The 44,997-nt window shown below is 38.4% G+C and carries 35 protein-coding genes and 2 pseudogenes; 10 read left to right on the top strand and 27 right to left on the bottom strand.

Annotated features, from left to right (window positions below; all coding sequences use genetic code 11):
- Positions 1–120, bottom strand: a pseudogene (locus ACFILD_RS08315) (DUF3792 domain-containing protein); the annotation flags it as partial.
- Between the two features lie 479 nt (positions 121–599).
- Here ACFILD_RS08315 and pyrF point away from each other — a divergent pair.
- The 4 genes from pyrF to ACFILD_RS08295 all read left to right on the top strand — a co-directional run bounded on the left by pyrF (position 600) and on the right by ACFILD_RS08295 (position 4,406).
- Complete coding sequence (gene pyrF / locus ACFILD_RS08310; RefSeq protein ID WP_375665052.1) at positions 600–1,445, top strand: orotidine-5'-phosphate decarboxylase; 846 nt, start codon at positions 600–602, stop codon at positions 1,443–1,445.
- 49 nt (positions 1,446–1,494) lie between these two features.
- Positions 1,495–1,752 carry a hypothetical protein gene (locus ACFILD_RS08305; RefSeq protein ID WP_375657838.1) on the top strand — a complete coding sequence of 86 codons (258 nt, stop codon included), beginning with the start codon at positions 1,495–1,497 and terminating at the stop codon, positions 1,750–1,752.
- Between the two features lie 44 nt (positions 1,753–1,796).
- Complete coding sequence (gene hisS / locus ACFILD_RS08300) at positions 1,797–3,281, top strand: histidine--tRNA ligase (protein ID WP_375637755.1); 1,485 nt, start codon at positions 1,797–1,799, stop codon at positions 3,279–3,281.
- Positions 3,282–3,872: 591 nt separating this feature from the next.
- Entirely contained in the window at positions 3,873–4,406 is a 534-nt protein-coding gene (locus tag ACFILD_RS08295) for a replication protein (RefSeq protein WP_375613583.1), read from the top strand.
- A gap of 882 nt (positions 4,407–5,288) precedes the next feature.
- On the opposite strand, the gene ACFILD_RS08290 is transcribed toward ACFILD_RS08295, so the two are convergent.
- Complete coding sequence (locus ACFILD_RS08290) at positions 5,289–5,813, bottom strand: peroxiredoxin (protein ID WP_375631347.1); 525 nt, start codon at positions 5,811–5,813, stop codon at positions 5,289–5,291.
- A gap of 217 nt (positions 5,814–6,030) precedes the next feature.
- On the opposite strand from ACFILD_RS08290, the gene ACFILD_RS08285 reads away from it, so the two are divergent.
- The 3 genes and pseudogenes from ACFILD_RS08285 to ACFILD_RS08275 all read left to right on the top strand — a co-directional run.
- Complete coding sequence (locus ACFILD_RS08285) at positions 6,031–7,659, top strand: alpha-D-glucose phosphate-specific phosphoglucomutase (RefSeq protein WP_375654520.1); 1,629 nt, start codon at positions 6,031–6,033, stop codon at positions 7,657–7,659.
- Between the two features lie 1,070 nt (positions 7,660–8,729).
- Positions 8,730–9,065, top strand: coding sequence for a zinc ribbon domain-containing protein YjdM (locus tag ACFILD_RS08280; protein ID WP_375618296.1), 336 nt, complete (start codon positions 8,730–8,732; stop codon positions 9,063–9,065).
- 876 nt (positions 9,066–9,941) lie between these two features.
- A pseudogene (locus ACFILD_RS08275) lies at positions 9,942–10,022 on the top strand (DUF4102 domain-containing protein); the annotation flags it as partial.
- A gap of 447 nt (positions 10,023–10,469) precedes the next feature.
- Here ACFILD_RS08275 and ACFILD_RS08270 read toward each other — a convergent pair.
- The 4 genes from ACFILD_RS08270 to murJ form a co-directional block, all read right to left on the bottom strand.
- Positions 10,470–11,048, bottom strand: a complete 579-nt coding sequence (locus ACFILD_RS08270) for a NifU family protein (protein WP_273790941.1) — start codon at positions 11,046–11,048, stop codon at positions 10,470–10,472.
- A gap of 59 nt (positions 11,049–11,107) precedes the next feature.
- Positions 11,108–11,599, bottom strand: coding sequence for a universal stress protein (locus ACFILD_RS08265; protein WP_273790942.1), 492 nt, complete (start codon positions 11,597–11,599; stop codon positions 11,108–11,110).
- A 62-nt stretch (positions 11,600–11,661) separates the two neighbouring features.
- On the bottom strand, positions 11,662–12,732 hold the full coding sequence (trpS, locus tag ACFILD_RS08260) for a tryptophan--tRNA ligase (RefSeq protein ID WP_375662732.1): 1,071 nt from the start codon (positions 12,730–12,732) through the stop codon (positions 11,662–11,664).
- 59 nt (positions 12,733–12,791) lie between these two features.
- Entirely contained in the window at positions 12,792–14,363 is a 1,572-nt protein-coding gene (murJ, locus tag ACFILD_RS08255) for a murein biosynthesis integral membrane protein MurJ (RefSeq protein WP_273790944.1), read from the bottom strand.
- 401 nt (positions 14,364–14,764) lie between these two features.
- Here murJ and ACFILD_RS08250 point away from each other — a divergent pair, with 401 nt between their 5' ends.
- The gene (locus tag ACFILD_RS08250) at positions 14,765–14,923 is read left to right on the top strand and encodes a hypothetical protein (RefSeq protein ID WP_375631323.1); all 159 of its coding nucleotides are present in this window, start codon (positions 14,765–14,767) and stop codon (positions 14,921–14,923) included.
- Positions 14,924–15,210: 287 nt separating this feature from the next.
- Here ACFILD_RS08250 and ACFILD_RS08245 read toward each other — a convergent pair whose 3' ends face one another.
- The 20 genes from ACFILD_RS08245 to ACFILD_RS08150 form a co-directional block, all read right to left on the bottom strand.
- Positions 15,211–18,423 (bottom strand): BID domain-containing T4SS effector, encoded by a 3,213-nt coding sequence (locus ACFILD_RS08245; protein ID WP_375665050.1) that lies wholly within the window; start codon positions 18,421–18,423, stop codon positions 15,211–15,213.
- Between the two features lie 317 nt (positions 18,424–18,740).
- Positions 18,741–20,621, bottom strand: a complete 1,881-nt coding sequence (locus ACFILD_RS08240) for a BID domain-containing T4SS effector (protein WP_375665048.1) — start codon at positions 20,619–20,621, stop codon at positions 18,741–18,743.
- 211 nt (positions 20,622–20,832) lie between these two features.
- Positions 20,833–22,119, bottom strand: coding sequence for a BID domain-containing T4SS effector (locus tag ACFILD_RS08235; protein WP_375665046.1), 1,287 nt, complete (start codon positions 22,117–22,119; stop codon positions 20,833–20,835).
- Positions 22,120–22,472: 353 nt separating this feature from the next.
- A complete protein-coding gene (locus ACFILD_RS08230; protein WP_375665044.1) occupies positions 22,473–23,315 on the bottom strand; it encodes a BID domain-containing T4SS effector in 843 nt (280 codons plus the stop codon).
- 343 nt (positions 23,316–23,658) lie between these two features.
- Positions 23,659–25,488: a BID domain-containing T4SS effector gene (locus ACFILD_RS08225; protein ID WP_375665042.1), complete on the bottom strand. Its 1,830-nt coding sequence runs from the start codon at positions 25,486–25,488 to the stop codon at positions 23,659–23,661.
- A 310-nt stretch (positions 25,489–25,798) separates the two neighbouring features.
- Positions 25,799–27,397: a BID domain-containing T4SS effector gene (locus ACFILD_RS08220; RefSeq protein ID WP_375665039.1), complete on the bottom strand. Its 1,599-nt coding sequence runs from the start codon at positions 27,395–27,397 to the stop codon at positions 25,799–25,801.
- Complete coding sequence (locus tag ACFILD_RS08215) at positions 27,391–27,612, bottom strand: hypothetical protein (RefSeq protein ID WP_375643570.1); 222 nt, start codon at positions 27,610–27,612, stop codon at positions 27,391–27,393. Before ACFILD_RS08215 ends, ACFILD_RS08220 begins: the two co-directional genes overlap by 7 nt.
- A 1,065-nt stretch (positions 27,613–28,677) precedes the next feature.
- Positions 28,678–30,594: a Ti-type conjugative transfer system protein TraG gene (gene traG / locus ACFILD_RS08210; RefSeq protein WP_375665037.1), complete on the bottom strand. Its 1,917-nt coding sequence runs from the start codon at positions 30,592–30,594 to the stop codon at positions 28,678–28,680.
- A gap of 155 nt (positions 30,595–30,749) precedes the next feature.
- Positions 30,750–32,381: a BID domain-containing T4SS effector gene (locus ACFILD_RS08205; RefSeq protein ID WP_375665035.1), complete on the bottom strand. Its 1,632-nt coding sequence runs from the start codon at positions 32,379–32,381 to the stop codon at positions 30,750–30,752.
- 10 nt (positions 32,382–32,391) lie between these two features.
- Positions 32,392–32,565: an antitoxin VbhA family protein gene (locus ACFILD_RS08200; RefSeq protein ID WP_275065231.1), complete on the bottom strand. Its 174-nt coding sequence runs from the start codon at positions 32,563–32,565 to the stop codon at positions 32,392–32,394.
- Positions 32,566–32,672: 107 nt separating this feature from the next.
- A complete protein-coding gene (gene virB11, locus ACFILD_RS08195; RefSeq protein ID WP_375665033.1) occupies positions 32,673–33,743 on the bottom strand; it encodes a P-type DNA transfer ATPase VirB11 in 1,071 nt (356 codons plus the stop codon).
- Positions 33,740–34,900 carry a type IV secretion system protein VirB10 gene (virB10, locus tag ACFILD_RS08190; RefSeq protein WP_375631334.1) on the bottom strand — a complete coding sequence of 387 codons (1,161 nt, stop codon included), beginning with the start codon at positions 34,898–34,900 and terminating at the stop codon, positions 33,740–33,742. The genes virB11 and virB10 overlap by 4 nt, the downstream gene beginning before the upstream one ends.
- Positions 34,893–35,759, bottom strand: a complete 867-nt coding sequence (gene virB9, locus ACFILD_RS08185) for a P-type conjugative transfer protein VirB9 (RefSeq protein WP_273790957.1) — start codon at positions 35,757–35,759, stop codon at positions 34,893–34,895. The genes virB10 and virB9 overlap by 8 nt, the downstream gene beginning before the upstream one ends.
- Positions 35,756–36,460: a virB8 family protein gene (locus ACFILD_RS08180; protein WP_273790958.1), complete on the bottom strand. Its 705-nt coding sequence runs from the start codon at positions 36,458–36,460 to the stop codon at positions 35,756–35,758. Before ACFILD_RS08180 ends, virB9 begins: the two co-directional genes overlap by 4 nt.
- The gene (locus ACFILD_RS08175) at positions 36,414–36,728 is read right to left on the bottom strand and encodes a type IV secretion system protein VirB7 (RefSeq protein WP_273790959.1); all 315 of its coding nucleotides are present in this window, start codon (positions 36,726–36,728) and stop codon (positions 36,414–36,416) included. The genes ACFILD_RS08180 and ACFILD_RS08175 overlap by 47 nt, the downstream gene beginning before the upstream one ends.
- Positions 36,729–36,938: 210 nt before the next feature.
- Positions 36,939–37,916 (bottom strand): type IV secretion system protein, encoded by a 978-nt coding sequence (locus ACFILD_RS08170; protein ID WP_273790982.1) that lies wholly within the window; start codon positions 37,914–37,916, stop codon positions 36,939–36,941.
- Positions 37,903–38,388: a type IV secretion system protein VirB5 gene (locus ACFILD_RS08165; RefSeq protein ID WP_375643566.1), complete on the bottom strand. Its 486-nt coding sequence runs from the start codon at positions 38,386–38,388 to the stop codon at positions 37,903–37,905. Before ACFILD_RS08165 ends, ACFILD_RS08170 begins: the two co-directional genes overlap by 14 nt.
- Positions 38,385–40,739 (bottom strand): VirB4 family type IV secretion/conjugal transfer ATPase, encoded by a 2,355-nt coding sequence (locus ACFILD_RS08160; RefSeq protein ID WP_375637760.1) that lies wholly within the window; start codon positions 40,737–40,739, stop codon positions 38,385–38,387. Before ACFILD_RS08160 ends, ACFILD_RS08165 begins: the two co-directional genes overlap by 4 nt.
- Before the next feature lie 22 nt (positions 40,740–40,761).
- A complete protein-coding gene (locus ACFILD_RS08155; RefSeq protein WP_273723684.1) occupies positions 40,762–41,070 on the bottom strand; it encodes a type IV secretion system protein VirB3 in 309 nt (102 codons plus the stop codon).
- On the bottom strand, positions 41,071–41,391 hold the full coding sequence (locus ACFILD_RS08150) for a TrbC/VirB2 family protein (RefSeq protein WP_273790962.1): 321 nt from the start codon (positions 41,389–41,391) through the stop codon (positions 41,071–41,073).
- A 398-nt stretch (positions 41,392–41,789) separates the two neighbouring features.
- Here ACFILD_RS08150 and ACFILD_RS08145 point away from each other — a divergent pair, with 398 nt between their 5' ends.
- Both ACFILD_RS08145 and ACFILD_RS08140 read left to right on the top strand, forming a co-directional pair.
- Entirely contained in the window at positions 41,790–42,515 is a 726-nt protein-coding gene (locus tag ACFILD_RS08145; protein ID WP_273790963.1) for a hypothetical protein, read from the top strand.
- A gap of 1,080 nt (positions 42,516–43,595) precedes the next feature.
- Positions 43,596–43,697, top strand: a complete 102-nt coding sequence (locus tag ACFILD_RS08140) for a hypothetical protein (protein WP_375662725.1) — start codon at positions 43,596–43,598, stop codon at positions 43,695–43,697.
- 432 nt (positions 43,698–44,129) lie between these two features.
- Here the strand turns inward: ACFILD_RS08140 and ACFILD_RS08135 are convergent.
- Positions 44,130–44,997, bottom strand: an 868-nt coding sequence (locus ACFILD_RS08135) for a tyrosine-type recombinase/integrase (RefSeq protein WP_375665031.1), incomplete at its 5' end; no start/stop codon positions are given.

Here is a 44,997-nt window from a genome sequence, read left to right as displayed (position 1 = left end):
TCCCGCAAAGATTGCGGACCATGAAATGGGTGTGTGAAAGAGTGAATATTTTTCTTCTAGAGATGTTTCTCCTAAAAAATTCGTCTCAAATGGTGTGTTTTCAGGAATGCGAGTTTCCATGTTTTATCTCCTTGAATATGCTGGAGATACAATGCCTTTTTGCAAATTATGTTCCAAAAGGGATAAAGAGCCGCTAAAAAGGAATAGGAAAGATCTAAAGTTAAGATCGAGATCATCATGGTGGGGCATTTTCTTTTGAAACTTTTGTTTAAAACGCGTTCATAGAGAGTTTTTGTTGATCATAAAAAAGGGTGTGAAAACGACAAGGTACGCCTATAGGGCTTTATGAGGTCATAATAATATGGATGCTTTTTTGTTTATATTCTTTCATAAATTTGAATTTTTATCTCATGACAACGTCTTGGTCGATAAACATATGATAAGCGTTACGAATGGGAATATATTTATGTTTCATAAATAAAAGCACATTTTGTATAGAGAGCTCTTTCTTTGTGTTTTCGCTATTGTATTCTTTTGACAAATGGTTTTCTTTTTGATTGTATCAAAAAGTTTAAAGAGAGACCTTGTTAGGATATAAAATGTTTCGTTCAACTTTTTTTAAAAATCGTGAAATCTATGGACCTCTTTGTATTGGCTTTGATCCGAGCCATAAAGTTTTGCAATCGTGGAAACTAAGCTTTGATTATAAAGGTCTAAAAGATTTTTGTGATATCCTCTTAACAGCGGTTGTGGGTAAAGTGGGGATTATAAAGCCGCAAGTCGCATTTTTTGAATTATATGGTGTGGAAGGTCTTCAAGCTCTCAAAGAACTGATTGAAAATGCACACGAACAAGGCATATTGGTTCTGGCGGATGTAAAGAGGGGAGATATTGGCTCTACTGCTGAAGCCTATGGTAAAGCTTGGCTGGGTCCAAGCAGTGCGTTCAAAGCTGATGCCATCACAGTTAATCCTTTTTTGGGTTTTGATGCTCTTATTCCTCTGATAAAGGTTGCAGAAGAAACAGGAGCAGGAGTTTTTGTGGTTGTTCAATCCTCTAATCCAGAGGGAAAACAAATACGAAATGCGCTTATTGGTGATCAGACACTCTCTCTTCATCTAGCACAGTGTATTTGTGATTATAATTCTCAGTCTCCGGTTCTCCATCATAATATTGGTCCCATAGGTGCGGTTATAGGAGCGACATTAGGATCTGAATCAAAAGACACAATCGAGCAGTTAAACAATAGTCTGTTTCTCGTTCCGGGTATTGGCGCCCAAGGTGGAACAATGACACAATTAGCAAATCAATTTCCACAAAGACTTTGGCAGAATGTTATTCCCTCTGTATCACGCTCTATTACAGATGTTGGACGAAATATTGTTGATTTAAAAAATGTTATCAATCATTTTGCAGAACAAGCGCAAAGCACACTGATGTCTTGAGGATTTTTGCATCTGTAATAAATCTGAAGAATTTTGAGAGGGAGGGCTTTTGAGGGGGATGTTTCCGATTTATCCAGAATCAACAGTTGCTTTGTGGTTTCGTTCAAAAAGCGCGGATGTCTTTTCATTGAATGTTAAGCGGGCATTTCATGTTGAGCGGGAGGCTATGTTCCTATTGAAAGTACAAATATTTTCAGTAGATTGCCTTAAGGGTAAGGGTTTACATCCTTCAAAAGCAAAAGCTTATGCATATTGTTACCAGTTTCCAGTTGATAAAGTTATTGCAGCGTTTGTTTCTATAAGATAGACACACGTTATCGGTGAATATATATATTGTTGTTAGAGAAAAACATGTCATCAAAACAAGAAAAAACCAAAGCCCGTTTACCCCGTGGTTTTGTGGATCGTACAAGTGCACAGTTGTATGCAACTGAAACAATGATTGCGCAAATTCGTGAAGTTTATGAACTTTACGGTTTTGAAGCACTAGAAACTCCAATTTTTGAATATACAGATGTGCTGGGTAAGTTTTTACCGGATTCAGATCGTCCAAATGCGGGCGTTTTTTCGCTACAAGATGATGATGAGCAATGGATGTCTTTGCGCTATGATCTTACCGCGCCTCTTGCTCGTTATTTTGCCGAGAATTTTGAAGTTTTGCCAAAGCCTTATCGCAGTTATCGTCTTGGCTTTGTTTTTCGCAATGAAAAACCAGGTCCAGGGCGGTTTCGGCAATTTATGCAGTTTGATGCGGATATTGTTGGAACACCAACGGTTGCAGCTGATGCCGAAATTTGCATGATGGCAGCCGATAGTTTGGAAAAACTAGGGTTTCAGCATCATGAATATGCCATTCGTCTGAACAACAGAAAAATTCTCGATTGCGTTTTAGAGAAAATTGGTTTGGGGGGAAATGAGCAGGCTGAAAAGCGCTTAACTGTCTTAAGAGCAATTGATAAACTGGATAAATTTGGTTCTGAAGGGGTGCGTTTGCTTTTGGGAAAAGGGCGTTTGGATGAAAGTGGTGACTTTACAAAAGGGGCGGAGCTTAAGGATAAAGAGATTGAGTGTATTCTTACCTTAACTGTTGCTGGAGCTGAAACAGCAGAAGAAACGCTTGAGGTTCTTAAAGAAGTGGTTGGTGATCATGTTCAAGGGCGTGAGGGAATTCGTGAGCTTGAGGAAATGCAAGCAATTTTTGTCGCAAATGGCATTCAGAATCGTATCAAGATTGATCCATCGGTGGTGCGTGGACTGGATTATTATACAGGTCCTGTTTTTGAGGCTACGTTGCTTTTTGATGTTTTCAATGATGATGGGCAGAAAGTTGTTTTTGGCTCCGTTGGTGGTGGTGGGCGCTATGATGGATTGGTGGCACGCTTTCGTGGTGAAAACATTCCAGCAACAGGTTTTTCAATCGGGGTCTCACGCTTGATCGCTGCTTTGCAAAATCTTGGAAAGTTGCCTATGAAAGAGTCAACAGGGCCGGTTGTTGTGCTGATGATGGATAAAGAGCCAGAGGCGGTTGCTGGTTATCAAAAAATGGTGATGCAGTTGCGTGGTGCCGGAATTCGTGCTGAGCTCTATTTGGGGGCATCGGGGATAAAAGCGCAGATGAAATATGCAGATCGACGCCAAGCGCCTTGTGTGGTTATCCAAGGCTCACAAGAACGTGAGAGTGGAAAAATACAGATCAAAGATTTGATTGAAGGGGCGCGGTTATCTCATGAAATTAAGGATAATCAAACATGGCGTGAAAGTCGACCAGCACAAGTGACGGTTGATGAAGATCAATTGGTCAAAACGGTACAGGATATTTTAGCAGCCCAAAAATGATAATGGTAAAAGTCTTTATACAAGTGATTGTTCGAAATATTTTGGAAATTTGAAACTCAATTTTTTAAATTTGTACTTTGCTCGTTTACACGTGCTGACGCACGCGTTCAAAATCGAGTTTTTGGAGTGCGTGCGGAATAAAAGAGAGATTTTTAAAGAGGTAAATAAGCGCTATTTGCTATAAAATGTGCCCTTCTGAGGATGCGATGATAATGCGTTAAAATGAGCAAAAAAATTTTAACGAAGAAAAAACTCTGAGAAAATTAAAGGGTTTTACGTAACGCTTCTGCAAAAGTTTATAAAAATATTGACAAGTTCATATTGGCTTCATCTTTGAATTCTCATCTATGAGTATCAAATCCTTTGATGTTCTCTTCTTGGACATTACAAAATCTAGTCTTATTGCAAAAGGAGGGAGAACTAGAGCGTTTTATCCTAAAAGACTTTTTAAGCTTCAAAAAACAATGGAATGACTTAAATCGAACAATTTTTTACAGGAGCATGTTTGGATGAATTGTCAGCTGCCATAATGGTAACTTACTGATAATATGTATTATTTCATAAAATCAACTCTTTAATGGAGAAATGAAAATGGTCCAATATGATTTTACTCTGCTCTATGAACGAAATCCCTTTATTCTTGAAAGACCTGAGAATATTGGAAAGTCATTTAAACTTCCTCCTTCAAATTTCGGATTTGAAGATCTTCCGCAAATTACCTTTTCAGGCGCCTCGTCATGTCGGCGTATGATTTTTGGGCTATCATTTAGTGGTATGAAAGCATTTTTTGTGATGTTGTGGCAGGTAGGGAAAATGTTAGATGAGGGGGATGATGTGGATTTATGGTTTGATCAGATAACATTGGATCATGATATTCTTGAGGAATTTTTGACTTGCGATCTTTCAATTCAAGAACCAGAATATCTTAATTTTGAAAGTTTTAAAGAAGGTATCAAAGAATTAGAAAAGAATAAAATTGTAGCGAAGGGTACAAAAAAAGATTGTTATTTCATCAATCCAGATATTTTTGGTCTTCCTGAATGTGATGAAGATTTTGAGTTCGATGAAGAGGAAGAGATAGAAGCACACTTTACGGTAGAATACCCGAATAAACAACTCCTTTAACCGTTTTTCTCTTAGAGAAAAATAAAAGCTTAGAATAAATGGCTATGAGAACAGCAATGAGTCTGTTTATGGTATGTGAATTGGAATGTTTGCGGGATCTGTTTTGATTTAATATTCTCCATGAATGGTTCTTTATGCAGAGCAGTTTTTATGCCATATTTTCTTCTTTTTATGAGACATAAGTTAATTTGAATTGTGCACCTCTTCAAACAAATGTTTGATCTGTATTTTCTTTCTTGATACTTTTGTAAACTTTGCAGTAATGATGTTCATAGCTCTTGTATTTTGGCGCGTTTACGAGAGGTATTTTTACTCTTTTTAATCGTTTATTCATATGCCAATCCCACTTGCTAATGAGCAAGAAAATAGTTTTAAGGGATTCAATATAAGAAGGGATAAAATAAAACAATTTTATGATATTCGGCTCCTCTCATTCAATATGCAAAATTATAAATTATCTTTATAAATCAAAGTATTGTTCGATACAAAGTTTTTCTCAGTATGAGAAATTTAGCATTGATCTTGCATATTTCATCAATACGTTAGTCCTTGATGTTTCTGAGAGAGTTTTGCATGAATTTGCGCATTTGGCAATTGCATCCCCATTTTTTGATAGCGTGCAACAGCTTTTAACTCTTTGATTTTTTAGCCCCACAACGGATCCAGATTTTTCATCAGCAATTTTTCAAACTTTTTCAAAGCAGTTAAAGCATGAAATATTTATTGAAAAAATTATTGCTGTAATATTTTCTCACAGAAGGCGCACAATCAACTTATCGTGTCTGTTTTCACGAATAGATGTTGTAAAAAGTAAACGACACAAATCTTCCTCCTCAGGAAATTTGTGTCGTAAAATTTTGTTTAAATAGACGATTGGGGGAATTAGCTTTTCAAGGCTTCTAAAACATGTTGTGGTGAAGAAACTTCATAAGGATCTGTTGCACAATTATCTGAAAAACCTGCTTCTTCGAACCATTGTTCAACCACACCATCATTAATAACAGCTGCATAGCGCCATGATCGCATGCCGAAACCAACATTGTCTTTTGCAACCAGCATACCCATTTTGCGTGTGAATTCACCAGAGCCATCGGGAATTAATTTCACGTTTTTGATATTTTGTGCTTTTCCCCAAGCATTCATGACAAAAGCATCATTGACGGAAAGGCAATAAATTTCATCAATACCCGCTTGTTTAAATTCATCATAGAGTTTTTCAAAATCAGGCAGCTGAAAGGTTGAGCAAGTAGGGGTAAAAGCTCCAGGAAGAGAAAAAAGAATAACACGCTTTCCTTTAAAGTAAGCATCGCTGTTAACTTCTTGCCACCGATAAGGATTGTCTCCAGCCATTGATTCATCGCGTACGCGTGTGTGGAATGTTACATTGGGAACTGTTTTTTTCATCATCATGATGCTCCTGTATTCTTTTACGAAAATTTTGTTTTAAAACAGCCTTCGTATTTAAAAACATATGGCAAAAAGCGTTTTAAACAAAAGGGCTTCTTTAAAAATTCTTACTTCTAACGAGTGTGCAAATATTTCACACTTCCGTCAAGTAGAATTAATGGTCGACTTTGGATACTCTTCACCTTAAAATTATAGGAAATCATATAAAGGTATTGATATGACCATAAAGACAGTTTTAACCACGGCTTTTGAGGGGCAAAAACCGGGAACGTCTGGTTTGCGCAAAAAAGTGTCTGTTTTTCAACAACCCCATTATGTAGAAAACTTTATACAGTCTCTTTTTGATAACATTGGGCCTCTTGAAGGAAAAATGTTGATTCTTGGGGGGGATGGGCGCACTTTTAATCGTACTCTTCTTCAGATTGTGTTGAAGATGGCGGCGGCGCATGGTGTTTTTTGTGTTAAAATGGGAAGGGGCGGTATTCTTTCTACACCTGCTGTTTCGCATCTTATTCGTAAAACTCATGCCCATGGTGGACTTATTCTTTCTGCAAGCCATAATCCTGGTGGTCCAGAGGGAGATTGTGGTATCAAATACAATGTTTCCAATGGTGGACCGGCTCCTAATTCTTTATGTGATGCTATTTTTGCAACATCGCAACGTCTTTCCTTTTATAAAATTCTTGAAGCACCAGATATTGATTTAGATAGGCAAGGTACGGTCTTTATGGGAGCCATGCGGATTGATATTATCGATCCTGTCGCTGATTATGTTGCTTTGATGCAAGAGCTTTTTGATTTTGACTGTATTGCTAAGGCCGTTGCTCGAGGTCTTACTTTACGGTTTGATGCCATGCATGCGGTAACAGGGCCTTATGCTCATGAAATTTTTGAAAAATGCTTAGGATTTTCTGAAGGGACAGTGGTTAATGGTATTCCTTTGCCAGATTTTGGAGGCGGTCATCCAGATCCCAATTTGGTTTATGCCAAGGCTCTTTATGATTTATTGATGTCAGAGCAAGGACCAGATCTTGGCGCAGCCTCTGATGGTGATGGAGATCGTAACCTCATTATTGGTCGTGGGCAATTTGTCTCGCCTTCGGATTCTTTGGCTATTATGGCTGAACATGCACACCTTATTAAAGGATATCGAAAAGGTGTTGTAGGGATAGCGCGTTCTATGCCAACGGGGCGTGCTGCTGATTTAGTTGCGGAAAAACACGGATTAAACTTTTTTGAAACGCCAACGGGATGGAAGTTTTTTGGAACCCTTTTGGATGCGGGGAAAGTAACCTTTTGTGGTGAAGAAAGCTTTGGAACGGGCTCTCATCACATCCGCGAAAAAGATGGTTTATGGGCTGTCCTATTTTGGTTAAATCTTTTAGCGGTAACAGAAAAAACTGTCGCACAGATTGTTCAACAGCATTGGTCCACCTATGGGCGTTTTTACACGTTACGGCATGATTATGAAGAAGTCGAAGCAGATAAAGCTTTGGCATTACTAGAGTATTTGCGTGCGCACTTACCACATGCAGGAACTGAAATTGCTGGATTTTTCGTCAAAAAAGCAGATGATTTTACATATCATGATCCTGTTGATCAGAGCGTTAGCACGCGGCAAGGTATACGTATTTTTTTCGAGAATGGAGCACGGTTGGTGGTTCGTTTGTCGGGAACAGGGACGCTAGGTGCTACTTTACGACTTTATTTGGAACAGTATGAAAGTGATCCGCGCAAACACAATTTTAATCCGCAAGAAGTTCTCCAACCTTTGCAACAGGTGGCACTAAAACTGTTAAACATACAACAAGCATTGGGGCGAGATCGTCCTGATATTATCACCTAAGATCATTGGAATGTTTTTTTGTAAAGGTATGATGATTGATCACATGGATGTGATTTTAGGGGCGTGATTTTATGTGCCATAAGCCAGAGCTTAACTCTATTTTTAGGCGAGACTTGTTTTTTCCTCTCTTACATATCAATCGGATTCCTAAAACTGCCGGATTCTTAAAACTAAATGCTGTAGGAAATTATAATCGAGCATAATCGGGGAATTTATGTCCAATGGGTTTGCTCAATGGCTTGATAGAAATTTTTGTTTAATAGGGGAATGTTTCTCATGCAAAATAAAATACGATCATTGTTGCACATTTCATATGTTTGTTTTAAAGAAGCTTCTCTCTCAAGACGCTAAAAACGCATCTTATGCGTGTTGCTTTGAAAGGGATAACCGGCCATCCATCCATTGAGCAGCACCATTTTTACGCTTATGAGAGAGTAAGACGGCACCATCATTCACTTTGCCCGCTTTCAATGTTGGCTCTTATATTTGAGAGTGTTTAGTATTTGGATAATCGTTTTACACGGATTTTCCTACTTGTAACATGCAAGCAAAAGGCTTTGGTTGTTTCAATGTAAAAGGGGTTGAGAGAATCTCAGCTTATTTATCGGCTCTCATTCAATATACAAAACCATTAACTATGATCATAAATTAGTTTGTTCTCTAACATTATGAATGCTTTACTTAAATAAAAGGTCAAGTTGAGGCTATCATTTTCTTGTTTCTCAGTTTTTAGCTCTTTGGAAGCGTTTTTATTCAGAGATGTTCCTTTTCTAATTGTTTTTTATTCATTCGTTAATTGTATTGCTGATGTGTAAGAAAATGATTTTGATTAATTTATTAGAGAGAATGAAGTGAGTAAATTTTATGATATGCGGGGGCTCATTTAAGTTATATAATGATCAATCATTTTTATAAACTCATGTATGGTGTGTGATGATAGCATTCATGAACACAGTTGGCAGATGAGGATTGAAACAAAGGGAAATGTTTTTCTAAAATAATGGACAATAAGCACTTCTTGCTTTATGACCAGTCATAATGAATGATTTTTCTTTTAATAAGGGGAATTTATGACCCAATATCCCAAATGTCCTCGTTGTGATTGTCTTTATACTTATGAAGATGGTGAAAATTTTGTGTGTCCTGAATGCGCACATGAATGGCCGCAAAAAAACGATGATACGGTTCTTGTCAATACTGTTTATGATGCCAATGGTCAGATTTTAACAAACGGAGATACCGTTATGGTGATAAAAGATCTGAAAGTAAAAGGCGCTTCATCTGTTTTAAAAGGTGGTACTAAGGTAAAGAATATTCGCTTGGTGGATGGAGATCATAATATTGATTGCAAAATTCCAGGGATTGGTCAGATGAGTTTAAAGTCGGAGTTTGTGAAAAAAGTTTAAGCATTTGTCCTCTTGCAATTGTTTTTGGATTTCGTTGGTTTTCTATTTTTACATTCTTCTCTAATTGGGCATATTTTTCTCCAGTGGCTTCTTTTCTTGTTTCATAGATTACACCAATCAGATAGAAGCAATATGTTTTCCTTTATTGCAAAGCCATGTATCGCAGAGAAATAGCGACTCTGTCTTTTTCTTTTAATATGCGGTATGGGGGACTGGATGTTGACTCACAAGCAACAATAAAAGTATGCGCTTTATGAGAAGAACAATACCGTAAAGTAGACAAACTTATTCCTGCTGAATTGAAAAAATATTCTCATTTTTTGTATCAGATAATTTCTCAAACAACCATAATAGATCTGGCTTCAATGTATTTATTTTTTACAGGTAGTTATATTTTTGCGTCATGTTTATGGAAATGAGATTGAAAATGATAGGGGGGAAATTCTTGATTTTAAGAATGGAAAAAGGACGCTATGATCTTGATAAGGTCTTATTGCCATGCATTTTCCAGCCCTTAGTACTGCAACAGTCTCTTATAAAAGTGTACATAAGAGCTATTAAAAATAGTTTTTGTTATTATCCAGTTTGTGCTGTGTAAGCGGACGATTTTGATTGATTCAACATGGAACAGAATTGAAATAAGAAGAATGTCAGAATTCTCATTGCAAGTTGCAAAATGTGATCTTTGTCGAGTGGCTGAAACAACATATTGATTTATAATAATAAATTAGCGTTATTCATATTGAATTAGAACCCCGAATAACGTGGGATTCTCTCATTTCAAATCTGTTCCATGTTGAATCAATTAAAATCACTTGCTTGCACACCACAAGCGGGGCTGGCGTGTGGGTAAAAATGAGGAAAGAAAGGATTAAAATGACTCTTATGAATCGTCTTAATGAAAGAGCTGTCGCATCATTAGAGGCTGGCAGATATGATGATGGTGCCGGCTTGCTACAAGAAGTATTTTGCGTGATTTGTCGTTGGAAGCACTGAGAAAGATAGAGCAAATGAGCACTCTATCTTACAATGTTTTCTTTTTTGGGTTTTCTTTTTTTTAACGAGGTCGTGTTTTCCTCGTTAAAATTGCATGACAAGATTATAAAACAAAATAAATTTAAAGTGCACACCCATGCATTGTACTTCTGTGTACGATTGGTTTGTTGAAATAACTTATGCTTCTTAAAGGGGGCTTTGAAATCTTTTTAAGGCATATGTGGAGGTGAAAGGTGAGTGAAGGTATCATTATTGGACAGATTTTTTTAACAGTACTCTATCTTTATGGCTGCATAGCTTACTTCTAAAATTTCAGGAATAAAATGACGTAAGATTTTTACATTCCATGTTTGAGCGCTGTTGAAGAGGGGCAATCGGTGTGGTTATTTTATCTATTGAGGTCAATATTTATTGTGGCATGGCTTCAACGCCTAAAACTTCAGGGATAAAATGACGTAAAAGGTTTTCAATACCATGTTTGAGAGTTGCCGTTGAAGAGGGACATCCAGCGCAGGAGCCCCGCATATTGAGATAAACAATACCATTTTCAAATCCGCGAAAAGTAATGTCTCCACCATCATTGGCAACCGCTGGGCGGATACGCGTTTCAAGCAGATCTTTAATGGTTAAGACAATATCAGCATCTTTTTCGTCATAAAATTCTTCGTTAAGGGCATGGGTTTGTGCTTGTGTTGTAGCGTTGGTGGTGATCACTGGCTCATTGGATAGAAAATGTTCCATGATTGTGCCTAAAATGACGGGCTTGAGATGTTGCCATTCCCCTTCTTTTTTGCTTACGGTGATAAAATCATAGCCTAAAAAAACACCATTGATATTGGGAATATTAAACAGTTTAGCCGCCAAAGGTGAGTTTTTAGCTGCTTCTTCAGGGTCACGAAATTCTAATACGCCCTCAGAAAGAACCACGCGTCCTGGCAAGAATTTAAGAGTTGCAGGGTTTGGGGTGGTTTCAGTTTGAATAAACATAGATTCTCCTTTTATAATGAAGGATTGGGAAGATCTTACATTGTAGAATATTATATTTTTTAGGCAATAGATCTAATATCTTCATCGGCAAGATTGCTAGGAATAACAATGACAGGGATTGAAAAAGCTGTTCCTTTATTTCCGATTAATTGAACAAGGGGTCCTGGTCCTTCTGTATGTCCACTGGCTGCTAAAACAATTAGTGCAATCCTTTTATCTTCGTCGATCAGTTTGGAAATCTCATCAATTTTTTTTCCTTCACGCACCACTATTTCTGTTTCAAGCGCATGGGTGGTGCGGACTTCACTGGCAATGTCTCCTAATATTTTATGAGCACTTTGCTTTGATTCTGTGCGCATAACGTTGTTTACACCCAGAAAATGTTGAAATTCTACACTATCAACGACACAAAGTAATACCAATGTTCTACTGGTGTTTTGGGCATGTTGTGCGGCAAACGCAACGGCACGCCGACACTCTGGTGTTTCATCGATAATGACTAAGTTTTTTTTCTTTGGTTCTTTTTTCGGATTTTTGGGTTTGGAAATCATGCACTTTCTCTATTTTGTACAAACGATTTTTTTGCTCTCTACAGTTTTTAGTTTTATTATTTTTATGTATCGTGCAAAAATCCAATAATTTCACGAATTTTTTTCATATTTTCTTCTGCGAGCATACTAGCACGTTTAGCGCCATCATGCAAAACAGAGTCGATATAATCACTTTCTTGATGAAGTCGACGTAATTCTTCTGTTATAGGGGCAAGCTTATGGACAACAAGGTCGGCTAGAGCTGTTTTAAAATGCGAAAATTGTTGACCAGAAAATTCTGAAAGAATCTTTTCTTTGCTAACTTTGGCAAAGGCAGCATAAATACCAAGCAGGTTGTCCACTTCTGGTCGTTCTTTTAAAGCGGTGAGGGTATCGGGAAGAGGAGCCGAATCCGTTTTGGCTTTGCGTATTTTTTTTGCGATAAGATCAGCATCATCGGTCAAATTAATGCGTGAAAAATCTGAAGGATCTGATTTTGACATTTTTTTCGTTCCATCGCGCAAAGACATAACGCGTGTGGCTGTTGTTCCAATAAGCGCCTCTGGGAGGGGAAAAAAGCCTTGTCTTTTTTCTTCATCTGTTTGCATAGAGATACCAAAATTTAATTCGGCAATACGCTGTGCATAGTCGTTGTTAAATTTTTGTGCAATATCGCGTGTGAGTTCAACATGCTGTTTTTGATCTTCGCCTACTGGAACATGCGTTGCACGATAGACTAAAATATCAGCGGCCATCAAAGTGGGATAGGCAAAAAGCCCTAGGGATGCTTTTTCGCGATCTTTTCCTGCTTTATCTTTAAATTGTGTCATGCGTTGAAGCCAGCCAATACGGGCAACACAATTAAAAATCCAGGCGAGTTCAGCATGTTGAAAAACACGTGATTGGTTAAAAATAATGTGTTTTTGAGGATCAATACCGGAGGCTAAAAAGGCTGCTGTCACTGTTTTGGTGGATTCGCGTAAAGTAAGGGGATCTGGGTTGACTGTGAGCGCATGCATATCCACAACACAATAGAGGCAGTGATGAGAGTTTTGCAGTTCAACCCAACGCTGAATGGCTCCAAGATAATTGCCAAGATGTAAATGACCACTCGGTTGTACGCCGGAAAAGACAAGTGGTGTGAAGGTATCCATAGGAGTGCTCTTTCTTCAATTAAGGTTATTCATTTTATTTTTTTGACAAAGTATAGATATTATGAGCGTTTTTTCAAATTTTTAAGCGTGTGAAAAAAGGAACGGGTGTTGAATAAAAAATAGGCACTAAAATAGATCAAAAATATGCCAATCATGATCCCAGCTAAGGTGATCGCGCGCAAGAAAAATGATGCTTGTGAGGATAAAGGAAAAGACAAAAAACCAAACACATTCAATCCGTAATAGAGGGCTAGTGCACTCAAAAGAGTTGCCATCATGAGACATAATATTCGCTTTATCAGTTGGAAGTCGTATTTCCAATAACCGCGTTTGATAAGGACACTCCACAGCAACAGGGTGTTGGCCCATCCAGAGGTAATTTCAGCAATAACAATGCCTCGTGCAGATAGAATAGGAAATAATGTTAAGGCGAGACTGATATTGATGAAAACGCAAATACCTGTAAAAATCATCGGTGTTTTGGTATCTTCATGGGCAAAAAAATTAGGAATAAAGACCTTAATAAGAACAAAAGCTGGAAGTCCTAATCCATAAAGTTCTAGTAATTGTGCAACATGGTGTGTTGATTGACTGGTAAATTGTCCTCGCTCAAAGAGCAAACTGACAATGGGAGTGGAGAGCAGCAAAAAAGCAATAGATGCTGGAAGTGTTAACAACAATGTTAATTCAATAGAGCGATTTTGTAAATGGTGGGTTTCTTTATGCTTTTTGCTCCGCAAAGCACGTGTTAATTCTGGTAAAAGAACGGTTGCAACGGCAATGGCGATTACGCCTAAAGGCAATTGATAAAGACGATCAGCATACATCAAAGAAGAGACAGCACCCGATTGACTAGAAGCAATGTTGGTATTAATGAGCAAATTGATTTGTGTGATGCCACCCGTAATGGCTGCTGGGAATGCTAGAGTTAATAGCTTGCGAACATTAGGACTTAAATGGGGCTGGCGGAAGGAAATTTTCATTCCACTTTGACGCAAAGCAAGGGCAATTAAGGTGAGTTGAAGAAGCCCTGCTGCTAATACACCCCAAGAGAGATTTAAGCCGATATGCCAAGCGTCAAGTTTATAGATCCAAGCATAGGCAAGCACACCAATCAGAATAATGTTTAAAAAGAGTGGGGCAATGGCGGCAATAAAATAGCGTCGCAGAGCATTAAGCATGCCCCCCATCATGGCAGCAAGCGACATGCAGGTTAAATAGGGAAACATGATTGCAGTAAAGTGAATGGTAGCGTTAAATTTTGTTGCATCTTCGGTAAAACCTGGGGCAATAATGGTTCGTACCAAAAAAGGCATACTCAGTTCCATCGCAATCGTTAACAGTAAGAGCAGCGAAAAGAGAACGCCAAAGACTTCTTCTGCAAATTTGCATGCTGTTTCGTGACCTTCTTCAGTGATTTTTTTTGCAAAAAGAGGAATGAAAGCAGCGTTAAAGGCACCTTCAGCAAAAAAACGACGAAATGTGTTGGGAAAACGAAAAGCAGCGTTAAAGGCATCAGAAACAGGACCTGTCCCTAGGGCTGCTGCCATAAGCATTTCGCGTACGAAGCCAAAAATACGGCTCATAAGGGTTCCGGAAGCAACTGTTGCAATTTTTTTAATCAATGTCATAAAGATATATCAACTTTGTTGTAAAAGAGAAGCGATGACAGGAGAAATAAACCGTTTTAAATCGTAAAAATCTGATCTCTATCCTAATCAAGGATACTTTTGGAAAGCGTTTTACGACGGTGTTTATCTCTCTGTCAACAATGGTGCTTGAAGACTTTTTTATGCTCCTTGTTTACTGTTGCATTAAAATTTTTATTGTTGCCATAAAATAATTAAAATTTCTTTTTCAAACTGAAATATGGGAGAAATATCATAACAGTTTTAAGGGACATATAAGGATATATAATGATAATTTCTCTTTATGTTTTGATGTCGTGAATAATGCAACCCAATACCTTACTGTTTTACGTGAGGGGCATGACCCTATTTAAAGAACGCAAATAAAATAAAAGCATGAAACAATGTGCAATTTCCATTATTTAAAAAACAGCGCTTTAGATGTTTTAAAAAGTCGTAAGGTTGAGCTAAAAGGTGATGGTAAAGCTGGTGATTGGTTTTCACTTTTACGGCTTTATGTTCTCTCCAAATTTGGCTGCCTTTTCGTTTTAGAGATTACATAAACAAAAGGATAGGAAGACGTGATCTTTCAACAGCATTTTGTCTGTTTTTAGCACGACAGGTAATGAAAGTGATTCATTATCATTTTCAAAAATGATTGATCCTTTTATTTTTCCTGTTTAGGTTTCTTTTCACAGTTGATGAGGATAACATCTGAGAAAATAAGATAAAATTGCTCTCTCATGGTTTCCATTCTCGTTGAGGTCGATTGATTTGCCGATGAAGGCAGGGGGGGTAAAGGCTATCATTTTCACCAGAGAGGGTAAAAAAGTTAAAGTTTATGAACCTTTTAGATATTCATTGCCATCGCTTTTGCGTGCTCTGTTTTGTGAGGTTGAATATTTTCTTGTCTTTTAGGACTCTGATTGACGTTTTCTGTCATTTTTTGCACTTTAATTGCTTCTTTATCAAGAGTGTTGGAACATTTTTTTTCATTATTTTTCTTTATAGATTGATGCTGGATAGATTGATACTGGTTTGGTGCTAAGCGCTCATCGAATTTATGGTTATAAAAATACATGGGTTGTATATGCTGTTCTATCTCTTTTATCTGCTTGATTATTTCCATGATCTCTTTTGCTTTAACGGTTGATGTATCAAGACTCTTCGCAAGTTTTTCAGGATTATTTTCCTTTATAGCTTCATGCTCGCTTGAGGATAAGCGCTCATTGATTTTTTTGATATAAGTCCTTATCTCCCCCCTTAATTCAGGAGAGTTTGATAAAGTTTCTTGCTGTTGTGCTTTTGACAAGGAAAAGAGATTTTTCATCCAAGCCTCAGGAATTTTTACCGACTGTTCACACCGCCTTTGTTTTTCATGATGGGTATGGAGAATGTCTCTTTCTGTTTGTTTAAAAATATTGATATAACGATCAATGGCTCTACAGAGGGGCAAAATATTTGCTTCAGCATGGGCACGCGCGTTGTTTTTTATGCCAAATACATTGCTACCAGAAAGCTTAGAAATAGATTGGGGAGAGGTGGTAATTTGATAGGTGAGCTGTTCTCCTTCAGTATGATTTTCATGGATCATCTCAATTCTTTCCTGCAAAATATGACGATTGCCATAAATGATTTGACACAAAGTTTCGATTTCTTTTCTTCTTGCTTGAATGGATGCGTTGTTTTTTATCCTTGTGGCAATTTCATTGTTGGTAAGGGGGGCTATTGTTTCTGCGGGGATAAGCACTTCTTGCTGGTTTTGAACTTTTGGTGCTGTAAAGGAGAGGGCGTCACCGATTTTTAATGTCTGTATTTGCTCTGGGGTGAGATCTTTTTTATTTCCCAAGATGAAAATCCCGTTGGCATCAAGCATGAAGCCATTGGGTCCACTGCCTCTGTAGAAGCCTTTATAGGTATGACCTTCTTTTGCTGTTATAATAAGATGATTATGAAGACTCTCAAATCCGATATGTTTCATATTGTCCATGAATTCTTTTAAAATAAGTATTTTTTCTGGATTTGAGATATCTTCAAGCAGATGCTTCATCTCTTCCTTATCGTTATGTTTTAGCGATGCAATGCTGGCAAGATTCATGCGTTTTTCTGTTACAAGAGAAAAGTCGAGTGTGTGGCCAGCAACTTGCCCAAGTTTTTCAAAAAACATTCGTTGTGTGCGTCCATTACCTTCTCTGAAGGGATGCGTATAGTTGAGCTGTATCAACATTTCAGTGACATGTTCAATAAATGTTTCGCGGGTTAAGCCTTTTAAACTATTCGTTTCAGCAAGTATTTTATCTAAATTTTCTAGTCCCTCTTGTATCTGTTTTGCTGAGGCAAAAGAAATCCCAGCTTTTTTCATCATTGGCATATAAGCAACGGTACCATCTTCAAATGTAAATGGTTTTTCGCGTGTTTGTCCGGCCCATTCAAAAGTATTTTTAAATAGGGTGTGATGAATATATTGGAGATATGTGGAAGTTAGTTTTTGCGGTGGCGCTTCTTGGCGTAGATGAATGATTGCTTTTGTTGTATCATGGGCACATTGCACTTTTAATTTTTTATAGTCGTTTATTCCATATTTATTTTTTAAGGTGATACTATTAGGGCAAAAGAAATTACGGTACATTGTCTTATTTTCTTCGGTTTGAGGCGATGAGGATAATTTCTCCTGTAAGGTGAGAGGGACGGTGTCCGTTTTTTTTGTACCAGTGTCCCAGTATGCCATTGCTTTTTTTTGGGGCTGTTTCATTCTTTCTTGATGATCAGAGCGTTTTTCCTTTGTCATTTGGACAGATATTGGATTATTTGTCGCTGTATTGCTGGTCTGTAAAATGTTTTTTTGGAAATCTTTTTGCATTTGCCTCATAGAGGAAGCAGATTGAGCAATTGGTTTGGTCATTTGTTCTTGCAAATTTTCGGGCATAACTTCAATGCTGTTATGTAAAGCATGAGAGGCACTCCATGGTGAAAAATGGGCTTTTTCTTTTTTCTTTGTTTGAATGGATGCGTTGTCTTTGCTCTTTTCAGTTATTTCATCGTTTGTGAGAACGGCTCTTTTTTTTCTGGAAGCAATGTTTTTTTCTGGGTTTTGAGTTTTGGGCGCTGTAAAGGAGAGGGCGTCACCGATTTTTAATGTCTGTATTTGCTCTGGGGTGAGATATTTTTTATTTCCTAAGATGAAAGTCCCGTTGGCATCAAGCATGAAGCCATTGGGTCCACTGCCTCTGTAGGTACCATGATAGGTTTCTCCTTCTTTTGCGACGACAGTGAGATAATAATTTTTTTCATCCAATCCAAGCTCTCTCATAGAGTTGGTAAATTCTTGTAAAATGAGCAATTTTTCTGGATTTGAGATATCCTCAAGCAGATGCTTCATAGGCTCTGGATCGCCATGTTCCATGGCAGCGGCGCGGACAAAGTCTTTACGTTTTTTGCTCACAAGAGAAAAGTCTAGCTCATGTCCTGCTGCTTGAGCGAGTTTTTCAACAAACAGTCTCTTTGTGCGCCTATTGCCCTCTCTGAAAGGATGCAAGTGGTGCAAATCTATCATTATTCCAGCGGCTTGTTCAACGAATTCTTCGCGCGTTAAGCCTTGTAAATTATTCTTTTCAGAAAGCGTTTTATCTAACTTTTCTAGTCCCTTCTGTATTTTTCTGCCAATCGCAAAAGGTTTTGTAAATTCTTTTCTTTTCAAAATGGGCATAGAAGCAACAGTACCATCTTCAAATGTAAAAGGCTCTTCGCGTGTTTGTCCGGCCCATTCAAATGCACGGGAAAAGAGGCGTTGATGAAGATATTTTAGATAGGAGGAATTAAACTGTTCAGGTAGAGGTTCTTGGTGCAGTTTTATCATTTCTTTTTTTACATCATTAGAACAGCGTTCTTTTAATATTTCTTGCTCTTTGATGCGGTATTTATTTTTAAGCACCTTGCTATTGGGATAAAAGAAATTCTGCGATGCTTTATTGATTTGCTTAGAAATGGCTGCACTAATTGCAGAGTGTTGTTCTTGCAATTTTTCCTGTGAGGAAGAGGCATAATGTTCTGTATTTTCTTTCATGCATATTTCCTTTCAAATGTTAACATTATTTTTTGAAATCTTCTTTGTTTACATTTTTTGCCTTATGTTATTTTCATAGCGTTTTCTTCAAAGAAGAATGCCTATTTGAATGATTGAAAAAATTGACCTTATTCGCATGGAACAAAGTTAAAGTTTATAATTTTGAAGTATTATCGTGAAATTTTATCAATGAATTCTGTAAAATAATGGGGTGTCTTATTCAAAGTTTTCTGTATTTCACACACCGTCTTTGATGCAATCTTGGCAAGATAATTGCACCAAAGTTTTGGATAAAAAGCCAACAATTGTGAGATTTATCACGACAAAGCCATTGCTTTTGATGTTTCGGCTCTGCGCGGTCGAACTTGCGGCTGGTCTTCTTGTCTAGAAGTTTCTGTAACCTCTTTATGCCGCTTTGCTGTTGAGCGTTCAGGCAGCTTCAGGGGCTGCGATAAGCTTTGCTGCTTTTGTAATTTTTTATCGAGATCGGTAGGTGGTTGATAACGTTTTTGTTGTTCTGCCTGATGGTTTTGCACAATGGTTTCTCTTAACTGTTTTATTGTATCAGCATAGTCCTTAATGGCGGTACAAAGGGTAGGGATATTTTCTTCAGCGGCTTTGCGTGCTCCGTTTTTTATGCCAAGGGTTTTTCTACCAGCAAGTGGAGCAAAAGATGTAGAATCCTTTTTAATTTGAAATACAAGCTCTTCTCCCATCTCTGGAATTTTGTGCATATCTTCCATTCTATATTGTAAAATAAATGGATCATCATAAACAATTTGGCACCAATATTGGATCTCTCTTTGACCATATTGAACCGATGGATCTTGTTGAACTCTGCGGGCAATTTCCTGATTTGAGAGAGGCTTTATTTTCTTTTCTGAATTGAGCGAATTTTGTAAATGTTGATTTATTGGATCTTTCTCTTGTGCTTGTCGCTGATGTTGTTGTTCCGTGTGAGAACCTTGTGAAATATTTTCACTTTTTGTATATTTTGAAGTATACATATAACCGTTAATAGCAGCACATAGGGTAGGAAGAGTTTCTTCAGCTTGTTTGCGCGCGTTATTTTTTATGCCGAGAACTTTTCTACCAGCAAGCTTAGAAATAGACTTAGGCTGTTCTGTAATATCCCATAAGAGCTGTTCTCCCATATTGGGGTTTTCTTTGATTGCTTCTATTCTTTCTTCTAAAATAAGCCTGTTGCCATAAACCTTTTCGCACAAAAATCGTATTTCTTCTTGATATGCTACGAGTAACAGCTCTCTTTCCATTGTATTAATAGATGATTTTTGTCCGTGAGACGGTTTTGGTTGTTCAATTGCTGTGTGTGGAGAGGCAGGTTTTGGGACGATAGTATCGCTTTGTTTTCTGTTTCCCATACGGTGCGGTTTTCTTGAAGGAGGGACGGCATATGTTCCACTGTCTTGTGATGATGAACTGCTTTGCTGTCTGACTTTCATATGTGATGGTGTTTTGGGTCTAACACTTGGGTCGTATGTTTCAGGATTTTGGATTTTTGTACCGTTTTGCACTCTGTCTCTCATGCGTGGCGATGTTTGCGAAGTAGGCGTTGCATAGAGGAGTTCTCTCTCTTGAACCGTTGTTTTGTTTTGTTCTCTATCTTTTGCACGTGGTGGTCTTTGTGGAGCTGCTTTTGTGTGCGGAGAGGAGTTTTCTTGGATTTGTGAGCTGGGGATTTTTGTGCCGGTTTGTGCTTTTTCCCTCATGCGTGGGGGTGTTTGCGAAGTAGGCGTTGCATAGAGGAGTTCTCTCTCTTGAGCTGTTGTTTTGTTTTGTTCTCTATCTTTTGCACGTGGTGGTCTTTGTGGAGGCGTTTTTGTGTGCGGAGAGGAGCGTTCTTGGATTTGTGAGCTGGGTTGTAGATTTTCTTTTGTGCGTGGGGGTTTGGGCGGAGCTACTTTTGTTTGTAGAGGAGGTATCTCTTGGGTTTTGGTGCTGGGGATTTTAGCGCTGGAGGGCATTGTGCTGGTTTGAGTGTTTGCTCTCATGCGGGGGGGGGGCGGTGGCGCAACCTTTGGGTGGGGGGATAAATTTTCTGGGCGTTTTTCTACAGTTGGTTTTGGCAAATTTTGAGAAACTTGGGAAGGAGGGGTTCTGGTGGGGGATTGTTCAGCCGGTTGTTGAAATTTTTCCATCATTTCGGTGATAAAAGGGGAGGGATTTCTTTTTTTCATGCATGTTCCTTTCAAACTCTTCCAATATTGTTTTTAAATACTATTTAAAAACGTACGTTGGTTTTTATTCTGTTTTATGCTTTTTTACTCGGTCTTTACGAGAGCAGATATCAAACTGAATGGTTTCACAAGATGGGGCTTTCTTGGCGCAAACACCCCTGTTCTGTGTTGCGCCAAGATGTTAGATTTAATGTGAAAACTTATGTCCTGTTTAGCTGGCAAAAGCCATCGCTTTTGGGGCGGTAGTTTTGCGAGGACGAATATCTGTTTCTCTTTGTTGCGTAGAGGTTGTTGCTTCTTCATGCGTTACTATTGAAGGCTCGGGGCATTGAGCAGACTGTGAGACGCTTTGTTGTTGATGCAAGTTTTGCGATCTCTCAGAAGATGCTTCATTGTGTTCTTGTTTTGTCTGCTGAGTTTTTGAAAAGCTCTCTCTTACTTGTGCTACAGCTGTTGCATAATTGTCAGTGGCGTCAATGAGGTGAGAAAGACCAGCTTCAGCATGCCTGCGTGCTTGATTTTTAAAGCCACAAAAGTTACGACCAGCGTACTTGTGAAAAGATTGAGGATTTCCAACAAGTTGCTGTGCGAGTGCTTCTATTGTTTCAGGGTTTTGGAAAAGTGTTTCCACTTGTGATTGCAAAATGTTTTTGTTGCCAAAAACAACACCGCACCAATATTGGATTTGGGCATGGTGTCTTTTGACTTTTGAATGTTGGTGAATTTGGGTAGAAATTTCTACTTCTGAAAGGCTTTCTTTTTCCCTTTGGGAACGATTTGGTTTTTTTAGAAGTTCAGCGACGGCTTCCTTCCCCATAAAGCGTTCATAGTTTTTGAGTTCTTGCTCTGGAGATTGTAAGAGGTTCTCTCTTGCCTGTTTTACAGCTTCTGTATAACAATCAATGGTGACACTGAGAGCGGAATAACTCTCTTCCGCTTGTCTACGCACTCGATTTTTAAAGCCCAACGCGCTGGTGCCGGAAAGTTTAGCAATACTTTCAGGATAGGCTGCCATGCGCCATGAGAGCTCTTCTCCTGCAGCTGGATTTCTTTGAATTTCTTGCATTTTTTCTTGCAAAATGTTTGGGTTGCCATAAGCACTTGCGGATAAACGTTGGATTTCTTCTTGATAGGTTCGAACCAATGAATGGTGTGGAAGCAATTGAATGATTTCTTTCTCTGAGAGAACTCTTGTTGTCCTTTGGGAAACTTGTGAAGGAATTGTTGCGTGTGTCGTTTCAGTTTTTTGCGGTCTTTTGGTCGAGCTGCCTCTTGTTAACGAAGCTGTTGGATTTGTTGATGCATATACAGTTTCTTCGCTTAAAAGAGATTGTCTTTCCTCATCTTCTTCCGGTATGGATGACAGTCTTTTGCTTTTTGAAGGCGTTTCTTTAGGAAGGGGGGCTGCGCCTGAGACCTCTGCCGCTGCTTGTTCATAGAGCTTTATAAGTTCTTGTATTGAAGAGGATGGAAAAGGATGAGGGTGGTTTTTTTTCATGCATGTTTCCTTTCAAAAATTGTTTTAGAAAACCTCTTTGGTGCATTCTTGCCTTTTATGCTTGGATCGCTTTGAGACAAAAGAAATATCGAGCTGAATGAGTTTCCAAAGATCTGCGTTATTTGCAATCAGCTTAATGGACATTTGTGTCTTTTATACAGTTTTTTTGTGAAATATTATCAATAAGTTATCAATAGTTGTCGTGAATTACAGGCGCCATTTTTAGGACTATCTTTTGTAACATTCTAAAACAATTCTTGGCGCAATCGCGATGAAACGATTTGCGCCAAGAAACTCACTGAAAAAAAATTACATGAAAAACAAAAACTATCTGTTTTTACGTCTATGCCTCCTTACATGGCATAAGAAAATCCTTTTTCTCCTTGTCTTTGTCGTTGAGGGCTGTGCTCTGGACTATTGTGTTCTTGTCCTCTTGTGTGATGATGATGACGATGATGGTGTCTCTCAACTTGCTGAGAATTTTCTTGACGGCGTCTTTGTTCCGCTAGAGGGGTGTGCAATAGCTGTTCCGTTGCATTTTCTACAGCTTTCGTATAACCATCAATGGCATCAACGAGCAGTTTAAAACCGTCTTCAGCTGCTTTGCGTGCTTGATTTTTTAAGCCAAGTGTGGAGCGTCCAGCAAGCCTATGCATAGATTCAGGATTTTCAGCAAGTTGATTTGAAAGCTCTTTTCCTTTAGTGGGATCTTTAAGTATGTCTTGCAAGTGCTGTTGGAAAAGCGTGTCACTGTTATAAACAGTTGTACCCCAATGCACGACCTCTTGTGCATATGCTTGAACTTGTGGATTTTTTAAAAGTATGACACTTATTTGATCAGCTGTGAGGGAAGGTGAAGATCTTCCTCTTTGGTGCGAAGAAACCATTGTATAGTCGGTTTCAGATTCTTGTTGCCTTTGATTATGGTGTCTCCCTTTGGAAGGAGAAATACTACTAATAGTTGCGTATGTAACTTCTTCTTCGCGTTTTGGGGGAGCAACCATTGTATAGTCGGTTTCAGATTCTTGTTGCCTTTGATTATGGTGTCTCCCTCTTGAAGGAGAAACACTGCTAACAGTTGCGTATGTAACTTCCTCTTCTGGGGTTGGACCGCGCTGGTTTCCTCTGGTTGGTTTCTTAACTTGTGCATAGAGGGCTTCTGGATTTGCAGAAGGATGTGGATGATGTTTTTTCATACATATTTCCTTTCAATATTTTTAGAAAACCTCTTTGGTGCATTCCCCACTTTTAGTTTTGATAACTTTTATATAAAGGAAGATATCCAACCGAATGACCGCCAAAGATTTTGCGCTATTCAATATTGATATGTAATGAACATTTATGTCTTTTATACAGTTTTTTTATGAAATTTTATCAATAAGTTACAATAAATTACAGGATCCACTTTTAGAACTATTTTTTGTAACATTCTAAAACAACTCTTGGCGCAATCGCTATGAAATGATTTGCGCCAAGAGATTCTATGAAAAAAAGATTAAATGAAAAACAAAAACTATCTGTTTTTACGTTTATGTCCACTTACATGGCAAAAGCCATTCCTTTTTCTCCATGTCTTTGTCTTTGTGGGCTGTGCTCTGGACTATTTTGTTCTTGTCCTCTTGCATGACGATGATGATGGTGGTGGTGGTGTCTGTGTTCTGCTTCTCTTTCTGGACTTTCTTGTCTTTGACCTCTTTCTCTTTCATGCTCCCGTGTAAACTGTTTATGGAGCTTTTGTGCCGTATGTATATGCCTCTCAAGAGCTGAGCAAAGGGGAGAAAAACCATCTTCAGCTTCTCTGCGGCTTGGAGATTTTACACCAAGTATTTTGCTCCCCGCAAGCTTACCAGCGCTTTCAGGATTTTCTGCAAGGCCCCATAAGATTTGCTCTGCATTTTGAGGATCGTCAAGAATTTTAGCAAGTTGTTGATTCAAAGCATGTTCGTTACCATAAACAACTCTGCACCACTCTTGCGTTTCTCTTACACCATATTGAAAGTCTACGTTTTTTAAAAGCTTTGTTGTAACCACATCTTTTTGGGTTCTGGGAGGGGGTGTTGCTCCTCCTCCAACGCCTTGGTAGATAGGATTTTCTAGTTGTTCAGACTCTTGCCTACCTTCAGCCCCCATGCCAACCGTTGTATAGACAGATTCGAGTGGTCTTTGGGGAGAGGGCTCACCACGTTCATCAAAGTTAAGCTCTGCATAGAGATGTTCCGGTTCTTGGCGATGTCCTCCACCCTGTGCTCCTCCACCAATTGTGTCATAGGGTGTTTGCCAACCTTGCGCTTCCAAGTCCGTTATTTTATAGGGGTCTACGAGTCTGTCGGTGCGCCGCCCATCACTTGGTCTTCCACCAAGTCTGTCATAGGGATTTCCTAGTGGCTGTTGGGGAGCATAGATCGTTTCTGCTGGTTGTTGAAGTGTGTATTGTTGTTGGTTGCGCTGTTCTTTGGGTGGTTTATTAACCTTTGCGTAGAGGTCTTCTACATTAGGAGATCCTAGGTTTTGTTGGTCAAGTGGCTTTTTGGGAGCAAAGACCGTTTCTGGTGGTTGTTGAAGTGTGTATTGTTGTTGGTTGCGCTGTTCTTTGGGTGGTTTATTAACCTTTGCGTAGAGGTCTTCTACATTAGGAGATCCTAGGTTTTGTTGGTCAAGTGGCTTTTTGGGAGCAAAGACCGTTTCTGGTGGTTGTTGAAGTGTGTATTGTTGTTGGTTGCGCTGTTCTTTGGGTGGTTTATTAACCTTTGCGTAGAGGTCTTCTACATTAGGAGATCCTAGGTTTTGTTGGTCAAGTGGCTTTTTGGGAGCAAAGACCGTTTCTGGTGGTTGTTGAAGTGTGTATTGTTGTTGGTTGCGCTGTTCTTTGGGTGGTTTATTAACCTTTGCGTAGAGGTCTTCTACATTAGGAGATCCTAGGTTTTGTTGGTCAAGTGGCTTTTTGGGAGCAAAGACCGTTTCTGGTGGTTGTTGAAGTGTGTATTGTTGTTGGTTGCGCTGTTCTTTGGGTGGTTTATTAACCTTTGCGTAGAGGTCTTCTACATTAGGAGATCCTAGGTTTTGTTGGTCAAGTGGCTTTTTGGGAGCAAAGACCGTTTCTGGTGGTTGTTGAAGTGTGTATTGTTGTTGGTTGCGCTGTTCTTTGGGTGGTTTATTAACCTTTGCGTAGAGGTCTTCTACATTAGGAGATCCTAGGTTTTGTTGGTCAAGTGGCTTTTTGGGAGCAAAGACCGTTTCTGGTGGTTGTTGAAGTGTATAGTGTTGTGGGTTGCGCTGTTCTTTGGGTGGTTTATTAACCTTGGCATAGAGGGGGTCTTGGCTCTGGGGTTGTGGGTTCTGGGGGGCTGGATGTGGGTGACTTTTTTTCATGGCTGTTTCCTTTCAATATTTTTAGAAAACCTCTTTGGCGCATTCCTCACTTTTTTGATAACAACTTTAGGATAAGGTAAGATATCAAATTAAATGACCTCCAAAGATTTCGCGCTATTCATATTGATATATAGTGGACATTTATGTCTTTTATACAGTTTTTTTATGAAATATTATCAATAAGTTACATCAAATTAAAGGATTCATTTTTAGGACTATTTTTTGTACCATTTTAAAACAATTGGTGAGCGTAATGGAGATAAAATGATTGGCGCTAAGAGTTAGTTGGAAGGCAAAAGTTCACGCGTTTTTAGCCGGTAAGAGCAAGCGATGAAGAGCGACTAACTTTCAAGCTGCGGGCTTGACATTGTGCTTCTTGGGTGTTCTTTACAGTATTCGCAATTTCTTTTGCTTTGCTTTCCGATGTCCCAAGGAGGCACGCTAGTCTGGTATGATCTTTTTCTTGTATGGCTTTACGCTCTTCTGAGGATAGACGATTGTGTAGTTGGCGCGAAAAGTGATGGAGTTCTTGTCGTAGTGTTGGAGAATGCAATAAAGCTTCCTTTTGTTGTTCTCTTGGTAAGGCAAAAAGGTTTTGTAAATTTTTTCCAGGTGTTTCGACAGCGTGACTCAGGCGATTTTGTTCTCTTTGATGTTGCTCTAAAATTTCTTCTTTTGTTTGTTGTGTTATTGTGGCATAATTTTTAAGGGCTTGGCTGAGTTGTGGAGCAGTTTGTTCCGCCAGTCTGCGATTTGGGCTTTTCATGTCAAGTATTTTTCTCCCTGCAAGTTTAGAAATTGATTGAGGGTTTTGTAAAATTTCATCAGCAAATTGATTTCCTAAGCTTGGATCAGCCGTTAAGATATCTATTTTTGTATTTAAGGCGTGGATTTTACCATAAACGAGTTTTGATAAATTTTTGATTTCTTTTCGGCATGCTTCAACATAAGCGTCATTTGAAATCTTTGTGAATAACTCTTCATGGGTGAGAGATTCTAATGTTTCTTTTGGGATCAATATTTCTTTTACATTTTGAACGTTGGTTTTTTGAAAGCAGAGGCGAGTACCGTTTTGTAATGTTTTGACGAGTTCTGGGGGGAGATCATCTTTGTGGCCGACTACGAAAGCACCCTCTACTTCCATGACAAAACCTTCTGCTGAAAAACCTCTAAACACGCCTTCGTAGGTTACATCTTCTTTTGTTGCAACAACAACACGATTGTTAATTTCATCCAGTCCCGCGTTTCTCATTTGGGAGATGAATTCTTTTAAAACAAGGGATTTTTGCGGATGTGTGATATCTTCAAAAAGATCTTTCATCGGTTGGGGATTGCCATATTGCACGGCTTCAATACAAGCTGCTGTCATGCGTCCTTTTGTGATGAAAGAAAAGTCAATGGTATGTCCTGCGGCTTGTCCAAGTTTTTCCATAAACATTCGATTGACGCGCCCATTCCCTTTTCTGAAAGGATGTGCGTGCTCGAGCGCCATAAAAACTTCTGCGGCATTTTCAGCAAATTCTTGGCGCGATAAACCTTTTAAATTGTTCTTCTCATTAAGTGTTTTTTCGAGTTGTTTTAGTTCTTTTTGAATCTGCGGTCCGATAGCAAAAGGAACTTCATAACCTTTGGGACGCATCGCCGGCATATGGGCAGTGGTGCCGTCTTCAAATGTAAAGGATGTATCGCGGGTTTTTCCAGCCCATTCAAAAGTTTTGTAGAAGAGGCTCCAGTGGATTAGTTTTAGATAGGAAGCATCAAATTTTTGTGGAAGTGGTTCGTGGCGAAAATTGACGGCTTCTCTGGCGGTATCATGAGCACAGCGTTCATACAGTTTTTTGGGGTCTTTTATGCCATATTTATTTTTGAGTGTTGGGGTACCTTTATATAGATAATTTTGCTCTAACATATAATCTCTCCTAAGTAGGTAGGGTGGTGGTTGATGAGCGTCTTAAACGCTGCATGTGAAAAATTCCCCTTCGCGTATTCTTTTGAGATTTTGGTAGTTATGAGAGGAAGCACTTTTCCCTCCAGTGTATGGATAGTTGTAGCAATCGTTTTGTGATGCTTTTGAAAGGTTTTTGGTGTAAGAGGTGCAAAATGTTCTGTTATGATTGTTTTCATGCCTATTTTCTTTTTTCATTTATTTTTGAAAAGTTTTTCTGATGGTTCCTTTGTTTATTACCTTGTGCTGTAAAATACTGGTATTGAGGGCCTTGATATGAATCCCATGAGTAGTTAGAAAATGAATTTTCTACAAATTGACTTTGGGTAAAATCTTCGTTCTTTGAGGTGTAAGGAAGAGGTCAAAAAGAAAAATGTTGCTTAAAATTGTTGTTTTTTTCCTTTAACAAAGTTGTTTGCAAGAGCGCTTTGATGAGGGGCGTGGATATGGCGGGTGCGATCGCTCTTGGTTAGCGGATGGTGCTGGTACTTTTTATACACAGTACTCAGCTTGGTGAATCTATGGGTAAAAGCAGTTATCAAGAATTTTTCTCCATTATGTTTTTCTTACTGCTCCATATGAATATCTTGCCATACGAACATCTTGTTTGTGTATTTTTGCAACAAAATGTTTTTTATTTTGTATTGTTGCTCTTATTGTATTGCGCTGTTCTAAGATCCATAAGAGAGAAAACTCTTTCTTTGGTTGGGAGAAAAGCCTTTTTCAGCGCTTTATCATTAAAATAGAACACTTTATGATATCGTAAAGGGGGAAAAGCTTGTATAAGAATGATTTATTCATTTTGATGTATATCTTAAATGTTTTTTGGGAAAAATCGATGTTCTTGAGTGTGGGTGTTTTGAGAGTTCTTGTCTCAAAGATCAATCTTTTGTTTTTCTTAAGTCTTGATATTGGGGATTAGCGTTGTGAAATGTTTTTGGTTGTTTGTAGGGGATAAATTATACACAAAAAGCTTTGTAGGAATGTATTTGCAGACTTTCCCAAGTGGAGATGTTGGTTTAGTTATAGGTGATTTGAGGGGGTGGTATTTTTATAAAGATGATGGGCGCTGGTAAAACGATACACAAAATACAAAAAGGAAAAAACACGGATTTTTTTATCATGTTTTCCTTATATGTGTGAGGAAGCGTTCAAAAACTTTTTGTTAACGGGTTTTTAAAAAATAGAAATCTATGTTGTTTTTGTGGTTGTTCTTTTCATAGTCAAGATCTCATAATAGGAGGTTAGTTTTTCTTTTGTGGGGCAAAGCGGTTTTTTGCAGCTGCGGCTAACATTTCTTTTCTTCTGAAATAAATGGCGCGACCACATCGCAAAGGGGGGTGTCCTTGCATAAGAATAATTTGTTCATCTTGACGCATTTCTTGAATAACTTCATGGGGTAAAATCAGGGCTCTTTGTTGGTAATTGACGTTGTATGAACTCTTTCCTAAGGATAAGCCTCTTGATTTGCTTGTTCCGGTGACTTCAACGGTCATTTGGCCACAGCGTTCTGAAATGTCTTTGGCTGTTTGGAGGTCTTTAATGGCAGCATAGCTGACAAAAGAGCAGCTTTCAAACCATGAGCGTGCTCCGGCTTCTCCAAAGTGATTGACCAACTGACCAGAGGATTGATAAAAAAGCATTAAGGATGTACCGTATTTACGTCCACGATCGCGTGCTTCTTCTAAAATATTCATATAGCCTAGAAGATCAACTTCATCTAAGACAAATAAAACACGCTTTTTATAGTTACCGTCTGCTGTAACCATGGCATTGAGAAAGGCGCCAATAATTACACGTCCAATAGCTGGATAACTGTTTAAAATGCTTGCGGGGAGATTGAGAAAAACATCTGTATTGCCATTTGCAATATCTGAGGAAAAAAAATCATCTCCGCAGACAAGATCTGCGTAATTGGACAAAGAAAGCCATTGGGTATCTTTTGAGGCGGTTGTATAGACTCCTGAAAAGGTTTGTTCTGCCATTTCTGTAAAAATACCAACCATTTCACGAATAAAAGGAGAAGGTGTTGTTTCTTGAATCATGCGTAATTGATTAACAACAGCTGTTTCTGATTGAGAGAGAATGCCACGCAATGTTTTTAAATTGCGCTCGTTGTCTTCATATTCATCAGAAAATACAACGTGAGCAAGAAGAGCTGTTAATAAATTATGGGCTTGTGTCGAGAAATATTCTGCTGAAGAATTGTCTGATTTTTTATCTGTAAGGAGCAACTTGGAAAAGCTTACAATATTCGCTTCGCGTTGTGTGCGGGGTACGCTGTCGTCTAAAAGCCAATCGATGACATTAAAATTTTTTGTTAAAAATGAATTAGGATCGAGAACAATGACATTTCTATTCCCCATCTTTTGACGCGCAAATTTGACCATTGGGGCAACTTCTGTTGAAGGATCAAGACAAACAATAGACCCTGGATAGGTTAAACACGTAGGAACTACTGTACTTGTGGTTTTATAGCCACCAGAACCAGCAAAAAAGATCATATGAGTTGAACCAAAATCAAGATTAAAGGTTAGCAAAGGGGCTGTTCCACCCTTTCCCCATGTTGTTTTATTGCCAGGCGCAAAGGGAATTTTGCACACATTATCTTGATCAACACGGTATCTTTCACCCACAACAATTTGCCCATTGGCAGGAAAGATTTTTGCTGCCTCTCTTAAATTCATCCAAGAGGCCTCACCAAAAACACCTTTTTTTGCACGCTTGACCTTATTTTTAGGTGGAGAGGTTGTTATGAATTGAATGATGGAAAGAAAACCACCAATTATGATGCCAAAGACAACCATGGGGTCCATGAATTGAAGCGCATAGCTCCACGTTATTCCTTGTTGGCCAACATAGGGACTTAAACGTTTTATTTCACCACCAATATAGTAAAGAGCGGTTGTTCCAAAAAAAACAACGGAGACAAAAGTGATTGTTTTACGTAAGTGCAGTTTTTGCGACAGACTATACAACAATGAAACAGCAGCCGTTAGTGCTAAGACTAATAAAGGCTCAGAACGAAGAGTCCAATAAATTTGATCGCTCTTTAGTCCATTTGTTATTAACAGTAAAAAATGAGGGACAAGGAATATCGTTAAAGCACCTAAAGCGATTGGTGTTAAAATAAGTACCATTTGTGTTTTGGTATATTTCATTGTATTTTACTCTCAATTCTATCAGAATATGTTGCGAAATGCTCTTTTTCAGGTACGTGATATTAACTCTCATCTCTTTTTGCAAAGGTGCAGATAACGCCAAACAGTTTTCGTTTATGAGCCTTTCTCATCAAGGAGGAAGGTTTTATCCATTCTTAGCAGGCCATAGCGAATGCTTTGGAATGGCGCATTGTGCATATTTGTGCTTGCTGATGTACTTCTTTGGTTTGCTTAATAATTTGTGTAATTTGTTTGGCTTTATTTTCTGATACACCAATGCTTTGAGCCAGTGTTTCATAATCATTATTTTGAACTGCTTTATGTTCATTTGGTGAAAGACGGGTGTTGATCTTTTTTACAAAGTTGCTGAGCTCTTTTTGACATAAAGAATTTTTTGCTAAAGCTTCTTGCTGTAATTCTTTTGGCAAGGCGAGGAGATCTTGCAAGCTTTGACTTGGCATTTCTATTGTTTTTGCAAGGCGACTTTGTTCTGTTGCATGTTCTTGCGTGATTTCCTTTTCAGCATATTTTACAGCATACGCGAAATTTGCAACGGCAGTACAGAGCATACCAATATGATTTTTAGCGTTTGCACGTGCCTGATTTTGTAGTCCATATAAACTGAAACCTGCAAGACGAGAAACAGAGCTCGGTGCCCTTTCAATCTTGTTGGCGAGCTGTTGGCCTAAGCTTGGATTTTTGATGATTTCTACCATCTGTTTGTCTAATGTTTTTGTATTACCATAAACAATTTTTGACAGTTTCTGGACCTGTTTTAGGCTTACGTGGACACAGGCATCTTCTGCAACCATTTGGGCCGTTTCATTTTTTGTCAAAGGGGCTAATTTCTCTTCTGGAATGAGAATGCTTTCAAGCTCTTTTGTTTCGGGAACGGTAAAGGTAAATTTATCACCGGGTTTTAATGTTTTGAGTTGTTCTGGTGTGAGATGTTCTTTATTGCCGATAATGTAAGCTCCTTTTACATTGCAGGCAAAGCTGTTAAGACCAGCACCTCTATAGGTGCCCGTGTAGGTTTCACCTTCCTTTGTGACCATAACAGGGCGATCATTCACACTACGCCCAAGTTCTTTCGTGTTGCTCATGAATTCCTTTAAAAGAGGTATTTTATTGGGATTAGAGATATCGTCAAACAGATGTTGCATTGGTTCTAGATTGTCATTTTGTATTGCTGCAACACTAGCAACCAACATGCGTTCTTTTGTAACCAGTGAAAAATCAAGCTGATGCCCTGCGGCTTTGGCAAGATTTTCAAAAAAGATCCGTTGTGTACGTCCGTTGCCTTCTCTAAAGGGGTGTGTATAGTTGAGAGAGGCAAATATTTTGGCTGCTTCATAAGCAAATTCTTTGCATGATAAATCCTGCAAATTATTTTTTTCGGCAAGCGTTTGATCTAATTTTTGTAAACCTTCTTGTAATTCGCTACCGACTGCAAAATTTGTTATTTTTTTCATTACTGGAGCGACGGCAGTAGTACCATCTTCAAATGTAAAGGGAACATTGCGGGTTTGTCCAGCCCATTCAAAGGTATTTTCAAATAGACATTGATGAATAAGGCATAGATAGGAGCTATCAAACTTTTCTGGTAAGGGGGCTTCACGCAGATTAACCATCGCTTTTGCTGAATCATGCGCACATCTTGCCGTAAAAGCGTCAAGGTTTGTTATTCCATATTTATTTTTTAATGTTTTGCTTTTAGGATACATATAATGTTCAGGGGAAGGCACTGTGGATGTCACATCTGTTTTTTTTAATTTTTCTTTTGGCATTGTAGCTTCCTTATAATGTCGTGTTGTCCATAAGAGTATTAAATTCCTCGAGTGAAATATTCCCCTTTGCGTATTCTTCTAAAATTTTCAACGTTTTGGAATGAAGCGCTATTCCCTCTATTGCATGGGTGCTGATGGCTGCTTCAACGGCTTCACGGCGTTTTTTTAATTCTTCTTCTGTCATCGATAAAAGATTTTCTCTGTTTTCTGTTTCTTTGGTTTTCACGCATTTTTCCTTTTATTTGCAATCGTTTCTTTAAAAGAGCCTTTGGCAGCCGGTGTGATCTTCCTTTAGTCCCCTCCAAAGATGTTTCGTTGTTTGAAGGGATCGTAATAAATTTCTGTGACTTTAAATTTTCCTTCAATCCGTTTGCATTGGATGATGATATCAATCATTGAAATCAACAGTCCTCGAATATCATCACGCTCTAAATCACCACCGCCTTCACTTTCTTTGACCAAAAGGGTCATCTGCTCAAAGGCTGCAAGGGCTGTTGAGGCATGAACCGTTGTAATGGAGCCTGGATGACCTGAATTGACATTGCGGATATAATAAAAGGCTGTACCATCTCGAAGTTCTTGCAAAAGAATACGATCAGGACGCATCCGTAAAGATGATTCAAGCAACTCTTTGGGGCCAACGGAGGCTAAGCCTTGTCCATCTTTTGAATAGAACATTGAGACATGGTTAGGGTGTGGTATCACCAATTCTTGTGTGTCTTCGATGGTGATAATACGCTCTTCTTGAGGGATTTTTGCGATTAATGCTTTTGATAATGTTGTTTTACCCGAACCGGTTTTTCCCGCAATTAAAATATTTTTTTGGCATTCTACAGCTTGATTTAAAAAGGAGACAAAGTCTTTATTACAGTAGGCATGAGCTAAGTTATGCTCGATGATTTTGAGTTCGTTAAAACGAGAATGATAGTCATGCAAGGGCGTGAAAGATACCCGTTCACATAGCGAGAAGAGGCCCTTATTTGCGAGCTCTTCGAGAGAAAAACTCTGCGATGACGGTTTACGAATTGTCATACTAATCGTGTCTTTTTCGACAGCGGGCGGAATGACAATTTGAATACGCTCATTGCCTGGTAGCGTTGCAGATAATATTGGGTTTTTGTCCGATATGTTTTGCTTGGAATAGGATGCGACAACTTTCGCAATCCCCATAAGCTCATTAAAAGAGAGAGCCGGAGCTTCTATTATTTTCCATCCATCAAACCCTTCAGTCATTACTTGATAGGGACGATTGATAACAATTTCAAAGAGACTATCATCTTTCAAAAAAGTACTGATGGGTTCAAGTTTTGTGAGAACAATCGCAACGGTTTCATCGCTCATGGTATGTAAGTTTGAGTTCATTCTAAAGTTACCGCCGAATTTTTGTAAAAGTTTCTTGAAACAGCTCGATTGATAATCTGTTTTTTGTTTTCGATGACTTTCAATTTATAAACGCTGGAAAAATCTAAATCGCGGGCAACAAAGATATTCACCATTTCCCCTTGGTTTTTGGATAATGTTGGAGGAATATTGGCGTAATTTTCTACGAGAATGTTTGCGATGTTTTGTCCTGAAGAGACTGTTTCAGTTTCTTCTTTTTCCTGTTTTTTTGATAAACGTTTATTGGCATAGTGTGTTACATCTTTTATTAGTGATACAAGAAGCGCAGACCCAATCCTCTCAAGCCAATGGTTATCAATATCTCCATCCATACCAGAACGCCCTAAAGCATCCGTTGCCGGTGAAGCTAAGGATATAATGATACCATTGGGGGTTTTTGCTCTATTCCATAGTACAAAGAGACGTGTTTGGCCTTTTTTCAATCCGGCGCGATATTCACCAACAATTTGGGTGCCTTTATCAAGAAGGACAACACGACCATTGTCTGATAAGATATCTCTGGAAACAATACAACTGGCAAAACCTTGTTGATCACTGTTGATGGCTGTTTCTAAAATACAAGGGATAGACGTTCCCATCGCGATGATGTAGTTTCGATTGCCAAGGGTTGAAGCACGAATACCTTCAAGCACTGTGGGTTTAAGAAGATGATTAAAACGTTGTGTTATTTCATCAGGTTTGCTTTCAAGTTGGTGAGGCAAAACACCATTATTTGTTTGTGAATTTATTTTGCCTTGTTGTGTACTTGCATAAGCTAATACAGGAGCACGTTGTGCTGCTTCCAGCAGTGAGTTATCAGAATTTAATTGATTGATGTTTGGTGTTGGTAGCTCGACTTTTGGTAATAGAGCGTTATTTCGTTGAGGCTGTTCAAAGGGGGGAGGGGTAGGCTTTGCAGGGCGAAAAAGCTCTGTTTGTTTTATAACGTTTCCTTCTTTTGAAGATTCAATTGGTTGTTTTTTGTCTGTAACAAGTGTTGAATAGGCTAAATAAAGACAGACACTGAAAAGAATAATAAGAGCAATAGCTTTCCCCACATTGTTCTGTTGACTTTTCCCTTGAGCATTTTTTATTGTATCGCGATCATTAATGCTTTTTTCATCCACGGTGTTATTCATGGCTGCTTCCTAGGTTCATTTTACGTTGTACAGATGGTGATGTCGTACCTGTTTCAGGATTAATTCCTTCTGGTACGAACCTTTTATTAAAGATGCACAATACTTCATTCCCACGTCGTAACGTGAATTGTGCACCTGTTGCATGAACAATAACTTTGTTGCCTTTAATCGATTTGGGAATAAGCGCTTCTTGCCCATCAGGCGATACAATGTAAATGGCAGGGATTTCAATGTTGCCTAAAAAGATAAAGGTTGTTGTTTTCCCATTATCATAGACAGAAGCGGGTTCAATAAGGGAAGAGCCTTGGGCTTCATAAGCCCAATTGCGTGGTCCAAAATCTTCATGGATATTTAAAATATCATTGACAAAGTTTTCTTCACGTTGTTTTTCTTTTTCTGCTTCGGCTAATTTCTTACGTAATGCTTCATCTTCTGGGTAACGAAACTTTACCAAGAAATACGTCTCATTGCCGGCTGAAACATCACCTTCACGGACTTGTAGCTCGAATTGATAAGAGCGTTGTGTTCCATCTTGGCGGCTTGTGACAATTTGTAAATTGGTCACAGGTTGGACTTCACGTGGTTTGAGAAAAACAAAGTGTCCAGCCGGAGCAACTTGCCAAGCAACCGAATTTCCAATTCCTACATAGGTTACTTCTTCATCAACGGCAAATTCTAGTTGAACCGAAGAGCGAATGGAGCCAATGATTTGTACGACGTTGTAGGGGTCATAATTGACAAATCTGATGCGGTTATCTTTACGTGCACTGACAGGCGCTGTTTCTGCAAGTGAGAGAACTGTGTGAAAGCTGAAAGTGATCGTAAAAATTAAAGAGATTGTTTGTAAAAGTCTGATCATTTTATCACCTCTGGATCAGATCTATATTCCGATACTTGAAAACCAAGAGGGTTGATAAGACGATCAGACGTTGAAATGTGTGCGTTCACGTAGGAAAAATTTAAGATTGAAATCCAATGGGAAATATTTTCTTTTTCATTAAAGTCTCTGATCGTTTTATAGTAACGAACTTGGATAAGATCTTTGCTTATAAAAGAGATTGATTTGATTGTGACCGTAGCAATCATGTTATGATAAATATTTTGCGGACTTTCTGGATTATTGCCCGCGTACCATTTTGCAAAACGGTTTTGTTCTTTTGGAGAAGATAAAAGAGAAACTAAGCGAAAATTGTTTTCTGCTTCGGATGCTTGAAAACCTTCACGAGCACGAACATATTGGCTGGCAAAATAACGCGTTATCGCTTCATCATAGTCGTTAGGGGATTCTTTTAGGGCGCTTACAGTATCAATAATGCCTGTTGAGTTATCAACGCGGATAACAAAAGGCTCTACTGTTTTCAAAGGCGTCAAAGCTGCGACAGCTAAAGCCAGCGCAATCGTCATCAATCCCAAAAGCACTGTTAAAGCCATGGAAATTTTCATCCGCACGCGCATGCTATGCATGCGATCAATGTCAAATGAGCGCGCTTCTTTTATATATTCTTCAAGGGCATCACTTTTCACGCATAACCTCCACTTTTTTATCAGATCGTGCTTCATGAATAACCGGCTTTAATAAAGCTGAATTGAGTGCCAAATTGGCTGTTACCTTTTCACTTTCCAAAGTATTGAGAATGATGGGAGTGGTAACAGGCTTTACGCTCTTTTCTGAGTGGACAACGTTTTTATTGTCCCAATTCCACTTATCTTTATTTAAAGCACGTGTATGTTTGCCATTACAGCGTGGTGGTTTTTTAGGGCCACTCAAAGAGGCACAACCAGTAAGAGCGATTGTTAGGACCATAACAAAAGTTATTTTTCGTTTCATTTTTTGAACTCACAAATATCTTGGAATACAATGCATGAGAGCCTTTATTCTGAACATTTTTACAAATTTATATGATGCAAGATTTTGATTGGTTTTGTTGTAAGACCCAAGATGCTAGATCTTTCATGGAAAAAGATCATGGTGCGTGCGCCAAAGGGCGCACGCAAGGCAAAAACAAAAATGCTTATTCTTTTAAAGAGGTGCTTTATCTTAAAATCGACCACGTCCACCTCCGGATCTTCCTGCTTTTGCCGCCGCACCTGCCGCACCTTTACCGGCAGCTCCTGAGATTTGTAAAGTGGCACTTTTTATTGCATTCCCACTCGCTCTTGCACTATTGGCAAGCATTGTGAAAACCTGTCCTCCTGAAGAGACAGCAGTGTTAAAGTATGGTCCGCCAGAGGCCAGCGCTGTTGCAATACCGGGAAGCGCACGGAAGATAATAACCCCTATGATCGAAATGACGATGACAGGGGGGAAAAGAACATAGATTGATTCATATGAAACTTTGAGAACCTGTAGGATAACTTGACATATAATGGTTCCAAGCATGATCACGAGAACTTGTAAAATGGTAAAATTGATCAAAGTTGTAATCCATGCATCGGAGTATTTTCGCGTTGCATTGAACAAATACAAACTAATGAATAGAGGACCAAGACCTATAATCATGACGAGTGCAACTTGTGCAAACATTTGCACAATAAAACCACCTATACAAAAAAGAATAACCGCGAGAAGCATGATAGAACCAAGAAGACCCACAATGATCTTTTCAAAAAACCAAGCATTGTATAAGACTTCTTGATAGCGCGAACTTGCCTTTAACAAAATATAATCAAAAACATTGGAGCTTGCAGGATTGCTGTTAAGCGCATTCCCAATAGCGTTGGATAAATCTTTGAAGAAAATATCCTTGACGTAAGTATTAAATGTATCCGCATTCGTTGCCATTGTTGTAACAACAACGATTTTAACAACATTATTGAGAAGACTATGCATGGAAAGCGCAACGCGACCTGTCATAACATTATAGCCATAAAGAAAGATAAAAATGATTGCAGCGAGATTTAAGGGCGCTGAAATAGCAGAAGATAGCCCACTCACCGTTGTGTCCATCACATTATCTAAGGGTTTTAAAATATACCCAGAAACGCTTTCAAAGGGAGAAAAACTAAAGTCTGACATTTGTATTCGTACTTTCAAGTTTTTCTTTTAATTGTTTTTCTTTTTCTTTTAATTGTGCCTCAAGATGTTTATGCTTTTGTTGTTCCTTTTCTTCACGTAATTCATCTTTTGTTTTCGTATCTCTTGCTTGAATCATATCGAGAGACTGAAGTTTTAAAGAACTTACTTGAAGATCTGCTTGAAGAAGAGAAAGCTTTACTTGAATCTCTTGTCGAAGGGTTTGCAATTCTTCGGGTTTTGTGTCTGGTTTTGATTTAATATTTTCAAGTTGATTACTTATTTCTTTAATTTTTTTTGCAGTATCTGTTGCACTTTTATAAATGGTTTCAGCTGTTTCTGATTTTGCAGCATCTAATTTTTGTGTGTTCTCGAGTGCTTGTTTATAATATTCCTCCGCATCGGGTGTCGTTTGTGATATTGCATGAGAAATAAAAGAAAAAGATAACAGTGTAACTAAGCCATATTTTTTCATTGATTTTTTCTCCTTTGATAAAATATGGGCAGCCATTTGTCAGGGTCAGCTCCATATTCGTTGATAATTTCATTCATGAGTTCAATGTTTTTTGTTGTGCCGCTTAAAACGGCGATCTCATCATTCATTCCACGTAAGTTAAGTTCTGCAACAACGGAACTTTGCCCCTGTTTGACGAGAAAACGACGGGATTCTCTGCTTAATTCTGACTGTATCAGTTCAAATTCACGCTCAGTAAGTTTGAAAGCTTCGACATAATCATTATAATTTGCTTTTTGATTTGGAAAAAATATTTGAGTGGGGCACTGCTCAATAATTGTGTGCGCGATTGTTGAGTTCAAAGCATCTTTAGGGCTTTGTGTTGCAAAGAGCATCATGCCATTTTGTTTACGGATTGTTTTTAGCCGATCTTGAGCAAAAGCTTTGAATGAATCATCTTCCAAAGCTTTCCAGAATTCATCAACGACAATAATGATGCGCCGCCCATCAATCAAATCAAGAATGCGGTGAAAGAGATACATCATTAAGGGACGCCGAATTTCTTCATTGTCTAAGAAATCGGTCATGTCATATCCAATGAATTGCGCATTTAAATTGAGATCATCTTGATCATTATCAAAAACCCATCCTAAATCATTGCCTCTAATCCAGCGTTGCAGCCGTATGGCAATCCCTTCTTTGGATGTGTTGTCAAAAAACAGTTGAAGTGCACCAAGAGAGCGCTGGGTTGGGGGTAAGTTTTCTAAGGAATCAATAGCTTTGGCGATATCTTGTCGCTCTTCTTCTGTTACGATTTGCCCTTCAGCGCTTACCAGCTTTAAGATCCAATTACGAAGAAAGATTTTATTTTTTTCGGTGTATTCCATGCCCTTTAAGGGAGCAATACCCGTGGGCTGCCCATTTTTTAAAGGTTTGTATTTCCCTCCTCCAGCCCGTACAAAAATCTCTGCTCCTTGATCTTTATCAAAAAAAACCATTGTTGGATTGTGTTTTTGTAATTGTGCAAGAAGAAAATTAACAATCACTGTTTTACCGGATCCCGATGGACCACAAACAAACGTGTTTCCAAGATCGCCATAATGAAAATTAAAATAGTAAGGTGAACCAGCCTGTGTTTTTAGCAATGCGACAGCAGCTCCCCAAACATTATCGTTCAGTTTGCCAACGGGAAAAGAATGGAAAGGCGATAAAGCGGCAAAGTTTCTGCTAGTAATGGCGCCTGAACGCGCCCGATAGCTAAAGTTTCCAGGAAGCTGTGCCCACCATGCTGCTTCCAATCCTAAATCTTCTCTGGCAATCACCGCTCCTCCATTGGTTAAATGGGAACGTGCTTTTGATAAGTTTTCAGACAATATTTTGGGATGATCAGCAAAAACAGCTAAAGAAATGTGGTGTTCTCCCAAAACAAAACGGTTTGATTCTAAATCATCTAGCGCTTCATCTAGTGCATCGATTTGTGAGCTAGCACGGTCAGCTGCATTGATCATTTGATTTTGTTTGCGGCTCATAATTGCACTGGCGGCTGCCTTACTTTTAAAGACAAAGGATTGTGTTAAAATGAATTCAAATGGCACCGTAAGCAGACCATCAGTCATACCTGGGCGTGTTTTAGAAGGATACTCTTTCCATCCAAACATGCCCACAAAGCGTTCATTGCTTTCATGGCGAATTTCGATAATTTCTTTCCCAAAAATAACACGATCTGAGTAAATTGTTGAAGCAATAGTTCCAAATGTGAGAGGAATACGCTCACGTCTTCCCCCTACCAGCTGGTGGAGAAATTCACTTTGTTCGGAAAATAAAAGTCCTTCATGTTCATAGATTGATAACAGACGGACTTCATATTCTTCCAAACCTTGCATAAGATCTTGACTTAACTCTTCGAGTTTACGAATAGCTTCCTCATCGGGTTCAGATTGTGTTTTCTTCGCTTTGCTCAAGCGCTGAAAAAATGAAACCAGCTTTTCTGTTTTATCCGCTGCCGGATTCCAAAGCAGTGAAATAAACAAATCATTTCTATACAGTTCTTGTGAAACCATTTTCTTTTTATATTTTTCATCTAATGTTGTTGCAAAAGATGAAAGAAAATGACCTTCTGGGTATATCGTTTCACGGCGGCGGATGATGTGAGAATATAAAGCAAGCCGTTCGTCTGCGATATTTTTTAAAAGGGTGTTTAATTGGTTGTGTAAAGAATTTAATTGATCAATATCCGCAGTGTCAAAATTTATACCCTCAACAGCCAACACAACCATTAAACAGCGTGAATTTAAAGCAACGACATGTTGGTTGATGTAGCGTATATAGGGAATATATTCTTCAGGCAAAGTTTCCCGTTTCATTATTGACATCTGTTTCACCGGCTTCGTTCCTTCAGCTTAGTTCCTTATAAGTGCGGATAAGGCGTAAAGGGGAGGTCGAACCTCCTCCCCATCTGTTGAGGTTTTTTTGTTTTCCTCGGGTATTGAGCCATGCAAATAATACGCGAAATTGGTTGTGATCATACTTTGTCACTTCTCGCAAAATAAAGTGTATCCCAATCCCAAGACCAAACATGGTAAAATCACTGGTCAAAATGAAAAGAATGGATGTCGCCATGACATTAAGCGCCATCGCTTCCATTGTAACACCAGCAAACATGGCTGGGCGCGTACAGGCAAGGAAAAGAGTATCTTCGTTCATTTATGTTGTGCCCGCTAATTTACCAACGAGAGCAGGGGCACCAAAAACAATAGCAATCCCCAGAACACAGTAAGCTGCTTTGCGTAAGTCAATAAAGCCGTACATCCAACCAATCCCCACAGCAGCAACACATATAATTGCAATAAGCTTTGCCGTTGCACCCGTCATCATTGCGACAATGTTGCCTAAAACACCATCAAGATTCCCGAAACCACCTCCACTAGCAGCAGGAGCAGCATAAGAAAGATCAGATACAAAAACTGCCGTAAAAAGCAGCATGGTCACGATAAAAATGATGTTTTGGAATCTATTATCTGTCATTTTACCTCTCTTTAACAAATAATATTTGTTCATATGTCGACATTCCATTGCCTCTAACAAACTGGAGAGTGTTGTCATTTGATGACAGTTTAATTCTCCTCGTTTGTTTGTTTTAAAAGCCTTGATCGTGGATCTGTTCACTCTCAAGCTCTTCTTCTTAAAGAGACAGAAGTCTTTTCAAATTGAGATTGTGCTACATGAAAATGGCAATTTTAAGTTGTACTCGTTTGTAAAAATAACAATATTAAAACAATGCAAGAAGGAATATTATTCTTTACAAAGTGTAGTTAATATGCAACACAGATATTTGAATTTTTTCTTTAAAAACAAGGGGATTGCTGATAAATAATGTGAAAGGATAGAAAAACAATGAATTTTTTGAGCGAGCGTGTTAAGAAATGCTATTTAAATTGATTGTTATTGTTTACATTATGGGTTCCATAGTGTGGGGATTAAGCCAATATAAAGATAAAATGGATTTCAGCATTCTTAAAACATTTGAGACGCAAGATATACAAGATATTGTCGATCTCTATCGAGAAGAAAAAAAGTTGGGTAAATCTATCACCAAACAGCAATTAGAAAAAAATGAATCAGATCTCGATTTGCAGAAGAGTGTTTCATTAAACGATGTTGCAAATAATGCTGTTGTTTTTCATGGTAAGGCCTCTGTTACAAGTGGGGTTACATTTAAATTACTGACGCCTTCTGCACAATCTTGGCGATCACATATCATCCGTGATATTCATCTTTATGGTGTAGACACATGTGCACCCCGTCAAAAAGCAAGATTAAATGATCAAGAATGGCCCTGTGGTGTGGTTACAATGGCTTGGCTTGTCACCAAAACACTTGGGCAGGATTTATCCTGTAAACAGGCTTTGATGCACAATGGTGTTTATTATGCGCAATGTTTTGTTCAAGGGGTTGATTTAGCTGAGGCAGGTCTTACAGAAGGTATGTTGGTACTCTCAAAAGAGGGAAAAAATCCTATTCCAGCCCAGTATCATCATGCGGAAGAAAAAGCACGTGGCAACAAGATTGGTCTTTGGTCAAGTGATTTCACTGAACCTTTAAAATGGCGGAGAGATAATGGATCTTACAACCCCTTTGCAAGTCCGTGATTGGTTTTAACGAACATATTTACTTAAATCTTTATAGAGAAAGCTTTATCAATAAAATTGTACCAAACCATAGAGCAAATTTGAATAAACCGTGAGATTATTTTCGTTTATGAAGTAAATGGATGATACTTCCTTTTTCAGGGAGGTTTGCTCTCAAAATCGCTCTTCTATTTTTACTTATGTGTTTTATACAAGCAGGAAAACTTCATTGTTGGTGGCAAAGCATTTTTGAGTATTTGTGTTTGAAGGAGAAAGTGAGACGATAAAAAACGCTCAAGAAACGGATTTCTAGAGCGAAGTTGAAAAAGTAAAAAATGAACAGCCCCCAAAATGGGATAACGTTTGATATAACTGATAGAATATTTTACAATGCCTTAAAAGAATTCCTAGCAAAAGTTTTCTTCATCAGAATTTTATCTTCAGGATTGGATCACGTTTTTTACTTCTTTAAAAGTGATCAATCTGTTGCATTCCTTGAAAAACTTTCATAATTATCTGCTTCTAAATTCAGATTTCTAAAAGATGGATGGATTTCAAGTAGACTCTACACGAAGAAATCTTCGTAAAAATGATTTGCCTTGTTGATTGTTTTCTATGTACCATAAAACGTTTCTATTTAAGCATTCGATGGGGGAACAATAATCAACATACAAATAGGTAAAAAGAGCTCATACTTTTTTGTTATGGCTTTGTCACCCATTGATCGTGAGACTTAAGTATTATAATGCTCATAGGCTTTCTATAGGGCTAGGGGCGATTCCTATTGCAATGTAACTATTTGAAATCAGTTGGACAAAAGCATTAATGCGCCTTCTAATTTCGTCATTTGTGTTTAGTTTGGGCTCTTTCCTTCTCATTGTATTTTATGACAAACTCATATGATAGCTATTGTGAGCTCTTCTTTGCGTTATTTTACTCAGAGTGTTCACTTTGAAAGCAAGTCAGTGATAGTGAGGCTGTATTCTCATACAGTGTGAAAATTCAACCCTCATTTGGGGGGATGATATTAACAGATAAGATATTTAAAGAGGGATAAAATGAAAAAAAATTATTTTATTATGCACGGCTCTATTATTCGTCGTGGGGTGTGAAAAAAACTATAGCGTAGAAGATTTTAAAAAAGATGCAAAATTAAAAGAAGAATGGGGAATGAAGTGTTTTTTTTTCAGGACAAGCTGTTAAGGAATCTAAAAACTGTCAAAATGTCTTACAAGCAGATACTGAAATGTTTTTCTCGCCAAAGCTTGATGTTACAGACAGTGGTCATGCATCTCAACAGTAAAGTGTGATATAAAAATTCTAAAATAAAGAAGTTACGGCTCAACGAATGCTCGCTTCTTCAATTGTTATAGCGGAATTTTTTATCATTTTTCATCTTTCAGATGAGCTCCCTAAATCATATTCGCAATCCTATTGTTTGTTTCAACTTTATCAGATTGAGGATTATGATCATGAGAGAACTAGATACATTGTCTTATAGAAATATCTCTCAAGGTATCCAAGCCTATTTTGCGACGCTGTTCGTAAAGGGTATATAAAAAGCAAGTAAAATAAAATAGTTATGTCTAATATGGGGGAATAGGTGAATCTTGATTCTATTGAGTTTTTTTGCCTCTATCCCTCATCTTTTTGAAGCTTTTTTATCGCCTCTATAGCTAACCTTTTACGGTCTGCGCTCTTTGTGTAAAGAGATGCCATAGCATCATTTGTCCAGCCAAAGAGTGCTTTCAATTGTGATACTGTTGCACCAGAGTTAGCTGCGCGTGTTGCTGCTAATTTTCTTAATCCATGCGCCGATTTTTTAATTCCAGCAGCATTACAAGCGTCTCTAAATGTATCGCCAAAGCTTTCTTTGGAGAGTTTTTGATTAGTTTTACTACAGATGAATGTTTCTACTCCAATAGGACCAGCTTCAAGCGTTTTGGCTAATTCCGGTAAAATAGGTAGAAAGACATCTGTTTGGAATTTACTTTTCTCTGTCTTGAGATGAATAATATTGTCTTTGACATCTTTCCAGCCAATTCGTACCGCATCACCACGACGCAAGCCCGTATATAAAAGAACATCAATCCAGACACGTTCATGGGTACCATGATGCCATTTGTGATAATATTTCTCAACATCTTCTTCTGTCCAAACAGGAAAGCCGCTTTTATTTTTAAGAGGAGGTTTTTTGACGCCTAAAGTTGGATTATTTTCCAAAAGACCTTGATCAATTGCCCAATTAAAAAGTCCATTAAGGGCTTTCAGAAAGTTTCTAGCCATTGCTGGTGTTTCTTTACGCCGTTCAACACCGGCTATAATATGTTTCTTTTCAATTGCTTGGTATGGAATATTTCCTATGGAGTCGCATATCTTCATAAGAATGTATTCTTTTTGTTTCTTTGTAGTATTAGAGTAGCTATGCCAATTAGAGCTGTTAAAGTATTGTTTAAGCAGCCATGCAAATGAACCTTCAACAAGTTTACCGGTTTTTGATTTA

The organism is Bartonella sp. CL162QHHD (assembly GCF_042195435.1).
In the GTDB taxonomy this organism is placed as follows: domain Bacteria; phylum Pseudomonadota; class Alphaproteobacteria; order Rhizobiales; family Rhizobiaceae; genus Bartonella.
This window is presented reverse-complemented; position numbering and strand designations above follow the sequence as displayed.

Bases quoted from the DNA above. Each gene is read 5' to 3' on its own strand.
- trpS (WP_375662732.1), bottom strand. From the start codon at position 12,732: ATGGATACCTTCACACCACTTGTCTTTTCCGGCGTACAACCGAGTGGT.
- ACFILD_RS08280 (WP_375618296.1), top strand. From the start codon at position 8,730: ATGACCCAATATCCCAAATGTCCTCGTTGTGATTGTCTTTATACTTAT.
- ACFILD_RS08150 (WP_273790962.1), bottom strand. From the start codon at position 41,391: ATGACAGATAATAGATTCCAAAACATCATTTTTATCGTGACCATGCTG.
- ACFILD_RS08205 (WP_375665035.1), bottom strand. From the start codon at position 32,381: ATGCCAAAAGAAAAATTAAAAAAAACAGATGTGACATCCACAGTGCCT.
- ACFILD_RS08225 (WP_375665042.1), bottom strand. From the start codon at position 25,488: ATGAAAAAAAGTCACCCACATCCAGCCCCCCAGAACCCACAACCCCAG.
- pyrF (WP_375665052.1), top strand. From the start codon at position 600: ATGTTTCGTTCAACTTTTTTTAAAAATCGTGAAATCTATGGACCTCTT.
- ACFILD_RS08285 (WP_375654520.1), top strand. From the start codon at position 6,031: ATGACCATAAAGACAGTTTTAACCACGGCTTTTGAGGGGCAAAAACCG.
- ACFILD_RS08270 (WP_273790941.1), bottom strand. From the start codon at position 11,048: ATGTTTATTCAAACTGAAACCACCCCAAACCCTGCAACTCTTAAATTC.
- ACFILD_RS08295 (WP_375613583.1), top strand. From the start codon at position 3,873: ATGGTCCAATATGATTTTACTCTGCTCTATGAACGAAATCCCTTTATT.
- virB10 (WP_375631334.1), bottom strand. From the start codon at position 34,900: ATGAATAACACCGTGGATGAAAAAAGCATTAATGATCGCGATACAATA.
- virB11 (WP_375665033.1), bottom strand. From the start codon at position 33,743: ATGAACTCAAACTTACATACCATGAGCGATGAAACCGTTGCGATTGTT.
- ACFILD_RS08215 (WP_375643570.1), bottom strand. From the start codon at position 27,612: ATGAAAACAATCATAACAGAACATTTTGCACCTCTTACACCAAAAACC.
- ACFILD_RS08165 (WP_375643566.1), bottom strand. From the start codon at position 38,388: ATGAAAAAATATGGCTTAGTTACACTGTTATCTTTTTCTTTTATTTCT.
- ACFILD_RS08240 (WP_375665048.1), bottom strand. From the start codon at position 20,621: ATGAAAAAAAGAAATCCCTCCCCTTTTATCACCGAAATGATGGAAAAA.
- ACFILD_RS08155 (WP_273723684.1), bottom strand. From the start codon at position 41,070: ATGAACGAAGATACTCTTTTCCTTGCCTGTACGCGCCCAGCCATGTTT.
- ACFILD_RS08290 (WP_375631347.1), bottom strand. From the start codon at position 5,813: ATGATGAAAAAAACAGTTCCCAATGTAACATTCCACACACGCGTACGC.
- murJ (WP_273790944.1), bottom strand. From the start codon at position 14,363: ATGACATTGATTAAAAAAATTGCAACAGTTGCTTCCGGAACCCTTATG.
- traG (WP_375665037.1), bottom strand. From the start codon at position 30,594: ATGAAATATACCAAAACACAAATGGTACTTATTTTAACACCAATCGCT.
- virB9 (WP_273790957.1), bottom strand. From the start codon at position 35,759: ATGATCAGACTTTTACAAACAATCTCTTTAATTTTTACGATCACTTTC.
- ACFILD_RS08160 (WP_375637760.1), bottom strand. From the start codon at position 40,739: ATGTCAATAATGAAACGGGAAACTTTGCCTGAAGAATATATTCCCTAT.
- ACFILD_RS08200 (WP_275065231.1), bottom strand. From the start codon at position 32,565: ATGACAGAAGAAGAATTAAAAAAACGCCGTGAAGCCGTTGAAGCAGCC.
- ACFILD_RS08230 (WP_375665044.1), bottom strand. From the start codon at position 23,315: ATGAAAAAACATCATCCACATCCTTCTGCAAATCCAGAAGCCCTCTAT.
- ACFILD_RS08265 (WP_273790942.1), bottom strand. From the start codon at position 11,599: ATGATTTCCAAACCCAAAAATCCGAAAAAAGAACCAAAGAAAAAAAAC.
- ACFILD_RS08175 (WP_273790959.1), bottom strand. From the start codon at position 36,728: ATGAAACGAAAAATAACTTTTGTTATGGTCCTAACAATCGCTCTTACT.
- ACFILD_RS08235 (WP_375665046.1), bottom strand. From the start codon at position 22,119: ATGAAAAAAAACCACCCTCATCCTTTTCCATCCTCTTCAATACAAGAA.
- ACFILD_RS08220 (WP_375665039.1), bottom strand. From the start codon at position 27,397: ATGTTAGAGCAAAATTATCTATATAAAGGTACCCCAACACTCAAAAAT.
- ACFILD_RS08250 (WP_375631323.1), top strand. From the start codon at position 14,765: ATGTGCAATTTCCATTATTTAAAAAACAGCGCTTTAGATGTTTTAAAA.
- ACFILD_RS08145 (WP_273790963.1), top strand. From the start codon at position 41,790: ATGCTATTTAAATTGATTGTTATTGTTTACATTATGGGTTCCATAGTG.
- ACFILD_RS08170 (WP_273790982.1), bottom strand. From the start codon at position 37,916: ATGTCAGACTTTAGTTTTTCTCCCTTTGAAAGCGTTTCTGGGTATATT.
- ACFILD_RS08245 (WP_375665050.1), bottom strand. From the start codon at position 18,423: ATGAAAGAAAATACAGAACATTATGCCTCTTCCTCACAGGAAAAATTG.
- ACFILD_RS08180 (WP_273790958.1), bottom strand. From the start codon at position 36,460: ATGAAGCACGATCTGATAAAAAAGTGGAGGTTATGCGTGAAAAGTGAT.
- hisS (WP_375637755.1), top strand. From the start codon at position 1,797: ATGTCATCAAAACAAGAAAAAACCAAAGCCCGTTTACCCCGTGGTTTT.